Origin of the sequence: Mariprofundus sp. KV (genome assembly GCF_013387475.1) — a bacterium.
Taxonomy (GTDB): domain Bacteria; phylum Pseudomonadota; class Zetaproteobacteria; order Mariprofundales; family Mariprofundaceae; genus Mariprofundus.
On the sequence record NZ_VWNB01000003.1, the window covers coordinates 1 to 57,671 of the forward strand.

Annotated in this window: 53 protein-coding genes; 35 read left to right on the forward strand and 18 right to left on the reverse strand. The window is 52.2% G+C overall.

The window, feature by feature from the left end:
• Positions 1–256: 256 nt before the first annotated feature.
• From F3F93_RS02840 to F3F93_RS02855, 4 genes are read left to right on the forward strand one after another with little or no spacing between them, the layout of a single operon-like run.
• On the forward strand, positions 257–1,588 hold the full coding sequence (locus tag F3F93_RS02840) for a serine hydrolase domain-containing protein (protein WP_176957661.1): 1,332 nt from the start codon (positions 257–259) through the stop codon (positions 1,586–1,588).
• Between the two features lie 15 nt (positions 1,589–1,603).
• Positions 1,604–2,440, forward strand: a complete 837-nt coding sequence (locus tag F3F93_RS02845) for a transporter substrate-binding domain-containing protein (RefSeq protein ID WP_176957662.1) — start codon at positions 1,604–1,606, stop codon at positions 2,438–2,440.
• A gap of 59 nt (positions 2,441–2,499) precedes the next feature.
• Complete coding sequence (locus F3F93_RS02850; RefSeq protein ID WP_176957663.1) at positions 2,500–3,291, forward strand: transporter substrate-binding domain-containing protein; 792 nt, start codon at positions 2,500–2,502, stop codon at positions 3,289–3,291.
• On the forward strand, positions 3,288–6,239 hold the full coding sequence (locus F3F93_RS02855; protein WP_176957664.1) for a PAS domain S-box protein: 2,952 nt from the start codon (positions 3,288–3,290) through the stop codon (positions 6,237–6,239). Before F3F93_RS02850 ends, F3F93_RS02855 begins: the two co-directional genes overlap by 4 nt.
• A gap of 164 nt (positions 6,240–6,403) precedes the next feature.
• Here the strand turns inward: F3F93_RS02855 and F3F93_RS02860 are convergent, their stop codons facing one another.
• Positions 6,404–7,738, reverse strand: coding sequence for a carbohydrate porin (locus F3F93_RS02860; protein WP_176957665.1), 1,335 nt, complete (start codon positions 7,736–7,738; stop codon positions 6,404–6,406).
• A 178-nt stretch (positions 7,739–7,916) separates the two neighbouring features.
• Here F3F93_RS02860 and F3F93_RS02865 point away from each other — a divergent pair, with 178 nt between their 5' ends.
• Complete coding sequence (locus tag F3F93_RS02865) at positions 7,917–8,858, forward strand: substrate-binding domain-containing protein (protein WP_176957842.1); 942 nt, start codon at positions 7,917–7,919, stop codon at positions 8,856–8,858.
• Positions 8,859–9,036: 178 nt separating this feature from the next.
• Complete coding sequence (locus F3F93_RS02870; RefSeq protein ID WP_176957666.1) at positions 9,037–11,523, forward strand: PAS domain-containing sensor histidine kinase; 2,487 nt, start codon at positions 9,037–9,039, stop codon at positions 11,521–11,523.
• Between the two features lie 124 nt (positions 11,524–11,647).
• Here F3F93_RS02870 and F3F93_RS02875 read toward each other — a convergent pair whose 3' ends face one another.
• Positions 11,648–12,409, reverse strand: coding sequence for an OmpA family protein (locus tag F3F93_RS02875; RefSeq protein WP_176957667.1), 762 nt, complete (start codon positions 12,407–12,409; stop codon positions 11,648–11,650).
• The gene (locus F3F93_RS02880) at positions 12,409–13,260 is read right to left on the reverse strand and encodes a MotA/TolQ/ExbB proton channel family protein (RefSeq protein WP_176957668.1); all 852 of its coding nucleotides are present in this window, start codon (positions 13,258–13,260) and stop codon (positions 12,409–12,411) included. Before F3F93_RS02880 ends, F3F93_RS02875 begins: the two co-directional genes overlap by 1 nt.
• A 195-nt stretch (positions 13,261–13,455) precedes the next feature.
• On the opposite strand from F3F93_RS02880, the gene F3F93_RS02885 reads away from it, so the two are divergent.
• The gene (locus F3F93_RS02885) at positions 13,456–14,862 is read left to right on the forward strand and encodes an adenylate/guanylate cyclase domain-containing protein (protein WP_241696931.1); all 1,407 of its coding nucleotides are present in this window, start codon (positions 13,456–13,458) and stop codon (positions 14,860–14,862) included.
• Positions 14,863–15,050: 188 nt separating this feature from the next.
• Here the strand turns inward: F3F93_RS02885 and F3F93_RS02890 are convergent, their stop codons facing one another.
• Entirely contained in the window at positions 15,051–16,610 is a 1,560-nt protein-coding gene (locus tag F3F93_RS02890; protein ID WP_176957669.1) for a hypothetical protein, read from the reverse strand.
• 55 nt (positions 16,611–16,665) lie between these two features.
• Positions 16,666–18,066, reverse strand: a complete 1,401-nt coding sequence (locus F3F93_RS02895) for a nitronate monooxygenase (RefSeq protein WP_176957670.1) — start codon at positions 18,064–18,066, stop codon at positions 16,666–16,668.
• A 152-nt stretch (positions 18,067–18,218) separates the two neighbouring features.
• Here F3F93_RS02895 and F3F93_RS02900 point away from each other — a divergent pair, with 152 nt between their 5' ends.
• From F3F93_RS02900 to F3F93_RS02910, 3 genes are all read left to right on the forward strand, one after another.
• Entirely contained in the window at positions 18,219–19,325 is a 1,107-nt protein-coding gene (locus F3F93_RS02900; protein ID WP_176957671.1) for a class I SAM-dependent RNA methyltransferase, read from the forward strand.
• Between the two features lie 237 nt (positions 19,326–19,562).
• Positions 19,563–19,844, forward strand: coding sequence for a hypothetical protein (locus F3F93_RS02905; RefSeq protein WP_176957672.1), 282 nt, complete (start codon positions 19,563–19,565; stop codon positions 19,842–19,844).
• Positions 19,845–19,905: 61 nt separating this feature from the next.
• Complete coding sequence (locus F3F93_RS02910) at positions 19,906–21,042, forward strand: M14 family metallopeptidase (protein ID WP_347239177.1); 1,137 nt, start codon at positions 19,906–19,908, stop codon at positions 21,040–21,042.
• Positions 21,043–21,085: 43 nt separating this feature from the next.
• On the opposite strand, the gene F3F93_RS02915 is transcribed toward F3F93_RS02910, so the two are convergent.
• The 5 genes from F3F93_RS02915 to ilvA form a co-directional block, all read right to left on the reverse strand.
• The gene (locus F3F93_RS02915) at positions 21,086–22,069 is read right to left on the reverse strand and encodes a calcium/sodium antiporter (RefSeq protein ID WP_176957673.1); all 984 of its coding nucleotides are present in this window, start codon (positions 22,067–22,069) and stop codon (positions 21,086–21,088) included.
• Between the two features lie 20 nt (positions 22,070–22,089).
• Positions 22,090–22,881 carry an RMD1 family protein gene (locus F3F93_RS02920; RefSeq protein WP_176957674.1) on the reverse strand — a complete coding sequence of 264 codons (792 nt, stop codon included), beginning with the start codon at positions 22,879–22,881 and terminating at the stop codon, positions 22,090–22,092.
• 10 nt (positions 22,882–22,891) lie between these two features.
• Positions 22,892–24,379 carry a RimK family protein gene (locus F3F93_RS02925; protein ID WP_176957675.1) on the reverse strand — a complete coding sequence of 496 codons (1,488 nt, stop codon included), beginning with the start codon at positions 24,377–24,379 and terminating at the stop codon, positions 22,892–22,894.
• A gap of 1 nt (position 24,380) precedes the next feature.
• The gene (locus tag F3F93_RS02930) at positions 24,381–25,478 is read right to left on the reverse strand and encodes a GNAT family N-acetyltransferase/peptidase C39 family protein (RefSeq protein WP_176957676.1); all 1,098 of its coding nucleotides are present in this window, start codon (positions 25,476–25,478) and stop codon (positions 24,381–24,383) included.
• A gap of 91 nt (positions 25,479–25,569) precedes the next feature.
• Positions 25,570–27,078, reverse strand: a complete 1,509-nt coding sequence (ilvA, locus tag F3F93_RS02935; RefSeq protein WP_176957677.1) for a threonine ammonia-lyase, biosynthetic — start codon at positions 27,076–27,078, stop codon at positions 25,570–25,572.
• 39 nt (positions 27,079–27,117) lie between these two features.
• On the opposite strand from ilvA, the gene F3F93_RS02940 reads away from it, so the two are divergent.
• From F3F93_RS02940 to F3F93_RS02950, 3 genes are read left to right on the forward strand one after another with little or no spacing between them, the layout of a single operon-like run.
• A complete protein-coding gene (locus tag F3F93_RS02940) occupies positions 27,118–27,900 on the forward strand; it encodes an aminotransferase class IV (RefSeq protein WP_176957678.1) in 783 nt (260 codons plus the stop codon).
• A complete protein-coding gene (gene mltG, locus F3F93_RS02945) occupies positions 27,897–28,889 on the forward strand; it encodes an endolytic transglycosylase MltG (protein WP_176957679.1) in 993 nt (330 codons plus the stop codon). The genes F3F93_RS02940 and mltG overlap by 4 nt, the downstream gene beginning before the upstream one ends.
• The gene (locus F3F93_RS02950; RefSeq protein ID WP_176957680.1) at positions 28,886–29,152 is read left to right on the forward strand and encodes a DUF4911 domain-containing protein; all 267 of its coding nucleotides are present in this window, start codon (positions 28,886–28,888) and stop codon (positions 29,150–29,152) included. Before mltG ends, F3F93_RS02950 begins: the two co-directional genes overlap by 4 nt.
• A gap of 28 nt (positions 29,153–29,180) precedes the next feature.
• On the opposite strand, the gene arfB is transcribed toward F3F93_RS02950, so the two are convergent.
• A complete protein-coding gene (gene arfB / locus F3F93_RS02955; protein WP_176957681.1) occupies positions 29,181–29,594 on the reverse strand; it encodes an alternative ribosome rescue aminoacyl-tRNA hydrolase ArfB in 414 nt (137 codons plus the stop codon).
• On the reverse strand, positions 29,594–30,511 hold the full coding sequence (locus F3F93_RS02960; protein ID WP_176957682.1) for a 3'-5' exonuclease: 918 nt from the start codon (positions 30,509–30,511) through the stop codon (positions 29,594–29,596). The genes arfB and F3F93_RS02960 overlap by 1 nt, the downstream gene beginning before the upstream one ends.
• Positions 30,512–30,691: 180 nt before the next feature.
• Here F3F93_RS02960 and F3F93_RS02965 point away from each other — a divergent pair, with 180 nt between their 5' ends.
• The 5 genes from F3F93_RS02965 to F3F93_RS02985 all read left to right on the forward strand — a co-directional run bounded on the left by F3F93_RS02965 (position 30,692) and on the right by F3F93_RS02985 (position 34,369).
• Positions 30,692–31,471, forward strand: coding sequence for a PhzF family phenazine biosynthesis protein (locus F3F93_RS02965; protein ID WP_176957683.1), 780 nt, complete (start codon positions 30,692–30,694; stop codon positions 31,469–31,471).
• Between the two features lie 3 nt (positions 31,472–31,474).
• Positions 31,475–32,095 carry a DsbA family protein gene (locus F3F93_RS02970; protein ID WP_206675360.1) on the forward strand — a complete coding sequence of 207 codons (621 nt, stop codon included), beginning with the start codon at positions 31,475–31,477 and terminating at the stop codon, positions 32,093–32,095.
• Positions 32,096–32,181: 86 nt separating this feature from the next.
• A complete protein-coding gene (locus F3F93_RS02975; RefSeq protein ID WP_176957845.1) occupies positions 32,182–32,568 on the forward strand; it encodes a glutathione S-transferase N-terminal domain-containing protein in 387 nt (128 codons plus the stop codon).
• Between the two features lie 111 nt (positions 32,569–32,679).
• Entirely contained in the window at positions 32,680–33,579 is a 900-nt protein-coding gene (locus F3F93_RS02980) for a D-hexose-6-phosphate mutarotase (RefSeq protein WP_176957685.1), read from the forward strand.
• Positions 33,569–34,369, forward strand: a complete 801-nt coding sequence (locus F3F93_RS02985) for a dienelactone hydrolase family protein (RefSeq protein WP_206675361.1) — start codon at positions 33,569–33,571, stop codon at positions 34,367–34,369. Before F3F93_RS02980 ends, F3F93_RS02985 begins: the two co-directional genes overlap by 11 nt.
• A 111-nt stretch (positions 34,370–34,480) precedes the next feature.
• Here F3F93_RS02985 and F3F93_RS02990 read toward each other — a convergent pair whose 3' ends face one another.
• Positions 34,481–34,888 carry a glycine zipper domain-containing protein gene (locus tag F3F93_RS02990; protein WP_241696932.1) on the reverse strand — a complete coding sequence of 136 codons (408 nt, stop codon included), beginning with the start codon at positions 34,886–34,888 and terminating at the stop codon, positions 34,481–34,483.
• 399 nt (positions 34,889–35,287) lie between these two features.
• Between F3F93_RS02990 and mgtE the strand changes: the two genes are divergently transcribed.
• From mgtE to F3F93_RS03020, 6 genes are all read left to right on the forward strand, one after another.
• The gene (mgtE, locus tag F3F93_RS02995; RefSeq protein WP_206675362.1) at positions 35,288–36,652 is read left to right on the forward strand and encodes a magnesium transporter; all 1,365 of its coding nucleotides are present in this window, start codon (positions 35,288–35,290) and stop codon (positions 36,650–36,652) included.
• A gap of 84 nt (positions 36,653–36,736) precedes the next feature.
• Entirely contained in the window at positions 36,737–37,369 is a 633-nt protein-coding gene (gene tmk, locus F3F93_RS03000; protein WP_176957687.1) for a dTMP kinase, read from the forward strand.
• Positions 37,366–38,292, forward strand: a complete 927-nt coding sequence (gene holB, locus F3F93_RS03005; RefSeq protein ID WP_176957688.1) for a DNA polymerase III subunit delta' — start codon at positions 37,366–37,368, stop codon at positions 38,290–38,292. Before tmk ends, holB begins: the two co-directional genes overlap by 4 nt.
• Positions 38,293–38,402: 110 nt before the next feature.
• Complete coding sequence (gene metG / locus F3F93_RS03010; RefSeq protein ID WP_176957689.1) at positions 38,403–39,941, forward strand: methionine--tRNA ligase; 1,539 nt, start codon at positions 38,403–38,405, stop codon at positions 39,939–39,941.
• A 71-nt stretch (positions 39,942–40,012) separates the two neighbouring features.
• Entirely contained in the window at positions 40,013–40,537 is a 525-nt protein-coding gene (locus F3F93_RS03015) for a DUF2062 domain-containing protein (protein ID WP_176957690.1), read from the forward strand.
• Positions 40,521–41,417: a fructosamine kinase family protein gene (locus F3F93_RS03020; RefSeq protein WP_176957691.1), complete on the forward strand. Its 897-nt coding sequence runs from the start codon at positions 40,521–40,523 to the stop codon at positions 41,415–41,417. The genes F3F93_RS03015 and F3F93_RS03020 overlap by 17 nt, the downstream gene beginning before the upstream one ends.
• Before the next feature lie 228 nt (positions 41,418–41,645).
• On the opposite strand, the gene F3F93_RS03025 is transcribed toward F3F93_RS03020, so the two are convergent.
• Complete coding sequence (locus tag F3F93_RS03025) at positions 41,646–43,031, reverse strand: TldD/PmbA family protein (RefSeq protein ID WP_176957692.1); 1,386 nt, start codon at positions 43,029–43,031, stop codon at positions 41,646–41,648.
• Positions 43,028–44,467 (reverse strand): metalloprotease TldD, encoded by a 1,440-nt coding sequence (gene tldD, locus F3F93_RS03030; RefSeq protein WP_176957693.1) that lies wholly within the window; start codon positions 44,465–44,467, stop codon positions 43,028–43,030. The genes F3F93_RS03025 and tldD overlap by 4 nt, the downstream gene beginning before the upstream one ends.
• A gap of 176 nt (positions 44,468–44,643) precedes the next feature.
• Between tldD and F3F93_RS03035 the strand changes: the two genes are divergently transcribed.
• Both F3F93_RS03035 and F3F93_RS03040 read left to right on the forward strand, forming a co-directional pair.
• Complete coding sequence (locus F3F93_RS03035; protein WP_176957694.1) at positions 44,644–44,853, forward strand: DUF2007 domain-containing protein; 210 nt, start codon at positions 44,644–44,646, stop codon at positions 44,851–44,853.
• Positions 44,850–45,557: an EI24 domain-containing protein gene (locus F3F93_RS03040; protein ID WP_176957695.1), complete on the forward strand. Its 708-nt coding sequence runs from the start codon at positions 44,850–44,852 to the stop codon at positions 45,555–45,557. The genes F3F93_RS03035 and F3F93_RS03040 overlap by 4 nt, the downstream gene beginning before the upstream one ends.
• On the opposite strand, the gene F3F93_RS03045 is transcribed toward F3F93_RS03040, so the two are convergent.
• A complete protein-coding gene (locus tag F3F93_RS03045) occupies positions 45,545–47,290 on the reverse strand; it encodes an ATP-binding protein (protein ID WP_176957696.1) in 1,746 nt (581 codons plus the stop codon). The genes F3F93_RS03040 and F3F93_RS03045 overlap by 13 nt on opposite strands.
• 141 nt (positions 47,291–47,431) lie before the next feature.
• Between F3F93_RS03045 and hflK the strand changes: the two genes are divergently transcribed.
• Genes hflK through F3F93_RS03060 form a run of 3 tightly spaced genes read left to right on the forward strand, consistent with a single transcriptional unit; the run spans position 47,432 to position 49,630 of the window.
• On the forward strand, positions 47,432–48,547 hold the full coding sequence (gene hflK, locus F3F93_RS03050) for an FtsH protease activity modulator HflK (protein ID WP_176957697.1): 1,116 nt from the start codon (positions 47,432–47,434) through the stop codon (positions 48,545–48,547).
• Positions 48,544–49,416: a protease modulator HflC gene (hflC, locus tag F3F93_RS03055; RefSeq protein ID WP_176957698.1), complete on the forward strand. Its 873-nt coding sequence runs from the start codon at positions 48,544–48,546 to the stop codon at positions 49,414–49,416. The genes hflK and hflC overlap by 4 nt, the downstream gene beginning before the upstream one ends.
• A 28-nt stretch (positions 49,417–49,444) precedes the next feature.
• Positions 49,445–49,630, forward strand: coding sequence for a DUF2065 domain-containing protein (locus tag F3F93_RS03060; RefSeq protein WP_176957699.1), 186 nt, complete (start codon positions 49,445–49,447; stop codon positions 49,628–49,630).
• Positions 49,631–49,823: 193 nt separating this feature from the next.
• On the opposite strand, the gene F3F93_RS03065 is transcribed toward F3F93_RS03060, so the two are convergent.
• Positions 49,824–50,888 carry a cyclic nucleotide-binding domain-containing protein gene (locus F3F93_RS03065; RefSeq protein ID WP_176957700.1) on the reverse strand — a complete coding sequence of 355 codons (1,065 nt, stop codon included), beginning with the start codon at positions 50,886–50,888 and terminating at the stop codon, positions 49,824–49,826.
• Positions 50,889–51,049: 161 nt separating this feature from the next.
• Between F3F93_RS03065 and F3F93_RS03070 the strand changes: the two genes are divergently transcribed.
• The 5 genes from F3F93_RS03070 (at position 51,050) to F3F93_RS03090 (ending at position 54,847) form a co-directional block, all read left to right on the forward strand.
• Positions 51,050–51,304, forward strand: coding sequence for a YfhL family 4Fe-4S dicluster ferredoxin (locus F3F93_RS03070; RefSeq protein WP_176957701.1), 255 nt, complete (start codon positions 51,050–51,052; stop codon positions 51,302–51,304).
• Positions 51,301–51,846 carry a guanylate kinase gene (gene gmk / locus F3F93_RS03075; RefSeq protein WP_176957702.1) on the forward strand — a complete coding sequence of 182 codons (546 nt, stop codon included), beginning with the start codon at positions 51,301–51,303 and terminating at the stop codon, positions 51,844–51,846. Before F3F93_RS03070 ends, gmk begins: the two co-directional genes overlap by 4 nt.
• Before the next feature lie 154 nt (positions 51,847–52,000).
• On the forward strand, positions 52,001–52,255 hold the full coding sequence (gene rpoZ, locus F3F93_RS03080) for a DNA-directed RNA polymerase subunit omega (protein WP_176957703.1): 255 nt from the start codon (positions 52,001–52,003) through the stop codon (positions 52,253–52,255).
• Between the two features lie 46 nt (positions 52,256–52,301).
• On the forward strand, positions 52,302–54,464 hold the full coding sequence (locus F3F93_RS03085; RefSeq protein WP_176957704.1) for a bifunctional (p)ppGpp synthetase/guanosine-3',5'-bis(diphosphate) 3'-pyrophosphohydrolase: 2,163 nt from the start codon (positions 52,302–52,304) through the stop codon (positions 54,462–54,464).
• Positions 54,461–54,847, forward strand: coding sequence for a RidA family protein (locus F3F93_RS03090; RefSeq protein ID WP_176957705.1), 387 nt, complete (start codon positions 54,461–54,463; stop codon positions 54,845–54,847). The genes F3F93_RS03085 and F3F93_RS03090 overlap by 4 nt, the downstream gene beginning before the upstream one ends.
• 260 nt (positions 54,848–55,107) lie before the next feature.
• On the opposite strand, the gene rpmB is transcribed toward F3F93_RS03090, so the two are convergent.
• Positions 55,108–55,299 carry a 50S ribosomal protein L28 gene (gene rpmB / locus F3F93_RS03095; protein ID WP_176957706.1) on the reverse strand — a complete coding sequence of 64 codons (192 nt, stop codon included), beginning with the start codon at positions 55,297–55,299 and terminating at the stop codon, positions 55,108–55,110.
• 212 nt (positions 55,300–55,511) lie between these two features.
• Between rpmB and F3F93_RS03100 the strand changes: the two genes are divergently transcribed.
• Complete coding sequence (locus F3F93_RS03100) at positions 55,512–57,551, forward strand: ATP-dependent DNA helicase RecG (protein ID WP_241696934.1); 2,040 nt, start codon at positions 55,512–55,514, stop codon at positions 57,549–57,551.
• Positions 57,552–57,671 lie beyond the last annotated feature (120 nt).

Consider the following 57,671-nt stretch of genomic DNA (forward strand, 5'->3'; position numbering starts at 1 on the left):
CAGAAACGCCTCACGGCGCGTCTTGCGACGCTTGTGATCGTATTCCGCTTCCGCAAAACTCAACTGATCCATAACTCCTCCTGTTCGGAGAAATTATACAGGAATCGACGAGTTATTCAGAGTATCCTTAGAACAAAGATGGCCGCAGTTTTGCTATACTTTAGATGAAGCTGCTCAGGGCGATATATGTGAACGGTTGCCTGTTGTGGTTTTTGGTCAGTAATGGGTCAGTTTAAGTCAGCAGAGGGAGCGTGCCATGAAGAAAGTCCTGTTTGCACTACTTTTAACGAGTATCTCCGTTGCTACAACCCCCGTGGTTGCCGCAGATTATAAAGTGGTGAAACCTGAGAGGGTGGGGCTCTCCTCTGAGCGATTGAAAAATATGGATCGCCTGATTGATCACTATGTTGAGGAGAAGAAGATTGCCGGTGCTGTGGTGATGGTGGCACGCAAGGGAAAGATCGCCTATTTCCATGAATCGGGGCTGGCCGATGTTGGTAAACCGATGCGAAAGGATACGATTTTCCGAATTGTTTCGATGACCAAACCGATCACCAGTACTGCGATCATGATGCTCTATGAAGAGGGTAAACTGCTGCTCTCTGATCCGGTTGGAAAATATATCCCTGAATTTCGTAACCAGAAGGTGCTGGTCGCCAATCCGGAAGGCTCGGCGTTTCCTTATCGGCTGGAGCCGGTGAAGCGGGATGTGCAGATTCGTGATCTGCTGGCTCACACCTCCGGTATCCTCTATCTCTTTCTTAATGATGTGTACCCCAATCCAACCCGCCAGATGGTGGTTGATCTCTATAAAGAGGCTGGCATTACCGACGGCTTCTGTCGGCCGGATGAAGAGATTGGCGATATGGTTAAACGGCTGGCGCGTCTGCCGCTCTATGCCCATCCCGGTGAGGTATGGGATTATGGCCTGAACTCGGATGTGCTCGGTTATCTGGTTGAGGTGGTTTCAGGCCAGAAGTTCGATCAGTTTGTTGAGCAGCGGATATTTAAGCCACTGAAGATGAGGGATAGCCACTTCTATATCCCAGAAGAGAAGCTGCCGCGTCTGGCAGCGGTCTGGAAGAGTGACTGGCATGGCAAGCTGGAACGCGCTGATAATAAGCCGATCATAGCTGGTGATCTCTGCCTTTATCCATCCGATGCCGAAGCACTTTCAGGTAAGTATTTGGCTGGTGGAGCAAATGTGCTCTCCACCGTCTATGACTACTTCCGTTTTGCTCAGATGTTCCTCAACGGGGGGGAGCTGGATGGCGTGCGACTATTGAGTCGTAAAACAGTGGAGTTGATGGCTGCGACCAACCATATAGGCAAGCATGATGCCGAGTTCCTGCACAGCAAAGGCTGGAAGTTCGGTTTGGGTTTTGCCATTCAGGCTGACCGCGAACACGCCGTGGATAGTGGTGGTGTTGGCACCTTTGAGTGGGCGGGCATCTACTCCACCCGTTTCAGTATTGATCCGAAAGAGGAGAAGATCACCATCTTTATGAGTCAAACCAACCCATTTGGCCACCACTTTGAGTTGTGGGATAAGGTGCTGGTGCAGTCGGCATCGGCCATTGCAGATTAAGAGAATAGGAGATTGATGATGCAGTTATTTGCCAAGTTTATATTTGCAGCCGTAGCTCTTGGGATGATGGTGCCGAATCAGGCACTGGCAACCGGGCCGCGTGTTACCACCTCACTCTTCTCGGCGCATCACAATCAGATTCATGCTGTAGATTTCCCACCCTTTGTCTCCTCTGAGGTGGTGGATGGTGGTGTGATCTCTGAAATTATCACAGAAGGGATGAAACGCTCTAACGTTGATGCCGTAGTCACCACCCACCCGGTTGAGCGCATGGTTTATTACTACCTGTTGCAGGAGAAGGTGATGGCAGTAGCTGGCTCGCATTTTGATTTCACCAAAGCGCAGCGTGAGCAGTTGATCTTTGTGCCGGTTGTATCGCTTGAAGAGCGCTATTTCTACTATATGCCAAGTCACCCTCAGGGGTTAAATATTGAGAATGGTACAAACCTGAAAGGGCTGCGTTATGGTGCGCATCAAGGTGAAGAGATAGAGCGCTATAGCAAGGCCGGAGCCGAGGTTGTGTATGGTAGAACCGTTACACTGCTGAAGAAGATGCAGCGTGGTGAGGTTGATTTTATCTGTGCGCCACCCCGTTCGGTGGAGTGGCTGCTTAATCGTTATATGAAAGATGAGAAAGAGAACGTGATAGCGATGCCAGGAGATGCTGAAGCGCAGACATTTTATATGGTTTTTAATCGTCAGCACCCATTGGGTGAAGCGGCTGCTGAAAAGTTCAGGGACGCACTGATTGCGATGGAAAAAGATGGCACACTAGCTAGAATCACCAGTAAGCATTTCGGTGATGGGGAGTTAGGTGGCCTGTTTCTGAAGCGGCTGGAAACGATCAAGTAGATCAGTTGCTGGAGGTTTATATCTTAATTTCATTGATATCCAGAGCGATGGTGCAATCTGTGATCACTGTGATTGTAGGCAGTTTGCTGTTGTGCAGTAGTGTGGTAGCAGGTGAGGTTGTAAAGCTGGATGCCAATGAGAGCAGACCATTCTTGTCCCCATCGCTGGCAAAAGATGGCATGGTGGGTGAGATTATTCATGCTGCATCTGCAGCTGCAGGTATCGAGTCACAGATAATCTATAAACCTTTAAAACGAATGATTGAAAATGACAGCAACAATGATCTTGGTAATCCCATGTTTTTTATGAACAATCAGGATTTTTCAGCCGTGGTTCCGCTGGCGGTTTATCATGTCTCGCTGTTCTACTATCGCCCTAAACATGGCCATGCACATGAGATTGTCTCTGTTGAAAGCCTGAAAGATCACAGGGTTGGTCTGTTAAGTGGAACCCTTGTTAACAGGAGTGCCTTTAAGCGCGCAGGCATTGTTTTTGAAGAGAGTTACGCTCATGCCTCGCTGTTCAGGAAGCTGCACAAAGGGCGACTGGATGTGGTGATTGAGGTCGATCTGGTTGGCCGGGCGTTCATCCAAGATCTTTTTCCCGAAGAGGTCGAGAATTTTGGTGTGACGCGTATGCCCCAGTCAGCATCACCAATCGCCCTGAATATGGCTGTTAATCAACCAGAGGCAGCAGCTCTGGCTGCACGCTACAGAGAGGGGTTGCGCAAGATCAGAGAGAGTGGTGAATACAGAGCAATCCTGCAAAAATACTATGGTGAGCAAATTCCTGCAGATTATGAGCAACAGCTGGACCGTTTCGGATATATCTATCAGGAGGTCTCCCAGTGAACCAGCTGATCAGCAGCATTAAAAGTAAAATTATTCTGGCTGTAATTCTTATCGTAAGTGCTGGGTTTGTTGCCTATGAGGCTTATGAGTTTACTGAGATGAAGCAGGCGGCGACAGCTGAACTGCATGAACTGGCTGACCGGACTGCCGTGCGACTGGCCGAGAGTATGGTTCTGCCGGTGTGGGAGATCGATAAACAGTGGGTTGCCAGTATTATCGAGAGTGAGATGCAGGATAAACAGCTATTCGCCGTGATTGTCTATGCTGATGGTGAACTGTTTGAGGGCAGGGAGCGCGATAATAGATGGCAGAGCACCCCTTCAGCTAATCAATTTGACAGGGATTATATCACTGCCTCAAGAGAGATTATGAGAGATGGCAGTGCGATAGGCAGTGTGAAAGTCTATATCACCACCAGATTTATGAGTGAAGAGATTCAAACGCGCCTGATTGATGAAGCGAAGGTGCTTCTGCTTGTTGCGCTACTAATCGTGATTACCCTGATTACATTGATTGATCGCGTGATTGTGCGTGCACTGCAACAACTGTTAAAACAGACACAGGCCATCGCAGAGGGTGATTACTCCCAAAGTATTCAACTGCATCAAAGGGATGAGATAGGCAGGCTGGCGGCAAGTATTGATCGCATGAAAGGGAGTATCCAGCAGCGTGAAAAGGAGAGGAATCAGGCGATTGATTCAGTGCGTGAGAGTGAGCGGCGCTATCGGGCATCGGTAGAGAATGCGGCAGATGCCTTTTTCCTGATTTGTCGGGATGGCTGCTTCAAGGATGTGAACTATCTGGCCTGTGCCAGCCTTGGCTATACACGTGATGCGTTGCTTACCATGAAGCTGCCGGATATTGAAATCGCCTTTTCGCTGGAGAAGCTGGCTGGTCTGTTCAAATTGATGCAGTCCGGAGAGATGAAGACGCTGACAGGAAATCATCTGCGCAAAGATGGTTCTACCTTTCCTGTTGAGGTGCGTGTTGCGCTCACTGTGCTTGATGATGAACAGTATATTCTTGCCTATGCCCGAGATGTCAGTGAACGCAAGCAGGCAGAAGATATCTTGCGGGAGAGTGAGCTACGCTTCCGTTCGCTGTTTGAGAATGCGGCAGATGGAATATTTATTGCTGATCTGGATGGGCATTATATTGATGTGAATAGTGCTGGTTGTCAGATGCTTGACATGGAACGGGATGAGATTGTCGGAAAAACTATTCTCGACTTGATCCCTCCTGCAGATACCGGACGCCTGATTGCTTCCAAAGAGAAGATGCTTGAAGGGGATAGCGATACCTCTGAATGGATACTACGCCGAAAAGACGGGAAGCATGTTGATGTTGAGGTGAGTGCCACCATTCTGCCGAATGGTATGTGGCTGGGTTTTGTGCGAAATATCAGTGAGCGCAAACAGGCGGAAGAGAAGATCAGGCGATACTCTGAGGCGATGGAACAGTCCGGTGAGGCGATTATGATCACCGACCTGCAAGGCACTATTGAATATATTAATCCATCATTTTCCGAGATGACCGGTTACTCAGAGCAGGAGGCGTTGGGGCAGAAGCCGAATCTACTCAAAAGCGGCAACCAGAGTGAGGCCTACTATAAATCGATGTGGGATAGATTGGCTGATGGAAAGGTCTGGCATGGCAAGGTAGTCAACAGGAAGAAGAGCGGTGACTTTTATCCTGCGATGCTGACGATCTCTCCGATTAAAAATGAGCAGGGTGAGATCACCAACTATATCGCCTTGCAGCAGAGCCTTGAGGAGCTGGAGACGCTGGAGGCGCAATTCCACCAATCCCAGAAGATGGAGGCGATCGGTACACTGGTGGGAGGTATCGCCCATGATTTTAATAACAATCTGGCTGGTATAACCGGCAACCTCTATCTGGCCAAAAGAGCAGCCAAAGATATGCCTGAGATTGGTCAGCGCCTTGAAACTGTCGAAAAACTCGCCTTTGGTGCGGCGGCAACCATCCAGCAGCTGCTGACCTTTTCTCGCAAAGGTATTGTAGAGATGCATCCGCTCTCGATCTCATCATTTCTGAAAGAGACGGTGAAACTCAGCGAGATATCGTTGCCGGAAAATATCACCTTTAAGCTGGATGTGCATGATACCGAAATGAAGATCAATGGTGATATCGTCCAGTTGCAGCAGGTGTTGATGAATCTGATCAACAATGCCCATGATGCAGTAGAGCAGAGCGAGAAGCCCGCTATCTCGATTAGCCTGCATCGATTTCATGCCGATGCGCAGTTTATCGCACTGCATGAGGGGGTGAACGAAGGTGATTATGCCTGTATTGAGGTGAGTGATAATGGCTGTGGTATGAGTGATGAGAATGTCACACATATCTTTGAGCCATTTTTCACAACCAAGGAGTTGGGTAAAGGCACGGGGCTGGGTTTGGCCATGGTCTATGGCGCAGTGAAAACACATGGTGGTGTGATTGATGTGGAATCTTCTCAGGGTGAAGCGTCGGGCACGACCATGCGCATCTATCTCCCATTAATTGAGTCAGATCTGGTGTCGGACAGTGATATATCAATGGATCAGGTCGTTTCAGGGCAGGGTGAAACCATCCTGCTGGTGGATGATAACCTGACTGTACTGGAGACCGGACGTGATGTGCTTGAAGGCTTGGGTTATCAGGTGTTAACGGCGGAAGATGGTGAGTCAGCGATCGAAGTCTATAAATCGCACATGAGCGAAGTTGATCTGATTATTTTCGATGTCGTGATGCCAAAGCTCGGTGGTGTGGAAGCGCTGCAGGCGATCAGGGATTTCAATCCGGATGTGAAGGCGATATTTGCCACTGGCTATGATAAACTCAGTACGCTTGGTGCGATCAATCAGGAGTTCAAAGAGAGGGTGATCAGTAAACCCTTTGCTATGAGTAAGCTCAGCCAGTTGATTCGTGAGGTACTGGAAGAGCGTTAGGAAACTCTAAAAATTACGTCAGTATAGCTGCTTTTTACAGTGCAAAGGCGAAAGCACGGCTTCACTTTTTATGTGATTACACATCGATATGGCACGCTAAGCGCTTGAAGAGGGGAGATATGAAGGTGTTGCTTGATATGAGCAACTAAGCCTGAAAGGGGGGCTTACCACCAGCTCTCTATCTGGGTGCCGGCATTCCAGCCAGAGGTTCTGTTGGCATAGAGGTTGCCGCCAACCTGACCTGCGAAACTATTCGACCATGTCGCATAGGTGCCATAAAACCGTAAGACAGGACGTTGCCAAAAACCTTTGGCCTGTGCCAGTTCAACGGCAAAGGTGGCTTTGGTGAGGCCACCCGCTGTTCTGTTGCCATGGTTCACAACCCGGTCATGCCCCAATTCAGTGACCAAACGCAAGTTTTCATTGATGAAATAGATTGGCCGCACACCGAGACTGAACCAGCTCTGATCCGTTGCATCAAAAGCTGCATGTAGTTTTCGCTCATATAGAAAAACACTCATCCATGCCCAGTGATCTTCCTCGATAAGGTGCTGCTCAGAGAGGCGGATCGTGCTGCTTTTTTTCAGATTCTCGGCACTGGCAGCTGTTGTGAGCCTGCCGATAGAGGTTTTGCCTTCAAACAGAGGCGAGGCGGCTCCTCTTGAACTGCCCTTGCCATACTGCAGGCTAATTCTGTTTTCACCACCAAGAAAATTCTCTTGTGTATGTACAGCTCCGGCGCCCCAGCCATTGACGCTCTGCAGTGAAGTTCCAGCTGCAATCAGTGCGCCATGAATCTGTGAGTAACTGCCGTAGAGCAGCAGCTTTCCACCTCTGTTGATGGGTAGCTCAGAGAGACGAATTTCGTGCATGCTTTGTTTAATGCTTCTGTTGACTGCGATCCCGGTGATCTCAGGGTGCGTTCTGTTCTGCATGTAGCTGTATGCGAATTTGCCGAAACCAATCGGCAGATCCTTGATGCCGAAGCCATCGCCTTTTCGGTTGAACAGGAAGAAATCATTGATATGAATATCCTGGCGGTCATCGTAGCGGCGGCCAAACCATATCTTCGCTTCACCGGTCATTGGCGAGAAGTTCCCTGCCTCAAAAAACAGGTTGGAGGTATCAAGCCATTTGATCTGTCGGTCATAGGCACCGCCATACTCGATCTGGAACTCGACCTTCAGATAAGGTTTTAACGTATCACCAGCGTCACCATCAAAGTTGTAGCGAAAAAATCCGCCAATATCAAAATAGTTGTCGCACTCATTGCCCAGTCGATATTTGGCACCCGCTCCGGGTGCCTGAAAACATTGTTGAACCGAACCAGATGAGAGGCCGTGCCCGGCACGGAAATAGCCCTGCGATCCGAATTCAGCCTCTCCAGAATAGGCATGGCTTGAAAAGAGTAGCAGTGACAGAGAAAGAGATATTACAATCATATGACTGGCAAAATTATGGGTCTCTGCGCGATCCGGTGTTGATAAAGCAAGTCTCATCACTCTTTTCTCTCCTTATCGGCTTTGGCGCTTCCAATCGGCATTATATTTGCTATGATTTTATTGGAATGAATTTAGTGTTTGTTAGCATATTAAGTGCCATCCGTAGCTGCAGTGTTATCTACAGGGAGATGATGTGAAGATAGTGAAAATGGTTTTGCTGGCAGTTTTTTTTCTCATGCCTGTTGCGACCGCTTTCTGTGCGCCGGTTCAGACCGGCATCGTAGAGAATAAACAGCTGGTCTACCTGGTTTCAGATCAAAGAATCCCGTTCTGGGATATTATGTGGCGTGGCATCAAATCAAGGGCGGAGGAGCTGGGTTATAAATCCAGCGTATACAGCTCTGATAATGATGCTAAACAAGAGATTCAGTTTGCTGTCAAAGCCATTAAGGAGCGTGTGGCAGGCATCGTTGTTTCGCCGACCAACTCTTCTGCCTGCGTAACAATACTGAAGTTGGCAAAGAGCGCTGGAATTCCTGTCGTGATTGCTGATATTGGTACAGATGGTGGTGAGTATGTCTCCTATATCTCATCGGATAACAGGGAAGGCGCCTATAAAATCGGAAAAGTGCTTGCTGAGAAAATGCACGCCTTAAACTGGCAGGATGGCCGGGTTGGTATCATTGCCATCCCCCAAAAAAGGGCAAATGGTCAGGCCAGAACTGCGGGGTTTATGCTGGCGATGAAAGAAGCAGGCATCAAAGGAGCAGGAATCTGGCAGCAGGAGACCTTTTCCTATCAGGAAACCTATGATTTCTCGAAAAGACTTATTGAGGAAAACTCGGATCTTCGCGCCATCTGGCTGCAGGGGTCGGACAGGTATCAGGGCGCAATTGATGCGATTACAGATGCAGGCAAAAATAAGGAGATTCTATTAATCACATTTGATGCGGAACCTGTATTTCTGGAGTTGATTCCAGACGGGATACTGCTTGGTGCCGGCATGCAACAGCCGTTTTTGATGGGGGAAAAGGCTGTGGATGCTATGCATGCTCATCTTACTGGTCAGATTGTTATAAAGGAACAGAAGCTTCCGGTTCTGGCTGTTTCCGCTATGAACATCAAACAGAAGTTACCTCTCATTCATAGAAATGTTCTGGGCATGGATAGCCAATGAGACATTACCTCTGCTGTAATGTGGAAGTTTAATAAGAATGGCTAAATACTCTTTAAACGCTTATCTGGCTTCTGTCATTGCATTCGTTGTGATCATTGTGGTTTCGATTTATTCCACTATTTCATATTTTTCGGACAAAGCTGAGATTGAACGTGATATTAAAAATCATTCAGAAGTTGTGATTCAATCATTGCGTAAAAATATTGCCAACTACATCGAGGCTTATGCGATTAACGAGTATGAGACGCTGGTTCTGAATCAAATGGATGGTGATATTTCTGCTATCACTGTTGCTGATAAAAATATGGGAGAGATAGTGGGTGAGGGCTCCTATATCAGCGGAAAAATTAGAGATGATAACTGGAATATTGTCGATTATAACCCTGAAAATATTCAGCATCAAAAGCTGTTAGATGATTGCTTCTATACGCTTTCATCAGCAATTGCTGCGGAAGGTGATGGTCGCTCTCTTGGCGCTGTAACTATCTGTAGTTCGGATCGCTCGGTAAGGATGGCATTGCAACAAACCATTATCGAGAACCTTACTTATGCGGTGACAATCTCCTTGTTGTTGATTCTGCTGCTGTTGATAGCCATTCGACAGAGGGTTTTAAAGCCGATCTCGTTGATGGTTGGCGGACTGGCTGAAACCGATGAAAATGGCATTCCAAGGAAGAAGCTCAAAGAGGGTGGTCCGAAAGAGATCACTCTTCTCTCGGCAACGATCAACAAGATGATGGATGCCGTGCATCTTCGTGAAAAAGAGTTGCAAGAGAGCGAAAGCCGTTTCAGAAGGCTCTCACAGCAGGTGCCGATTCCATTGGCCTATGTAACAGATGGTGGCGCGATAGCGTTTATTAATGAACGTTTTACCCAAACCTTCGGCTACACCCTGGAGGATATGCCGACGATTGAGCATTGGTGGGGGATTGCCTATCCCGATGAGAGTTACCGCAAATGGGTGCAGGAGACCTGGAGCCGGGCATGCCAGGTTGCACTTGAACGGGACAAAGATATTCAGCCTCTCGAGTACAACATAACCTGCAAGAGTGGTGAGGTTCGTCCTGTAGAGATTTCAGGTGTTTTTCTTGGCAATGATCTGCTGGCGACGCTGGTTGATTTGAGTGAACGTAAACAGGCGGAGGCAAAGGTGCAGCGATATTCGCAGGCGCTGGAGCAGTCGGGTGAGGCGATCGTGATCACCGATGTCGATGGCACCATTGAGCATATCAATGCCGCCTACAGTGAGATTACAGGTTACTCCCCTGATGAGGTGCTCGGCAAAAATCCGCGTATGCTGAAAAGCGGCAGTCAGAATGCCCGCTTTTACGAGAAGATGTGGCAGACCCTGCTTAAGGGGGAAATCTGGCAGGGTAAAGTGATCAACAGGAAAAAGAGCGGTGAGCACTATCCGGCGATGCTTACCATCTCTCCGATTAAGGATGAAACGGGTAAAACAGTCAATTACATCGGAGTACAACAGAATCTTGAGAAGTTTGAGGAGCTGGAGGCGCAGTTCCATCAATCCCAGAAGATGGAGGCGATCGGTACGCTGGTGGGTGGCATCGCACACGATTTTAATAACACGCTTGCCGGCATTACCGGTAACCTCTATCTGGCGAAAAAGGCTGCTGCAGCTATTCCCGATGTGGTGAGGCGACTTGAATCTGTAGAGAAACTCTCATTCTCTGCTGCAGCCACGATTCAGCAGCTGTTGACCTTCTCGCGCAAAGGCATTGTGCAGATGAATCCGATCTCCGTCGCTACATTTTTGAAGGAGACCATCAAGCTTAATCAGGTTTCGCTGCCTGAGAATATCAATCTGCAACTGCAGATTATTGATCCTGATCTGCGGGTGAAGGGGGATATCAATCAGCTGCAGCAGGTATTGTTGAATCTGATCAACAACGCCTACGATGCTGTAAGCGAGAGTGAAAATCCCATGATTCAGGTTCGGCTGGCTAAATATATAGCTGATGATCATTTTAAGGATGCACATGAGGGTCTTATTGAGGAGGAGTTTGCCTCTCTTTCAGTGATTGATAACGGTAGCGGCATTAAGGCTGAAGATATCGATCATATCTTCGAGCCATTCTTCACCACCAAAGAACAGGGGCGAGGCACCGGACTTGGCCTGGCCATGGTCTATGGTTCTGTAAAAACCCATGGTGGTGTCGTGGAGGTGAAATCTACCTGCGGCAAAGATTCAGGAACACGGGTAGATATCTACCTGCCGCTGCTGGAGACCGAGCTGACTGTTGCCCTGCCCGAATTGAATGACGAGGTTGTACAGGGACATGGTGAAACCATACTGCTGGTCGATGATAATAAGACCGTCTTGAGTATCGGCCGTGATCTGCTTGAAGGCATGGGCTACCGGGTGATGACCGCTAAAGATGGCAGGGAGGCTGTTGAGGTTTATCAGTCGCACGGAGATAAGATCGACATGGTTCTTCTCGATGTGGTGATGCCACGCTTAAGCGGGCCGGAGGCCCTTGATGCAATCAAAGCGATCAATCCGAAGGTGAAGGCGATGTTTGCCACCGGTTACGATAAACTCAGTACGCTGGGTAGAGATAAGAGTGAACTTGAGGAGAGGATTATCAGTAAACCCTTTACGGTGAGTGTACTGAGTCAGACGGTCCGTGAGGTGCTGGAGGGTTAATCACCTTGGGCTGGATAAAACAGTGGGATGATAAAAAACGGGCTATGCAATTTCGCATAGCCCGTTTCAGTTTGTCTGACGCTGAGGGATTGTCTGACTTAAGGAATGGCCTGACTCTGAGAAACTACCTGACTCTCAGGAACTCCGGTCCCATCTCAACCACGAACTCAACGCGGCGGTTAATGGTTCTGCCTTGCTCGGTGGCATTGGAGACCAGTGGCCGCGTATCGGCATAGCCGGTTGCATGCAGTCGCTCAGGTGGAATACCAAGTGAGATCAGCGTCTCAACCACCGATGAAGCGCGTGCGGAGGAGAGCTCCCAGTTGGAAGTGTAGCGGCCACTGCGCATCGGGATATTGTCGGTATGACCTGCTACCTCAACCTTGCCGGTATAGTTGTGCAGCACCTTGGCGAGATTTTTCAGAGGAACTCTTGCCGCCTCATTAACATGGGCCTGACCTGCAGCAAAGAGCAGGCTGGCATCCATCTGCAGGCGGATCTGGCCCGGTGACATTTTAAAGTCCATGACACCACCAAGCGAGTTGCTACCAAGGATTTGAGAGAGCTTCTCCTCCTGACCCTGGCGTTGGCCCTGCCTCTGAATGGTGGCGCTTTCGGAAACAGGAGCGCCCTCAGTGGCGGTCTTCTGCGGGGAGGAGGGGGCCTGCATCTTCATGCCTGCCTTGGCGTGACTCATGGAGCCGAGAATGATGAACAGCGCCAGCAGCAGGGTCATCAGATCGAGGTAGGCGACCATCCAGCTGTCATGGGTGATATCCGGCCCGCTATCATCAAACTGATCGCCGGGATCGCTGAGAATATGACTGCGAATCGACTCCATTTTAGAGCTGGAAAGTCGTTTCTTATCTGTCGGATTAGCGTTCATCAGAAGTCATCATCCTGAACGCTGCTGCTCTTGGCTCCCCGTTTACTCGGGGCCCTCAGCTCATCATTAAAGGCGCTGCTGTTTCCTTTAAGCTCATCGCTGTACTGGGCAGAGAAAGATTTCAGGGTCTCACGGATAAACACCGGACTGCGGTTGCCCGCCAGCATGATGGTTCCCTCAACGATCATGCGCATGATCATCGCCCGCTTCTCTGTACGCCGTTCAAGTTTGATGGCGATCGGTTTGAAAATCAGGTTGGAGAGCACAAGGCCGTAAAGGGTGGTCATCAGGGCGACAGCCATATTGTGGCCGACATTGAGAAGGTCGGGGCCGTTGACGGTATAGAGCATATTCACCATGCCGACCAGCGTACCGAACATGCCGAAGGCAGGCGCATAAACACTCATGGTATGGAAGATCTGCGCCTCGGCACGTTCCTGCTCCCGCAGGCGTTTGATACGCCACTGCAGGATATTCACGATCTCATCGGCAGGGGTATTATCGATCACCAGCTGGATTGAGGTTCTCAGAAACGGATTGGCGATACGTTCAAGCTGATCCTCGATGCGGGCCAGATCACCGTGGCGGCGCAGACGCGCAGCATGGGCAATTTCAGAGATGTCATCACGAACCGAGTACTGGGTATTGCGGAAGACATGGCCAAGAACCCGCCACACTTTACCAAGCTCCTGTGCCGGAAAACTGACAAGTGTGGCGGCAAGGGTGCCTCCGATCACGACCAGCAGGCCGGGCAGATTGATGTAAACGTTAGGCTCAACCGCAGAGAGGAAGATCGAGACCATAATCAGTCCGATGCCGACCAGGATTCCTGCAATAGTAGATAGATCCATGACGATCTCCTTGGCTAAAGTGTCTGTAGATGTTGAATAGTAAAATCTACAGGTAAATAAGCAATAATGCGGCCAATGCTGCTTTCAGCTTATCTGTGATAAGGCAGCAGGTTCTGTTTGGCAGATAAAATGCTAGTAAAAAGGGATTGATAAACCATAGTCTCTCTACACTGTGGATAGGAAAGGGGAAGTTGTATGTCATTGCGTTGGGGTTGGAGTCTGCTGACATTGGTTATGGTTGCGGTGGTGGCTGTAACCATGATGTTAAGTATTACCGATATCGAGAAGAAGGCGTGGAAGGCCAGTGAACAGGAGCAGGCGGAGCTGTTGATTACGCTGCTGGCTGATGAGCTGAAGATGCCGATGCTTGCCGGTAGCAAGACCGAGGTTGAGACCCTGATCAGCATGTTTATCCATGAAGTTCCGGGAGCTACAGTATTCCTGCACTGGGCATCCGGTGAATCAGAGACATTCGGTGACGGTTTTATCCCGGAGCAGATCAATAGCCTGGAGAAACTTGATGCCCAGCCTAAAGCCGTGCGTGGGCTGGAGAAATGGTATGCGATGGGTGTGAAATACAATACCGCCCAGATGGGCTCTGTGGCGATGTATCTGCCCGGCAAATCATGGGACGCCTACGATGCGGAGATCAAGCTTCGGGTAGCCATTGTGGCGGCCGTGATTGCGCTGCTCTCTGCACTGCTGGTCTATATGCGTAGTGGGCGCATTGTGAATTATCTGCGTCTGTTGGCCAGGGCGAGCAAACGGGTCGGCGGAGGCGATTTCACCGTGCATCTGCCTGTGCAGACGCAGAATGAGTTTGGTAAAACCTTTCATCACTTCAATCAGATGGTCTCCAGTCTGGAACGTCGGGAGAAGATCCATGATATGTACGGGGAGTATCAGCGCCCGCAGGCAGTTGCCGATGAGTTTGACAGAAATGCCCAGCGCGCTGAAAAGTCACGCGAGGTGACCATTCTCTCTATCGATATGGTCGCTTTTAACCGTTATCTGAAGCGGGTTGATCAGGATGAGGCGCTCTCCACGCTGAATCGCGCTTTTGCACTCTTCCAGTTTATCGTTCACGAGTTCGGTGGTCATATCGACAGTGTGCAGGGAGATGCCATGATTGCGGTCTTTAATCACCCGTTTGAGCTGAAGAACCATGAGAATCAGGCGGTGAAAGCTGCTATCGCCATCATTGATGCCAGCCATCGGCTGGAGATCAGCAGGCCTGATGGTGGCACGGTGGAGTTCAGGGTTGGACTTGCTATTGGTGAGGTGATTATCGGCCATCTTGGTGTCGGGCGTCGTAAATCACTGACCATTCTTGGTGAACCGATTTCACTGGCTTCAATGATGGCCAAAGCAGGCGATACCACAGCGGTTACTGCACCGTATGGCACGATGCTCTCGCTCGGCCACGGTTTTAAACAGAAAGAGCTGGGTATGCGCATGCTGGCCAACGGTGAAGAGGCGCGTTGCATTACCATTCTGCCGGGTGAGGCCTACGTTGAGCAGGAGGTGGAAGAGGCGGTGAATAAGGCATTCATGCGCATTGAGCCCGGCAACTTCTACGATGATGACGATGAGGGGTGGTAAGGTTCGTCGTTAACAGAACCTGCACTTATAGTTAAGGAAGCGCTGAATAACTACGTCCATGTAGTTTTTCAGCACGCAAAGGCAAAAGCGTGGTTTTTCCTTTGCGTGCAAAACCAAGCACTTACTGTGCATGATTTTGGCAAGCCATCCATCGCTTGCACGGATACTCTGACTTGTTCAGAGCATCCTTAACGCTCACTGCCTGAAGTTCTGGCGCGGACAACTGTGCATCTGCAGTAGTTAGGGCCACTCTCGACGATCTCTTTGATCTTGAAATGGATGCTTTCATCGCCATTTCTGATGACAAACACCATATTGCGATAGACACGGTTCTCCGGAAACCAGGCTGTAAGTGACCCCTTGGCCGGCAGGATAAGCAGAGGCCAGCTGCGTTTGGCATTCATCGCGTTGCTGCCACTCTCAATGCTGGCCTGCACCATTTTCACCGGCTGCCGGTACAGTTCAATGCCAAGCCGCTGCTCGCCACTGCGGCTCTGTTTCATCCAGCGTACAAAACCGAGTTTCGGCTGCCCTGAATCGGGGAACCAGCTGATGCCGACCATAGAACCGACGGCATCGGAGCGCTGCTCATCCCCATTGAGGCGTTCAACGCAGATGCCGACATCTGTACTGTCGATAAGGTGCCACTGCTGGTCTGTCTGGTCGGCTTCGGATTGCTGCGCTGCTTTCTGCAGGAAGGATCTCAGGCTGTTCCATTCAAATATCACATGGGTGTTGGGGCTGCTGATGCGTTGCCGGCGTTGCGGGTGCGTGGTTAGCGCATCAAGTATGGCATGGCCGCCAACCTGTGTTGTCAGCATCGCCTCTTCGGTATGCAACTCATTTCGCTGTCTGTCTCGATTCTCATGCAGCGATTCGATATGTGCGACAGCTCTGTGCAGACGCTGAATAAGGACATCGACCGGGATGATAATCGCATCAAAGGGGAGGGAACCCTGAATTGCCTGCATCAATGTCGGAGGGTCATTGGGTCGACTCATGTTGGTGAGCAGGCAGGCCTTGCCGGCAGATACTGGCAGCTGTGATTGCTGGCGGCAGTAGTGCGCCTGCAGCTGATTGATGTGGTACTCCAGCTCCCTTGCAATCATATGCTGCTGGGCAACGGTTTTGCTGAAGAAATCGATCGCTCGCAGGAGTTCATGTCTGCAGATGGCGGTAATCAACTGTCTGGCTTTGGGTTTAAGCTGTTCATCCAGAGCGGCGGCAACATCCAGCCCCAATCTGGCCAGTTCAAAGAACTGGCGCGTGGCAATCACCGGTGTTGCCCGGTACTGCTCAAGCGTGAGTTGCAGTATCTTTACAGCCAGTTCAACAGCATTGCCGATCATCTCAACCAGTGGCGCATAATAGCGACTCTCTTTGCGAGCCTCGCTCTGTACCAAATCGATGGCGATTTTGTGTGCGTTGAGCACTGCGGCTGTCATCTCGCCATCAAACAGATTCAGCTCCTGCTCAAAACGATTGAGCACCTTCATGCGGAAAGAGATCGGGATCAGGGGGTTGGCGTTGAGGCGGCCGAGATAGCTCTTCATGTTGGCGGTGAGCTGCTTGCGTTCAGCCTCTGAGCTGTTGATAGCGTAAGCGTTTAGTTTACCCTCAATATCAGTGAACGGGAGGGTGATGGCATCGGTCAGCAGCTCGGCTTTACCGAGATTCAGGCGTTGGGGGTGCAGGCGAAGTTCGGTGTCGAGCGAGAGTGGAATAGCGTTTGGATCAGAAATATTCATATCTCTTTGCAGATACCGACTTCAAAGCTGTTGCAGTCGTAACAGCCGCTCTGCATCAATCGCCGGTGCAGATGCGATCTACCAGCTCTTTAACCGTAGGGATAAATCCGTTGGCATAGAACGGGTCACTACCAAAACGATAGGCGGCATGGCCTGCGAACATCAGATTATGGTCAGGGTTCTCACCGTGACCGATCTGCTGCAGCGTTTTCTGAATGCAGAAGCTGCGCGGATCAGCCTTGTGGCCGGTGGTGCCTTTTTCATTGGCAGCCCAGTTGCTGAACTTGCATTGTGAGAGGCAGCCCATGCAGTCGAGCTGATCCTGACGGATCTCTTTGGCTTTTTCAGGTGTGACGAAAACCAGCGTAGAGTCCGGGGTCTGCAGTGCCTTGGTGAAGCCTTCGGCGATATATCCCTTGGCTCGTTTTAGATCCTGACGGGTCAGGTAGACCTCTTTGTTGCGAACGCCAAAGGTGAAGAGCTCCGAGTGATCACCGGCAGGGTGATCTACAAATGCCGTTTCGCGATCGGAGCGATCATAGAGCTCATGCAGGAAGGTGTTGTAGACAGCTGAAGAGTAGAAGCCGGTAGGAGAGAAGCGGTTGAGGTTGATATCACCCTCACTAAGTGTGAGCAGGCGTTTTTTCCACGCATCAGAGATCGGGCTCTCCTGGGTGAGCAGGGGGCGCGTACCAAACTGGAATGTGATCGGGCCAATTTCGGGGTTATTCAGCCAGTTGCTCCACTCACGCAGACACCATACACCACCAGCCATCACAATCGGCACATGATTCAGATCGAACTCATTCATGGTTTTGCGGATGGCGGCAACACGCGGATAGGGATCTTCCGGTCTGTCAGGACTCTCGGAATTGGAGAGGCCGTTATGACCACCAGCCAGCCATGGATCTTCGTAAACCACACCACCCAGAAGATCGGGCAGTTTACGGTAGGAGCGCAGCCAGAGGGCGCGGAAGGCGCGCGCTGAGGAGATGATCGGGTAGTAGTGAACATTGTATTTGGCAGCCAGTGTAGCCAGCTTGAAAGGCATGCCCGCGCCACAGGTGATGCCATGAACCATCCCCTTGGCACCCTCCATAACACCTTCGAGAACGCGCTCGGCACCGCCCATCTCCCAGAGCACATTCATGTGCAGGCGGCCATTGCCGTTGGATACTTCATGGGCGATTTTCGCCTGCTTGATACCCCCCTCAATACCCTGGGCTACCAGCTCTTCAAAACGCTCCATGCGGCTTCTGCCATGATAAACGGTGCGGATGATCTCACCGTTTTCATCAACCCTGTCGGCATTGACTGCCGAGAAGGTGCCGACACCGCCTGCTGCTGCCCAGGCTCCGGAGCTTAAACCGGTCGAGACTGCAACGCCTTTGCCTCCCTCAATAAGTGGCAGGACTTCTTTACCTGAGATCATGATGGGCTGAAGGTCTAAAGACATGTGGGCTTCCTTAAGTGGGTCTCCTTCATCCGTGAAGGAAAAACTGTATAAATCAAACGACATGGGTTGATAGGCGGTCAATCTAGCAAAGGCGGTGAAGTGTGGCAAAGTTAAACGATGTCATGGCCCGGTCCGACTGATAGATTCTGGCCATGGAAAAGTTAAATTGTTTTGCTGTAACACTGCCCGGCCTGGAGAAAATCGTGGCCGAAGAGCTGGGACTACTCTCGGTTGATCAGATCAAGGTTGATGATGGCGGGGTCTGTTTTCAAACCACAATGGATGGTCTGTTTCGTGTTAATCTGCGGTTGCGTTGTGCTACGCGCATTCTGATCCGGCTGGCTGAGTTTCGAACCCACTCCTTTCCGGAACTCTATAACAAGGCCAAGAAGATCCAGTGGGAGCGTTATATCTCTGCGAACGCGACGCTTGATGTGCGCGCCTCCTGTCACGGCACCAAGCTGCTGCATACCGGCCGTGTTGAACTGGCTGTGACCGATGCGATCAGAAACAAGCATGCCTTGCCTGAGTCCACCCTGAAAGCTTCCGAGATGCTGCCGCAGGCAGTTCTTGTGCGTATGGATGATGATATCTGTTCAATCAGCATCGACACATCAGGGGAGCGACTGGATCGGCGCGGTTATCGTCACCACTCCGGCAAAGCACCACTGCGTGAGACGATTGCCGCTGCCATCTTAAACTGGAGTGGCTGGCAGGAGGACGAAGCACTGCTGCTGCCGATGTGCGGATCAGGCACCTTTGCTGTTGAGGCTGAGTGGATGGCAACGCATAGGGCTCCGGGTCTGGATCACGCCTTCCCGTTCAAACAGTGGCCCAGCTTTAAAGAGAAACGCTGGTTGCGTGTCTATGCCAAGGCAGAGGCGATGCAGCGTGATGTTACAGTGAACATCCTGGCCAGTGATCTGGACAGGGAGATTCTCGAGCAGGCCAGAAAAAACGCCAAAGCAGCATCAGCCAGCCGCACTCAATTTGCAGTTCAGGATGTTCTGCAGTTATCGCCTCCGGCAGGGGTGAAAACGGGCCTGATCATCTGCAATCCACCCTATGGGGATCGAATTAAAGGTGATGTGAAAAGCATCTACCGCCAGCTTGGCGAGCTGTTCAAAACCTCTTTTGAGGGCTGGAGAATGGTGGTGATTGTGCCGGATCAGGGCTGTGAGAATGAGCTTGGCCTGCCTGTAAAACGACGCCTTAAAGTTAAACATGGCGGCAAATGGGTGCATATCCTGCAGCTGTAGTCACTCTCCACGCTGTTTTTTTTCGGTTTGAAAACGGGAGCCGCTTATCTATCCTCTGCTTTAAAGAGCATAGCGACAAACCGGAGGCCAACGATGTTGAGAAACGATCAAAGTGACAGCACATTATCATGGACGGGGATCATCTCGATACTGGTTCTCTTCTCGCTGTCTGGATGTGCGGCGCCATCTTCACCTGCGCTGCAACATGCTCCTCCGCCTGTTCAGGAACCTGTGCAGATGAGTGCACAGCTTATTATCAAATTCACCCATGCCCTGACTACTGATCAGGCACCAAAGAAGCTCGCTCAGTTAAGCCGCCAATATATGGTGAATTTTCAGCTGGTGCGCGAGATGGTCGGGAATGCTTTCGTGATCAAGGTTGATAATGTTGCCGGCGAAAGGCATCTGAGTGCTCTGCTGGAATCACTTAAGCAGCGGGGTGATGTCGTCTTTGTTGAGCGGGATAACATGATTCAGCACCATGTGATGCAGCCCGATGGCAATGGGCCAGCAAGGTAGTTTTCCATGCAATAGCAGACGGGGATTGCAACACTGATTTCGTTGATAGAGCATTATTGCGGTGAGTGAAATCGAAACCATTCCAGTGGCTGATTTGGGCTGTTTCTCCTCCGACTACGGTCGGGCGCGGCAAGCTTTTCTGGCTGCTGCAGAGCAGGCGGGTGCAACACTCAGCAGCTATGCGCATCCACTGCCTGGCCCACAGACAGAAGTTTTAGCTACCGATGTGGCATGGCTGGGAGCCAGCGATGCCCCGACGGTACTGGTGCTGCTCTCTGCAACACATGGCGTTGAGGGGTTTTGTGGCTCGGCAGTGCAGGTCGATTTTCTCAACCATTTTAAACCCCTGCCTGAGGGTGTGGCTGTATTGCTTGTGCATGCGATCAACCCCTACGGTTTTGCCTGGCTGCGCAGAGTCACCGAGGATGGGGTGGATCTTAACCGCAACTATCTCGATTTCGCACATCTATTGCCGCTCAATGAGGGGTATGACGCGCTGGCCGATGCCATTGTGCCAGCTTCACTGGATGATGAAACGCTTAGAGAGTGTGATGCAAAGCTTGCCGCTTATCTCGATCAGCATGGTCGTGAGGCCTATGAGCGGGCCCTCTCCGGTGGGCAGTATGATTATCCAGATGGACTCTTTTATGGCGGTAGCGGACCAACATGGTCGCGGTTGACCAGCGAGAGGATTATCGCTGCGTTTCAACTCAGTCAGCGCCAGCGAGTGGCCTTGATCGACCTGCACACCGGCATAGGCCCGTTCGGCTATGGTGAGGCGATTTGTGATCATCCGCCAGGCTCGGCAGGGGTGGCGATAGCGCGCCACTGGTATGGTGATCGTCTGACCGAGCCAGCGTTGGGCACTTCGGTTTCAGTCGCCAAACACGGGCTCTCCGATTATGGCTGGATGCATCTCATCGGTGAGCCGCTGGTGTTTATTGCGCTGGAGTTCGGAACCTATCCGTTTGAAAATATGATGAAGGTACTCAGAGCCGACCACTGGCTGCATGCGCAGGGTAACGTGGATTGGCAGGCAGCGCAGAGCAGGGCTATCAAAGCGGCTATTCGTAACCACTTCTATCCAGCCACACCGGAGTGGCAGGAGATGGTGTTAATGCGCTCGCGTCACTGTATCCGACAGGCTATTGAGGGGTTGCAGGAGGCAGATAGGGATGACGGGTTGAGTAGACCTTAAGGGTGGGTTGAAAAAGTCGGAGCTTTTCTCGTGTTAACAAGCCCTAGAAAAACATTCCTGTTTCACTCAGCACCAGATAGCTGGTGTATACGATGAAGGAGAGTAGCAACAGAGCTCCCTCGAGGCGGTTGATTCGACCGAAATCTTTTCTAAATCCGTACGCCATCATCAATAGCACCACTGTCAGTGCCATCATCGTACTCCAGTCTCGCAGTAGCACCTCCGGAGCAATGGCTGGCATCGGGGCAATAACACCGGAAATGCCCACCACGGCCAGAATATTGAACATATTTGAGCCTACGATATTACCAATGGCTATATCATGCTCACCCTTGCGGGCGGCAATTACGGATGCTGCAAGCTCAGGTAACGATGTGCCCAGTGCTACGATTGTCAGACCAATAACCAGATCACTGATGCCGATTGCTTCTGCAATGGTTACTGCACCCCATACCAGAATCCGTGAGCTGACAATGAGCAGAATAAGTCCGGCAGTAAGCCAGAATATCGACTTGCCAAGGGGCATGCTCTCAACCTTAATCAGCTCCTGAATTTCATTGCCCAGATTATCGCCCTGGCCTCTCAGCGCTGAATAAATACTCCAGACGAGCAGGAGAAAGAAACCACCCAGCAGCACTATAGCTTCAAAGGCTGTTAGTTCGTTGTCCCATAACAGCATGCCAAGCAGGCCGCAGATGAGAAGTAACAGGGGTAACTCCCTGCGGACAATGTCCGAGTTTACCGCAATGGGTGCAATCAGGGCGGTGATACCAAGGATAAGGGCTGTATTGACGATATTAGAGCCCAGCGCATTGCCCAGTGCCAGGTTGGGGCTACCATCCATTGCTGCCATCGCCGAGACAACCATTTCAGGTGCCGATGTGCCAAAGCCGACGATGACCATGCCGATCATTAACGGCGGCATGCCGAGGTGGCGAGCTGCTACTGCAGCCCCCTCGACGAAGCGGTCAGCACTCCACACCAGCAAGGCAAAGCCAACAAGGATTGCTACTATGGATAGTGTCATGAGAGCGCTCTGAATGTAATTTAGAACAGTTTTAGCAGGTCGTGGCCGAGAAAGATAAAAATCTCAATGGCGATCAACCAGATAATAATCCACTCCAGTAGTGATGAGTGTTTGTGTTTCTGCTCATCGGCCAGCATGCCGAACATGTCATGAATGATCTGCAGTTTTTTATTGAGCACCTCGACACGTGGTGTGACGTCCAGATAGGTGGCCACGCGGCGGTAGTGCTCCTCCAGTTCAGGGTACTCCCAGAAGAACTCAGGTGTATCAAGCAGGGCGTGATGCAGTAGAATATCGCTCTCTACAAGAAACAGGCGACCGCGCATGCGGGCAATCTCCTTGCGACTGCGATGGGAGGAGCCCGATTTTGCCATGTTGCGTGGAATATGTGCTGTACTGTCAATGGTCTTTTCTGCGTAGCTCTCCAGTTCAGCCAGTTTGACCGACTGGGCGATAGCATGGGAGATGGCCAGCTTGATCATCACATCCTCACTATCGAGGCTGATGTGATCAGCACGGATACGTGCTGCAGCGTCGGAATCAATCTGCCATGTGAAATCATCGGAGATCGTTTCAGTAAGCGGATCAGTTAACCATGGCTGCAGCGTGTCGAGCATACGCTTCTCTGCTTCATGGTCGGTGCCCCAGAATAGTGCTACACCGTAATCAAAGAGGAAGATGTCGCCGCCATTGTTGTCGACGTGCGCAGCATTGCGGTGACGTGTGACCCTGCTGTTGTCGGAGAGGTGTTCGCACATCGACTCAAAATTGAACTGGCGGGCCAGTGCATAAGCGGTACAGCGTTGTTGCATCATCACTCCTTCAACTACTGCGCATCGATTCGATGCGCCGGATAAATTCTTCGATGACCGTGGCATAGAGTTCGCGTTTGAGAACTTTATCTTCAACGCCATGGTCGATGTTCGGATTATCATTAATCTCGATGACGAAGATACCGTCATCATTCTGTTTCAGATCGACACCGTAGAGACCGTTACCGATCAATGCGGCGGCAGCCATTGCAGTATCGACCACATCTTTCGGTGCATCTTCGACCGGCATGGTGGCAAAGCCGCCGGGAATGGTTGAACCATCGGCTTTATGGTTGACGATCTGCCAGTGCCCACGCGCCTGTTTGTACTGACATGCATAGAGCGGCTTGCCGGCGAGGATGCCGATACGCCAGTCATAGGCGGTGTACATAAACTCCTGGGCGAGAATGATACGCGAACGGGCAAACAGTGTTTTGGCCGCTTCAGCCAGTGCCTGGCGGTTCTCAACCTTGAACATGCCACGCGAGAAGGAGCCATCTGGTATCTTCAGAATCATCGGGTAACCCAGTGCTGCCTCCAGATGCAACATGGAGGTATCATCAAAACGATAGCGGTTCAGCGGTATGGTTTTGGGGGTTGGCAGTTTCTGGGCAATTAATCGCTCCCACATATAGACCTTGTTGGTGCAGCGGATGATCGATTTCGGATCATCCATCACCGGCATCCCCTCAGCTTCAGCCTTGCGGGCGAAACGGAAAGTATGATTGTCGATGGCTGTTGTCTCACGAATGAACAGTGCATCAAACTCGGAGAGTCTGTTGTAATCCTTCTTCTGGATCAGCTCCACATCGACGCGCATCTTCTGCCCGGCACGAATAAAACGCTCAAGTGCCGCCAGGTTGGATGGCGGAAGCTTCTCGTTCGGATCATAAAGAATGGCCAGGTCATAAAGCGCCGGTTTGCGTCCCTCATGGCGCTTGCGTGGCATTCGCGTATAGCTGCGCAGCGCTGATTCGAAGAAATCGGAAAGAACGGTGGTCACCTGATGCAGTCCTATCGGTTGAATCGACCTGATTTTCCATGTTTTTCCATATTCGATGCGCAGGCGCAGAAGTGGATAACGGAAGATATCAAAGACCTCTGCTGCGAGACGGTGGAAACGGTGGTCATCGCTGCTGCCAAAAAAGATATAGAGGTCAAAAGACTCTTCAGGTGGTGAGGCGAGACGATTGAGGGTATTGGCAAGCATCCGCTCCAGGTCGGGGATGGAGAAGGCGTAGAGGCTCCGGCGGGAGAGGTCGACGATATCGGCAACTGTCGGCATTGGTGTGTCATTTCGGGCCTCTGCCAGCAGAGAACAGTAATAGCCACCACTTAGGTAGGTGTAGTGTCTGCACAGATTGATGATTCGGATAGGCCGCTTCTGGGCACCCGCCTGTCTGGTCAGGTAATCGTTGGCCAGAGTTACCTCCAGCCCTTCAATTTGCCATTTCCAGTCTTTCAGACGATCCACAATAACCGTATGACGTACCGGCATCTTAGTTGTCTCCTTTATATATTAGCAGTGTAGCATATTGCCGCTTGCTGCCATAGAAACGCATACGCTCGAACTCTTTGCGTGTGACGGGAATACCGAAGCAGGTCGTCTCGCTCTTGCCCTCTTTTACATCGACGTAGGGCTCGTGGATATAGACGAAGTTTTTATCGAAACCGCTAACGACAACCCAGTGTGGCGACTTATCTCCGGTTAACCTGTAGGCGCTGATCAATAACACCGGGATGGCACCCTTTTCAAATTTCTCTTCTAGCATATCGAGCGACAGGTGTTTTTCGGTCAATGGAATCTTCAGGCGGCGGATCTCCTTAAGGAAATCGTTCTGTACAACCCTGATGACTTCGCGTTTCTCTTCGTTACGTACAGAATCGATGAACATCTCGGCATCGCGGGGAACATAGAGTTTGACCCGCAGGCCTCTGTGGTATGCGGAAAGAGCCAATCCGAAGGGGCTGCAGCCACCGTGGCCGCTTGTCATATAGATGCTGGTTGCCTCACGCCAAAGGCGTAACTCCAGTTCACGACTAAGCTCCAGTTTGGGCATCAGTGATTTCATCGCCATCATCAGAGAGGCTGGACCGCAGGTGAACTCAAGGGTCTGGCCGTAAAAGGGTACCCGGCTCTTCTTCGGAGCCAGATGCGGGGCCAGTGGCTTCTCCATGCGCAATGCGGCGGCATGATCCTCGTAATAGTCCGGGAATACAGCGAACTCTTTGTAGCCCAGTTTGCGATAGAGGAAGATGGCTCCGGAGTTATTGACATGCACCTCAAGACGCATTGAAACCACACCATGTTTCAATGCATCGGCCTCTGATGCATTGATCAGTTTTGCGGCTACGCCCTTGCCCCGACACTCCGGCAGTACAGCCAGTGAATAGAGGCGGGCCATCGAGGTGTTCTGATGAAACAGTACAAGCGAATAACCGAGAAGCCGCATATCTTCTACGAAAACGAAAAAAGAGGCATGGCCTCGGGTGAGCAGATGGCGAAAGCTGCGTTCGGAGAGGCGATCAATCTCAAAACAGCGGTTCTCCAGGCCGACAAGGGCTGCGATGTCGTCAAGTGTGGCTGGTCGGATCATCTGAGTGGGGGAGAAAAAGGTTCCATCGCAGCAGGCTGAGGCCTGCTGATTTGGGCGTCAATAGGCCGTAATATTATCGGTTTTTTGCGACTTAAAGAAACAGGTTGTAGACAGGATTGTCACTCTCGTCGACGTAGGTGTAACCCAGTTCATTGAGGTAGCTTTCAAAGGCATCGTTCTCATGCGGAGGCACCTCAATGCCGACCAGTACGCGGCCATAGGCTGCGGCATGGTTGCGGTAGTGAAACAGTGAGATGTTCCAGCGTCCGGCAGCGCGGGTGAGGAACTCCAGCAGGGCTCCGGGGCGTTCCGGAAACTCAAAACGGTAGAGCCGCTCATTCTCCACCAGATCGCAGCGCCCGCCAACCAGATGGCGAATATGCAATTTGGCCAGCTCATTATCCTGCAGGTTGAGGGTCGGCAGACCTGCCGCAAGCATGGCACTCTCCAGTGCTGCCACCTTGTCGCTATCGCTGACACTGATGCCGGCAAAGACATGTGCCTCTTCACGGCTGGAGAGGCGATAGTTGAATTCGGTGATGTTGTAGTCACCAATGATCTGGCAGAAGTTAAGGAATGAACCCGGTTTTTCAGGGATGGTAACCGCAAACAGCGCCTCACGTCCTTCACCCATCTCAGTGCGTTCAGCGACATGGCGCATGCGGTCGAAATTCATGTTCGCACCACTGTTGATCGCAGTCAGCAACTGACCCCGTGCGCCTGTGTTGCGCACATACTTCTTCAGTGCGGCTACACCAAGCGCACCGGCCGGTTCAACGATGGAGCGGTTCTCCTCATAAATATCCTTGATGGCCGCACAGATCTCATCGGTATCAACAAGCATAATCTCATCGACATACTGGCGCACCAGATCAAAGGTCAGTTCACCGACCTTCTTGACCGCCACGCCATCGGCAAAGATGCCGACCTGTTTGAGGGTGACGCGCTCACCGGCTTTGATCGAATCGTGCATGGCAGCCGAATCAACAGGCTCAACACCGATGATGCGGGTGTTGGGTGAATGCGTTTTCAGATAGATCGCCATGCCGGCAGCCAGACCACCACCGCCAATCGGGATAAATACAGCATCCAGATCACCGGGATACTGGCGCATCATCTCCTCGGCGATGGTGCCCTGACCGGCGATCACCAGGGGATCATCATAGGGGTGAATAAAAACCATGCCGTTCTCTTCGCAGAGTCTGTATGCGTGTTCGCTGGCATCGGAGTAGCTGTCGCCAAACAGCACCACTTCGCCACCCATACGGCTGACGGCTTTGACTTTGATATCAGGCGTGGTGCGCGGCATAACAATGATCGCTTTGATGCCAAGCTTGTGGCTGGAGAGGGCGACACCCTGGGCATGGTTGCCGGCAGAGGCGCAGATCACCCCACGGGCACGCTCGGCCTCGCTTAAGTTGGCAATTTTGTTGTACGCACCGCGTAACTTGAAAGAGAATACCGGTTGCAGATCTTCACGTTTGAAGAGCACTTCATTGTGCAGACGTGAAGAGAGTTTCGGTGCAAGCTCCAGCGGAGTTTCAATGGCAACGTCATAGACGCGTGCTTGTTCGATGGCCTCAAGGTATAAATCGCTCATAGGGCGGCTTGCTACCATGAACGCAATAAGGATTCGAGTTTGAAGATAGTCAGAGTAGATCAGATAGAGCGCGGGATGGCATATGCCGAGGCCTGTTTTGAGACCTTTCGGGTGATCGATGGCTGCTGTTTTGCATGGCCTGCGCATCAGCGGCGTCTGGCAATAGGCCTCTCGGAGTTCGGCATTGAGCTTGCTGATGATGACTGTCGGAGCCTCTATGAGGCTACAGTTGAGGCTGCTGCTGCGATTGGATCTGATGCTCTGGTTAGGGTTACCGTTACTGGCGGTGAAGCGGGGTGGGGATTGATCAATAAATCAATATCTCCTGCGGCCTATATTCAGGCCATGGCGTATGCCGGTTATAGCGGACCTGTCAGCCTGCGTTTGAAACGCTGGCCATTTCCACTGAAACAGAAACGGGCCAAGTTCTGCTCAGATTATGCTGAAACCCTGCGTGCCTTGAACGGTTCAAAAGATATTGATCTTCTGTTTGAGCGGGATGGTATGCTGATAGCTGCAGCGACAGCGAATCTGCTGCTCTATCGAAGAGGGCGATGGTGGACACCTGTCTCAGGAGATGGCGTGCTGCCGGGTGTGATTCGCGGTGCTTTGATTGAAGCCGGTGTGGTTGTGGAGACGGAGTGTCCGCTTGCCTGGCTTGATGATTGTGAGGCAGTGGCTTTGAGCAATAGCGGTCAGTTTGTTCGCAGGGTGGCCGAAATCACTGACATCAAGCGTTTTGATATTGAACATTGCGCATTTGATGAACTGTCGCAGGTATTGGTCGGAGAAGCCGGTCTGCCGAAGGATTGGATTGTATGAGAAAACTGATTGGCTTATCTCTGTTTGGCGCTGTGCTGCTGCTGGGGCTCTGCGGCTGGATGTTCTGGCAGATATCGGCACAGCATCAACCGGCTCAAGCTGTGGAGCTGGAGATTCCCAAAGGGGCATCAACGATCAAAATAGGCAGGCTTCTACAGGAGCAGGGGGTGATCACCTCAAAGCTAGCCTTCCGGATTGCAGCACGCCTGCATGGGGTCTCGGCTGGTTTGCAGAGTGGCCTCTACCGCTTTGAAGAGCCTGCCAGCATCAAAGTGATCATTGAGCGCCTTGAACGTGGGGATGTGATGCGGTTTCAGGTCACAGTGCCGGAAGGGTTGCGTAATGATGAGATCATCGCGCTACTGGCGAGCAAAACCGGTATCAAAGGTGAGGTGTGGCAGGCGGAGCTGAATAAGCTGCTGCCGGAGAGCCCTGATGGGCGTCTGCTGCCGGAGACCTATCAGTATACCAAACCTCTTAATCCGGCCGAGCTGTTAAGCTCAATGATCAAAGCGCAGCAGGTGGTTCTCAACGCCTTGAGTTCTGATCCGGCGGTGCAGGAGCGCTTGCGTATTGCTGCATCAATTATCGAGAAGGAGACGATGCTTGATCACGAACGGCCACTGGTTTCAGCAGTGATTCGCAATCGTCTGGTCAAACGTATGCCGCTGCAGATGGATCCAACGGTGATCTACGGTATCTGGAAAACAACGGGTACATTTTCAGGCGATATCCGCAAACGCGATCTCTCGGCTGATACGCCGTGGAATACCTACACACGCAGGGGTCTGCCACCAACACCGATCGGTAACCCCGGAGCAGCATCACTTAAAGCTGCTGCTGCACCGGCGGATGTCGATTACCTCTTCTTTGTTGCTGATGGCACCGGTGGCCACAAGTTTGCCGCCACCCATGAGGGGCACCTGGCCAATGTGGAGCAGTGGATCAGGATTGAGCGGCAGAAGAACCGCTCAGACAGTAAAAAATGACGGATGAGCCAACCCTGATCATTGAGATCGAACTACCGGTTAAACTCTCCTTTCGCTTTCAGATGCTGCTTGAGGGTGAGGATGGTTTGGCTGTTGTGCGCTGCTACGATCCTGAGCATAAAAAGCAGCAGCTCTGGACGACACCTTCGCAGCGTGATGAGTTGCTCGGCTGGTTACAATCACTGCCCGCTGTTTTTCAACTGAAGGTATTGGATCAGTGGCTTTGGGGCAGCAGGCAATCCGATAGCAGGTCGCGCGCTTAAACTGCTTGCCACGCTGTAAGCAGCCCCCTTATTCGATCACTTTTTTACGCAGGGACTTCTTTTCACCGCGTCTGAGTTTGGACTCCAGACGCCGCTTTTTAGCTGCCAGTGAAACTCTGGTTGGTCGTCGCTTTTTCTGCACAACCATAATCGATTGAATCAGCGCCTGTAGCCGTAGCAGGGCATCGGCTCTGTTCTGCTCCTGACTGCGGAACTGCTGGGCTTTGATGATGATAATACCATCAGCCGTAATACGGCGATCCTTGAGCTGCATGAGACGCTCTTTGTAAGCCTCCGGCAGTGATGAGGCGTTGATATCAAAGCGCAGGTGAATGGCACTGGAGACCTTATTGACGTTTTGGCCACCGGCACCCTGAGCGCGTATGGCTGTGATCTCGATTTCTGCATCGGGAATGCAGAGAGAGGCGGAGATCTCCAGCATCAGTCTACCGTGAACTCCCTGACTGAATAGCGCTCTCTTGCCGTGATATCCTTAAAGATGAAGGCAGGTGTCTTGCCACTGTAGATGGTGTCGGTGAGCCACTGCTGCTCAGCTTCAATTTCGGCCTCGGCAACGGATTTGCTCCACACTCCTTTCTTCTGTTTACCATGATCGCTGTAGATGAAATCGGCCATCCAGCGGTAACCACGGGCTTTGAGATCATCCTTTCTGTCGAAGGGGGCACCCGTGGCGAAAAAGCGGCGGCTCTTCTCGCGAGCATGGGCGAGCAGGGCGCTCATCGCCAGGGTGCCGGAGCAGGGCAGCGGTTTGGTGAGCAGATGCAGGGTGGCCTGAGCATCATTCACTGCCCTGTGTCCGTCGAAATAGTAGCCCATTTTATAGGCAATATAGTCGAGTTTAAGGCTGGCGATATCCTCATCCATCCAGTTGATATCATTGAAGGTGCAGCCCCAGTTGGCTTCAGCAGTGAGTGGCAGACGACGCTCCAGCATCTGACGGTCAAAGGCTGAATTGTGGGCAATAATCAGATCGGCTTTCTGCAGCCAGAGGTTGATCTGATCATCATCGAGCTCCTCTCCTTTAACCATCGCATCGGTAATGCCTGTAATCTGAATAATGATATCCTGCAACGGCTCCAGCGGATCTTCAAAGCCCCCATAGCTGTGCAGAATACGGTATATCAGGCCTGTATGCGCATCATATTCAAACGCGATAAAACCCAGTTCGATGATGGCATCATTGGCGGTATCCAGCCCGGTTGCTTCAGTATCAATAACAATGCCGATGCGCGGGGTGGATGGCTGCCCCTGATTGTAACGCTCGGGGGCATTGAGCCGTTCAATAACCCTGTACTGGCCGGAAGCTTCCAGATGTTTAATTGCTTCAATATCATTCATTTTGCCACCCCGAATCCCCTGTTTATAGGGGCAACACTGCACGTCGCGACGAGAAAATAAAATCGAACCGCGAATGGACGCCAATTAACACGGATCAGAACCTTCTTTAGGCAATGGCTGTTCACTGTTCAGTTAATGATGGCATAGTGACGACATCATTGAGACGTAACGGGGGAAACGATGAAGCTGCCCATTTATCAAATAGACGCATTCGCCTCAAAACCGTTTGAGGGAAATCCTGCTGCGGTTTGTCCGCTCGATGCATGGCTTCCCGATGCTTTGATGCAGTTGATCGCGGAGGAGAATAACCTCTCGGAGACCGCCTTTTTTGTGGTAACAGAGGAGGGGGTTCATATCCGCTGGTTTACTCCGACCTGTGAGGTTGATCTCTGCGGCCATGCTACGCTGGCAGCAGCCTATGTGCTGTTTGAGTGTCTCGGTTTTGATCAGGATACCATTGTATTTGATTCACGATCCGGTTTGTTGCCGGTAACCCGAGAGGGGGAGCTGCTGCTGCTCGATTTTCCCGCCCAGCCTGCTGAGGCTTGTGAGACACCCATCCAGATTCAACACGCCTTTGGCACCGAACCTGTCGCATGCCTCAGAGCTGAGGATTATCTGGTGGTCTTTGAGCTTGAGGAGGACCTGCTGCTGGCTGATCCGAACCTTGAGCTGCTCAGAGAGCTTGATGGGCGAGGGGTGATTCTCACGGCGCCATCAGACACCTATGATTTTGTCTGCCGCTTTTTTGCACCCAAATTTGGCATTGATGAAGATCCGGTTACCGGCTCCTCCTTTACGCAGTTGGCTCCCTACTGGGCCGCCCGTTTGGGCCGCTCAAAGCTTTTTGCCAAACAGCACTCCAGTCGTGGCGGCGAGGTGAGGTGTGAACTCGATGGTGATCGCGTGTTGATTGCCGGTGGTGCGGTAAAATATATGCAGGGTGAGATCGAAATTTAAGTGGTGAAGCTCTACTATGTGCATGATCCGATGTGCAGCTGGTGCTGGGCATTTCGTCCTCTCTGGCAGCGCTTGAAAGAGCAGTTGCCGCAGCGCGTGCGTGTAACCTCGCTACTGGGTGGTTTAGCTGCAGACTCTATGCTGCCTATGGAGCCCGAGATGCAGCAGCATATCCGGAAGCACTGGCGTACCATTGAGAAACGTGTTCCCGGCACGCCCTTCAACTTTGAGTTCTGGCAGTGCTGCACTCCCAGACGCTCAACCTATCCCGCCTGCAGGGCTGTGATTGCGGCCAGATCTCAGAATGACTCTAAAGAGGAGGCGATGATTCTGGCTATTCAGCAGGCCTACTATCTTAAGGCTACCAACCCCTCGGATGATGAGGTTCTCATCGATTGTGCCGGGTCGATTGGTCTGGATGAGAAGCAGTTCGCTGCTGATTTGAACAGCCCTGAAACTAAGCAGCAGTTGCTTCATGAGATTGCATTGAGTCGAAGCATCGGGGCGCAAGGATTTCCCGGCCTTGTTTTAGACGTTGATGGAAGCTTTCACCCGATAGCGGTGGATTACAGGGATGCGGAGAGAGTGTTGAGCCGGATTGATCAAATACTTTCTCAGTGTTAACAATTTATAAAGGGGTATGCCGGGGCCTAGCCCTGTTATCGTTAGCGTCGTTATGCAATGACAGGGGTGTTCCGATGATCAAAGCTGTGCTGTTAAAGATATTTCGTGAAGGTGTGGGAGGCTTGATGGCTTTCATCAGCTTTTTAACCCGTCCCCGCAAGATAAAACGCAGTGCCGGGGAGCAGGCTGAGGTGGCTGAAAAAGCGGCCTCCATGTCGCTGTATCAATACTTTGCCTGTCCGTTCTGCATCAAAACGCGCCGTGCTGTTCATCGTTTGAATATCCCTGTTGAGTATCGTGATGCCCAGCCTCGCGATGGCGAACATCGCAAGGTTTTAGCGCAGCAGGGTGGTCAGATTAAGGTGCCATGCCTGCGCATCGACAAGGGTGATGAAGTGATCTGGATGTATGAGTCCAATGATATTATCGCCTACCTGAATCAGCAGTTTGATCCCGCTTTGGCTGCTGCTTAACTACCCTCATTCTCTGAAGTTCTGAGTTGTAAAAATCTATATCCTTTCCTGATTTAGCTTGCAAAGGTGCAAGCAGTGCTTCACAGTGTGTTTGCTTATTCTGGAGGGGTTATGAATGCAAAAGGTGTGTCACTGAATGATGAGTTCGGTATCAAGGGGCAGTTGGCCTTCCGCGATGCCGGTGATGGCTTTATTGTGATCGATATCGATAACAGCCACTGCACGGCAAGCATCGCGCTGCAGGGTGCACATCTTATGACATGGACTCCGAGAGGAGAGCAGCCGGTCATCTGGATGTCGCCAGTGGCCAAACTCGCTCACGGCAAATCGATTCGTGGCGGCGTGCCGATCTGCTGGCCGTGGTTCGGCGCTCATGCCACAGAGAGCAGCTTTGGCGGTCACGGCTTTGCCCGCACCGTAGACTGGGATGTGATCGGCACAGAAGCCCTTGATGATGGCTCCACCCAGATCAGTTTCGCGATTGCCAATATCAACAGGGAGCAGTGGCCGCATCAGGCACCTGCTGAGATACATATGACCATCGGCCTTGTGCTGGAGATGGCACTGGTCACAGAGAATCAGGGTGATGAAACGATCACTGTTGGCGATGCGCTGCACACCTATTTTTGCGTTGGTGATGTGAGTAAAACCACCATTCGCGGACTGGCCGATTGTGACTATATCGACAAAGTGGGTGAGACAGCTCGCAGAAAACAGGCCGGTGATATCAGTATCGCTGCAGAGGTGGATCGAATCTATCTGGATCAGGGGCAGGATGTGGTGATTGAAGATCCGGTTCTGGAGCGTGAAATCCGTATTGAGAAGCAGGGCAGTCACTCAACCATCGTGTGGAATCCGTGGATTGATAAAACCCTGAAAATGGGTGATTTCGGGTCGGATGACGGGTATCTGGGCATGGTCTGTGTCGAAAGTGCCAATGCCGATGAGGATGTCGTTGAACTGGCACCCGGTGAGTCACACAGCCTGTGGGTGCGCTACAGTGTCGAATAAGATCATCAGGCTCCTGCTTCCAGCCCTGCTTCTGTCGCTGATAAGTCTGACTGCAGATGCTCAGGTGCAGAGCAGAGAGATATCGTATCAGGTAGGTAGCAGGGAATTTACCGGTTATCTGGCATATGACGATAGCATCAGTGGTAAGCGACCGGGCATACTCGTGGTACATGAGTGGTGGGGGCATAACGCTTATGCGCGCAAACGGGCTGAGATGCTGGCTGAGTTAGGTTATACAGCCTTTGCACTGGACATGTACGGCACTGGCAAGATTGCCGACCATCCCGATGATGCAAAAGTGTTTATGCGTGCAGTGATGGGTGATCTTCCCGAGATGAAGAAGCGCTTTGAAGCGGGATTGAATATCCTGATAAGCCATCCGAGTGTGAACTCCGAAAAGACGGCAGCTATCGGTTACTGCATGGGTGGCGGTATCGCGTTGAATATGGCCAGGGGCGGTGCCGATCTGGATGGCGTTGTGGTCTTCCACGGCTCTCTTGCAGCCAAAGAGCCGGTAGCGTCAGGGCAGGTCAAAGCCGAAATCATGGTCTTCACAGGTGCAGCAGACCCCTTTATTCCGCGTGCGCAGGTGCTGGAGTTCGAGAGAGAGATGAACGCTGCAGGTGTGACCTACACAGTGACAACTTATCCCGATGCCAAGCACAGTTTTACCAACCCTCAAGCCGATAGTTTTGGCGAGCGTTTTGACATGCCGATGGGTTACGACAGAGCCGCCGATGAAGACTCCTGGCAGCAGATGTTACAGCTCTTCGAGAGAATTTTCAGATAAACATAAAGCCTTCTGGCATGCTGTATCGCTAGAGATACTCTCCTTCGGTAAGTAAAAAAATGTCTCCCATAACGATGGGAGACACCTTATCGAAAAGCTCGCTTGCTGGTTTTAGTCTCTCTCACCACGCTCATGCCTGTAGCTGCGATACCTGTTGCTGTTGCGATCATGGTTACGATTATAAGATGGCCTATGCACACGGTGCTCGGAGTGATGCGTGACCGGCCTGTAGTGTGCGCGTGGCTGCTGCTGAACAACATAAGCTGGCTGGTGCTGACTTGCGAAGAGTGCTCCGGCAATGGTGCCCAGAACTGCACCGAAAACGGCCCCCTCAACGACCTGATTGTTACTGGAGCCTACGACGGCACCGGTTGTTGCACCGACGATGGCGCCGGTGGCCATAGAGCGATCCTGATAGGAGGCGGCTTGTGCCAGGGGAGCGGCAAGCAGAGCAGAGGTCAGTAGGGCTGCGGTAATCATTCGTTTCATCTTCTTCTCCTGCGGGATGGTTTCCCTCATGTGGAGAACGCTAACGACTGAAATGTGCGTGAGTGCATCGGCAGTGTAAAATGAGTGCAAAGAAATTGTAAAATTGCGCAGTGAGGAAACGGCTTAATGAGCCGAAATAATCAGGGCTACTACTTGATGCGATCCACCTGAACCTTAACACTCAACTGCTGCTCACCATTGCCTCGGAAGATTCCCTTCACCGGCGTAACGTCGAAGTAGTCCCTTCCAATTACAGTGCAGTCATACACTGGTCAGAGCGATGCGTTGGATTTCATCGCTTCAAGCTTGTTAGTGCTACTGAATCTGTCATGCAAGCTAATGGCGTATTTTTATGGATATCTTTATCATGTTTTCAACAGGTGTCGCTTTATGGTTGATCGAAGCTGAAGCGGGATAAGGAGTGCAATGATGGCGCAGAGTGACGGCAAAGAATCATGGGATATATTAAAAACACTCTCCAGTGCAGAAGATGCTGAGCAACTCAAGGCGTATGTAAAATCTATAGGTGTTAGCGAAACCTTTCGGGCAGTGCTGCGGCTTAATGCAGATGAGAGGGAGAAGGTGCTGACGACACTGTCTGCTGAAGATGCGGCAGATTTCATTGAGGAGATACCCGGTCAGCATGCAGCCGAGATGATGCAACAGCTTTCAGCCGGTGATGCCGCCTCGATTCTCAGTGAAATGGACAGTCAGGATCAGGCAGATGTCATCGGCGAGTTGAACAGCTTTCATGCCAGTGCGGTTTTGGCGGAGATGCATCCCGATGCGGCGGCCAATGTTCAGAAATTGAGCAGCTATGATTCAGAGTCGGCCGGTGGTCTGATGCAAAGTGAGTTTGTTGCCTACAGGGAAGATGTGACTGTAGGGGATGTGCTTTCGGCTCTTGGGGGTAGTGCGAAGCAATCATCTGCATTGGGTATGTACATCTATGTGATATCCAGATCAGGCAAGCTGGCAGGCGTTGTGGAGCTTCGAACGCTTGTTCTCTCCAGTCACGATGCTCCGATTGCTTTTATCTCCGAGCCCTGTCTTTCAATAGCGGCGGATGCATCATTGAGTGATCTCGATGCATTTTTTGATAGCCATGCTTTTCTGGCTGTTCCGGTAGTAGATATGCATAACAAGCTGGTTGGCGTTGTCCATCGCCAGCATGTGGCTGAAGCGATGGCCGACCATGCTTCTGCCAACTACAGGAAATCACAGGGAATTATCGGCGGGGATGAGATTCGTTCACAGCCGACACTGCTGCGTTCAGGGCGTCGTGTCTCATGGCTGAGTCTGAATATTGTACTCAATATCATTTCCGCCAGTGTTATTGCTCTCTATCAGGATACCCTTAGTGCAGTTATTGCGCTGGCTGTATTCCTTCCTATCGTCTCGGATATGAGCGGCTGCTCCGGTAATCAGGCGGTAGCGGTCAGTATGCGGGAGCTGGCACTAGGAATTATCAAGCCCTACGAATTGATGCGTGTGTGGATGAAAGAGGTCTCTGTGGGTTGTATTAACGGGGTGATACTAGGCACGCTGCTGGCAGCAGTGGCCTGGTTGTGGCAGGGCAATCCCTATCTCGGGCTGGTTGTCGGGGTGGCTCTTGCAGCCAATACGATTGTTGCAGTCTCTATCGGAGGAACAGTGCCGCTTATGCTTAAGCGTATGGGTAAGGACCCGGCAGTTGCATCGGGGCCAATTTTGACGACGGTCACAGATATGTGCGGCTTTTTTCTTATTCTCAGCTTGGCGTCACTACTGTTGCCGCAACTGACCACAACCTGAGCTTGCACGCTGCTGAATTCGCGGGTTTACGAAATGACTGCTATTGAGCAGCGTTAAGCTCTCTAAGGTAGGGGGCAGGGTTCTGTGAACAGACTTATTACATTTGAGGGTGTGGATGGTTGCGGCAAGAGCACTCAGCTCAAGCTTGCTGCTGCCTGGCTGCAGGCGCGTGGTGAAAAGGTAGTGACCACATTTGAACCCGGTGATACAGCACTGGGCAAAGAGATTCGCAGATTGCTGCTGGCCGGGGAGTTTGTGCCGGTGGCTGAGGCCGAACTACTGCTGTTTCTGGCGGATCGTGCGCAGCATGTACGTGAAGTGATTCAGCCCGCCCTTGATACCGGTGCGTGGGTGCTCTGTGACCGCTATTCCGACTCTACGCTGGCTTATCAGTTGGCGGCGCGAAAGCTGGGTGAGGGCGCGAGCAATTTGAATGAGATGCTCCGCTTTGCCGAGTGTGGCGTCAGCCCGGCGCTGACACTCTGGTTTGATCTGCCTGTTGCCATCGCTGCCCGGCGTATGAAAAAACGTGCTGAAGCCGGCGAGAAGAGCACCCGTCTGGATGATGAGGCGATCTCCTTCCATGAGCGGGTGGCGGCGGCATTCTCCGATCAGTTTGATGCTGATGAGGGGCGCATGGTTCGTATCGATGCAAGCCGGGATATCAGTGGTGTGCAGGCACAGGTAGAAGCTGTGTTGCAGGCAAGTTATTCATGACAGCGCTGCTGGGGCATCAGGCTGTTGAGCAGCGTTTTGCCGATGCAATGCGTCGCAATCACATGCATCACGCATGGCTGCTGCACGGGGTTCGTGGTATCGGCAAATTTGCTCTGGCCGAGAAGCTGGCTGCGATGCTGATGTGTGAGACCCGTTCGGCATGCGGAACCTGCCATGCCTGTCAGATGTTAAATGCCGGTTCGCATCCCGATCTGATCTCTGTCGGTCTTGAAGAGAAGAAGCGTGATATCTCCATTGCGCAGGTGCGTGAGATGCTCGGCTTTCTCTCCCTCAGCGGTGCCGAGAGTGAAAACCGGGTGGTGATCCTTGATGATGCCGACCGGCTGAATAATCAGGCTGCCAATGCGCTGCTGAAGGGGTTGGAAGAGCCATCACCGGGCAGTGTGCTGCTGATGGTCTGTGCTGATGCCATGAAACTTCCGGCTACAGTACGTTCCCGTTGCCTGATGCAGCACTGCTCTCCACTTAACGAGTATGATGTGCGTAGTGTATTACAATCCAGACTCGATGCAGAGACGATCGATCTGGCCGTTCAACTGGCCGATGGTTGTCCGGGTTCAGTGAGCTGTCTTGAGGATAGCTCGGTGGCCAGGGCGCTGGCTGAGTGGCAGGGGTTGATAGAAGATCTGAGCCAGGCCGATATCGGCAAGATTGATAACTGGTGCAGATCCAATGTGGCAACGGTGCCCCATGAGTTGATTATCCGGGCGCTGCTGCTGCCTGTCTATGCGGGGATGCAGGAGCATCAAAGCAGGGGGTTTGAGGCTCTGGAGACGATTCACGAGGCTGTGAAAGGGTGTCTGCGCTGGCCCGGTGAGGTGATTCGCCAGTCGCTTCGTGCTGCACCGACACTTCTCTCCAGTGTGCTGGTGCTGCGTGCGGCACTGCGATCATCAACATAGGTCACAGATAGAGGCTGGGATTCATCGCCAAGCGGGTTAGAGTGCGACCGTACCTGGCGTTATCAACAGGAAGTATATAACAGCGCCGCATCAGGAGAATGGTCCACAGCATGGGAAATTACTACGTTACCACCCCGATCTATTATGTGAATGATGAGCCGCACCTTGGCCACATCTACACCACCATTGCAGCTGATGTGCTTGCCCGTTTTAAACGCCTGAGCGGTGAGAATGTGTTTTTTCTGACCGGTGTGGATGAGCACGGGCAGAAGGTGCAGCAGGCAGCTGAAGCGCGGGGTATCGAGCCGATTGAGTTGGCCAATCAGGTGGTGGCGCGTTATGAGAGCCTCTGGCCCGAACTCTCCATCAGCAATGATGATTTTATCCGTACCAGTTCCGAACGCCATAAGAAGGGTGTGCAGGCGATGTGGCGCAGGCTGGAAAATGCCGGTGCGATCTACAAAGATTTCTATGAAGACTGGTACTGTGTGCCGTGTGAAAGTTACTGGACCGAGACACAGCTCAAAGATGCCGAGTGCTGGGACTCCAAAAGTTGCCCTGACTGTAAACGCGAAGTGGAGAAGATTCAGGAGGAGTCCTACTTCTTCCGCCTCAGTGCTTTTCAGGATCGACTGGCTGAACATATCAGAGCCAATCCTGATTTCATTATGCCCGCTTCGCGCCGCAATGAGGTGCTCAGCTTTGTTGAAGGTGGCTTGCGGGATCTCTCTGTCTCCCGCACGACCTTCTCATGGGGTGTGCCGGTACCGGGCGATGAGAAACATGTGATCTATGTCTGGATCGATGCGCTGACCAACTACATCTCTGCGCTCGGTTTTCCCGATCAGGAGGTGCCGGAGCACTGGCCTGCGGATCTGCATCTGATCGGCAAAGATATTCTCCGCTTCCATGCCGTCTACTGGTCTGCGATGTTGATGGCTGCCGATCTGCCACTGCCTAAGCGGGTCTATGCACATGGCTGGTGGACTGTTGAGGGCGAGAAGATGAGCAAATCCAGAGGTAATGCCCTGCGTCCTGCTGATCTTCTGGCTGAATATGATGCCGATGTGCTGCGCTACTTCCTGCTGCGCGAAGTGCCCTTCGGGCATGATGGTGACTTCTCATTCTCCGCACTGAAACAGCGTTATAACTCCGAGCTGGCCAATGATGTCGGCAATCTGCTCAACCGCTCTCTGGCGATGCTCAACAAATACCGTGACGGTGTGCTGGCTGAGGTGGCTGAACTGAATGAGGCAGACCGGGCTCTGATCGCCGATGTGCAGGCGATGCAGGTTGATGTCGCCGAGGCGTTGGATCGGCAGGCATTCCACCTGGCCATTGAACGGATCAGTGTCGTGGTGCGTCATGGTAATCGCTATGTTGAGGAGAATGCACCCTGGACACTGGCCAAGCAGGGTGATGAGGCACGTCTGAACAGCGTACTCTATCATCTGGTGGAGACCCTGCGTCTGGTGGCCATGCAGTTGCTGCCATTTATGCCGACCAAGATGGGGCTGATGCTTGCCCAGATCTACAACCGTGAGGTTGAAATCGACAAGCTCTCCTATGCTGAACAGGGCGGCTGGGCTCTTCTTAAAGCCGGGCACCAGTGCGCCAAACCGAGCCCGATCTTCCCGCGCATGGAGTAGGCATCGATTTTGTGGAAAATCTGATCGCTTCGGAGCATCCTTAACCGCCATGAAGGTCAGGGGAGGCTAGGGTGCCAAGAAGGCTGCTGAAAAAGATTATGCCTGATCATAAAACGATCAGAGAGCACAAACATCTGCGCTGCTTCGGCACGCTTCTGCATAATCCCGCACTGTGGCATATGAATCGTCACTCTGTCGCTAAAGCCTTCGCTGTCGGTCTCTTCTTTGCCTGGGTGCCTGTACCGTTTCAGATGGTGCTTGGTGCCGGTGGTGCGATCCTCTTTCATGCCAATCTGCCGCTCTCCATTGTACTGGTCTGGCTGACCAATCCGCTCACCATGCCGCCGATGTTTTATGGTGCCTATAAGCTGGGCGCGTGGCTGCTCGGTGAAGAGCTGCAACACTTCGATATGGAGCTCTCCTTCGCGTGGCTGCAGCACGAGATGTCACTGATCTGGGCGCCGTTCCTCTTCGGTTGTCTGGTGCTCGGCGTTGTATCGGCGCTGCTCGGTTACTTCGGGATTCAGGTCGCCTGGCGCAGGATGGTGGTGAAACGTTGGCGCAAAAGGCATATTCGGCATGGCCGCCTCAGCTGAACTCTGGAGCCTGATCTCCGAGTCACTGCACATTATCACCGGCTGTGGCGCAATCACTGAGTCGTACGCTCTCTCCGGCGGCAGTATCAATTCGGCATATCGGATCAACACAGAAGAGGGCGTACCCTATTTTGTAAAGCTCAATACAGTTTCCTCACTGCCGATGTTTGAGGCTGAGTCTGATGGTCTTGATGAGCTGGTCGCTGCCAATGCCATACGGGTACCATTGGCGGTGACCACAGGCAGTGGAGCAGGGCAGAGCTGGCTGGTCAGTGAGTATATTCAACTTGGTCGTGGTGAGAGCACTTCCTCGCGACTGCTTGGTCTGCAACTGGCAGCCATGCACAGGACAACCGACAGCAGCTTTGGCTGGTATCGTGACAACACCATCGGCTCCACCGCGCAGCACAATAGCCAGAGCGAAAACTGGATCGATTTTTATCGCGACCATCGCCTGAAATTTCAACTCGCTCTGGCTGCCCGCAATGGTTTTACCGGTGCACTGCAGAACAAGGGTGAACGCCTGCTTGCCAGTCTCGACAGCTTTTTCACCGACTATTCACCGCAGCCATCGCTGCTGCATGGAGATCTATGGGGCGGAAACGCTGCCTTTGATGCACAGGGCCAACCGGTGATTTTTGATCCTGCTGTCTATTACGGGGATCGCGAGGCCGATCTCGCTATGACTGAGCTGTTTGGCGGCTTTAGCCCGGAGTTTTATGCGGCCTACAATGACGTATGGCAACTGGATGCTGGATATCAAGTGCGTAAAACCCTTTACAACCTCTACCATATCCTCAATCACGCCAATCTCTTCGGCGGCGGTTACGCCGCACAAGCTGAATCCATGATCGACAGTCTTCTGTCCGAAATCCACTAACCACAAAGAGACCAAGGCACAAAGAAAGGCAAAGAAAATAATTTCTGGTATGAAAAGCTCTGATTTTTCCATCCGCAATATTTGATATGCCGGGATTGAGATTGTTACCTTGATTATGGTTTTCTTTGTGCCTTCGTCCCCCAGGGGATTCTCTCTTCACCTGTATGGCGAATTCACCTTATGCCTTTGTGGTTGAAAATATTGTGTCTTAGTGGTGAATAAGGCCTGTTACTGGCCTGCGACGGTCATGCCGGAGATGGCAATACTTGGCACAGCAGAAGAGCCGAACCAGGTCAGGTCGGAGCCGACCATCTCGATATTGGCGAACATCTCTTTGAGGTTACCGGCAATGGTGATGCCGGAGACTGGCCGAACGATTTTACCGTTCTCGATCAGGAATCCAGCAGCTCCTCGTGAGTAGTCACCGGTGACACCATTGACACCAAAACCGATCATCTCGGTGACCAGCAGGCCGTTGCCGATTGTAGCCATCATCTCTTCCTGCGTTTGCCTGCCCGGATGCCAGATCAGGTTGGATGAGCCGATGCCGATATCACCGGTCAGGCCACGCATGGCACTGCCAGTTTCTGGCTGATGAAGTCGTTTGGCGGTATAGCGGTCGGTGAGAAAGCAGTTGAGGCGACCGGCATCGATAATATTGCGGCCGGTACAGCGGGTGCCTTCGCCATCAAACAGGCGGTTACCCATGCCATCGGGATGATCCGGATTATCCTCAATGTGTACAAAATCGGGGAAAATCGACTGGTTTAGTGCGTCGGCAAGGAAGGTGCGCTCCTGCAGTACAGCACGCCCGTTAATGGCTCCGATCAGATGACCGAGCATTGAGGTGGCAGTGCGTGGTTCAAAGATCACGGTGGTGCGGCCACTCTCCATACTGCCGGGATTGAGCATGGCGATAGCACGTTTGGCCGCTTCCTGAGCGATCATTTCCGGGGTTTTCAGATCAGAGGCGTGAAAGGCGCGGTGCCAGGCGTAATCGCGCTGCATCCCTTCGCCACTACCGGCGATCACTGAAACGCTCAGTGAGGCAGAGGATTTGGCATAATCGGCTGCAAAACCATCACTGGAGGCGTAGGCAACATGGCTACTGCCAAAACTTGCATCGGCTCCCTCTGAATTACTGATCTCTGCTGAGTAGTTGCGGGCGATCTCTTCGCACTGCATCGCTGCATCACGCGCTTTCTCAATACTCCAGCCGTGATGCTGATCGGGATAGCGGGCACGCCATGCCGCCAGTTCATCTGCATTCGGGTGGTCTGCACCAACAGGTGGAACTGCATCGGGATCGGGTTCTGAGATCCTGGCCATGGCCACAACCTGATCAGCAAGTCTTTTCAGGCCTGCCTCAGAGAGGTCGGAGCTTGAGGCGGTGGCAAAGGCCAGTCCTCTGTCTGTTTCAACAAAGGCGCGCACTCCCATGCCCTGCGCATCTTCACGTTCAACGGATTCAACGGCACCGTTGCGGATGCTTACAGAGTCTCCGGTATCACAGACCGCCAGTGCGTCGACATAGACAGCTCCGGCTGCTCTGGCGCAGGCAACCAGACGCTCTGCATGGCCACTGATCGATTTGATGGTGTCAGAGTGGCTCATGCTTCAGTTCCTCCTACGGTTAACTCATCAATGCGCAGGGTAGGCAGTCCCACACCGACAGGCACCGACTGCCCGCCTTTGCCGCAGGTGCCGACACCGGGATCAAGTTCCAGATCGTTGCCGATCATCGAGACCTTCTGTAGCACCTCATGGCCTGCACCGATCAGCGTTGCCCCTTTCACCGGATACTGAATCTTGCCGTTCTCCACGTAGTAGGCTTCCGAGGTGGTAAATACGAACTTGCCCGAGGTGATATCCACCTGACCACCGCCAAAGTTGACGGCGTAGATCCCCTTATCAAGGGAGCTGAGGATATCATCGGGTGAATCATGGCCGGCTAACATAAATGTATTGGTCATGCGCGGCAGCACCGGGTGGGCATAGGATTCACGCCGCCCGTTGCCGGTGGAGGCCTTGCCCATCAGACGGGCATTCTGACGATCCAGCAGGTAACCGGTGAGGATGCCATCCTCAATCAGTATATTACGTTGGGTTGCAGTGCCTTCATCATCGACATTGAGTGAGCCGCGGCGCTCGCTAATGGTGCCATCATCAACCACGGTAATACCTTTGGCGGCAACGCGTTGGCCAAGCTTATCGGAGAAAACCGAGGTTCCTTTGCGGTTGAAATCACCTTCAAGGCCGTGACCGATCGCTTCATGCAGCAGAATGCCGGGCCATCCAGGGCCGAGTACAACCGGCATGGTGCCAGCCGGAGCATCGTGAGCATCGAGGTTTAACAGGGCTAAACGTACCGCCTTGCGAACAAGTTCTTCGGCCTGATTATCGCCGCTGAAACGGTGTAGAGAGAAGCGGCCACCACCACCGGCACTGCCGGTTTCACGTTTACCATTCTGCTCGACAACAACCGATACATTCAGGCGCACCAGTGGTCTGGCATCATGCATGAAGGCTCCATCCATGCGCACGATATGAATATCGGAGAATGAGGATGAGACGTTGGCAAAGACCTGTTTGACGCGTGGGTCGAGGCTTCTGGCCAGTTGGTCCAGCCGCTCAAGCAGCGCTTTGCGTTGGGTGAAATCGAGTCCTGCCGCCGGGTTGCTGCCCTCATAGAGCAGGGGGGTGGGGCTGGCTTTGTGAATAGCGACAGGCGGGCGCTGCTGACCACTCTCGGCAATGGTGCGGGCAGAGGCCGCAGCCTGCATCAGGGCCCGGCTATCAAGTCTGTCGGTAAAGGCGTGGCCTGCCGCCTCTCCTTTAATGACTCGTGCGCCAAGCCCCTGATGCGTGGATGCGGAGACATGTTTAACGCGCCCCTCTTCAAGTGCCAGTGATTCTGAAACGCTATGCTCAAGGTAGAGATCACCATCGTCAGCACCGGCGGGAAGCATGTGCGAAAGGACGGATTGAAGGGTTTCAATGGAGACGGGAAGGGTATCTAAGTTTTGATCGGGCATATCGGCAATCGTCATGGCTGACCGGGATCTGTCAAGCCTAAGGATGCTCTGAAAAAGTCAGAGCATCCATTGCAAACCATGGTTCTGAAAAACTACATGGACGTAGTTATTCAGAGCTTCCCTAAAAGATAAGTGGGATTGATTGGCTGCTCTGTTTGGATTTTGTCTGCGCAGGCTCTATGCTCTGCCGCATGGTAGAGTTAATGAGAGTTGCTGATCAGGTTCTGTTGCAGGTGATTTGTGATGCACTGGCATCCAGATCGATCTGTTTCCGGGTTGAGAACAGTGGTATGCAGGCCCTGATGCCGCTGCCCGGAGTGATGGATGCACGCATCGTTGTTGATGAAGACGATCTGGCTGCAGCCGGGAAGATACTGGATGATCTGGAGTTGAATGGATGATTAAAGGTGCACTGGCTTTTCTGGCAGGATTGAAGCTGCTTTTTGAACGCAGTGAGTTGCGGGCGCTGCTCTGGCGCATGCTGGGTCTGCTGTTTCTGTTTATGGCGCTGCTCTCGGTGGCGGCATTCTGGGGTGTCGACTATCTGGCTGCGCTGTGGATTCCGCAGGGTGATGCCTGGTACTGGCAACTGCTCTCATGGTTTGTCTGGCTGCTGGCCCTGTTATTAGCCTTGATCAGTGGCGCGATTGCCTATGTGACACTGGGTTCGGCAGCGGTGGCACCGTGGCTGGATGAGCTGGCCGGCCGTACCGAGATGATATCGGGGCAGTCGGTACGCCCGCAGTCGCTGCCGTGGATGAAACTGGTGATTCAGAGTCTGAGCAACTCTCTGCGCCCGCTGTTGGGCTTGCTGTTGTGGGGTGGGGCAGCGCTGCTCTTCTTCTGGCTGCCACCTGTAGCTACGGCAATTTGGAGTTATGGCTGTGTCCGTTTCCTGAGTTTCGAGTTGATTGATACTCCTGCTTCCCGTCGCAACTGGGATTTTGCCGGGCGTAAACAACGCCTCAATGAGGGGCGCTGGTTCTATCTCGGTTTTGCAGGACTGGCAGCACTGCTGCTGATGGTGCCGCTGCTTAATCTGACCGTGATTCCCGCTGCGGTTGTCGGGCTCTCCAGCGTGATTAAGGAGCCTCAGGAGGCCTGAAGGCGTTCATGGATCAGTCGGCTGAATGTGCCGATTTCAAATGGTTTGGAGAGCTGAATCTCTTCGCTGTTTGAGTTGCCTGCTGCAGTACGTTCAATGTTGTCATAACCGCTGATAAACAGGGCTTTGACATCAGGGTTGATCTTGCGAATCTCAAACAGGGCATCTGAGCCTCCCAGCTTAGGCATGACAGCATCTATAATAATGAGCTCGATGCGCTCTCTGTAGGAGCTGTATAACTCGACAGCCATTGCGCCATCGGCAGCAGTGATCACATTGTAATTGAGCTTTTTCAGAATTTCGCGGCCGGTGGTAAGCAGGCCAAGGTCATCATCTACCAGCAGGATGGTTTCGCCATCACCTTTGATAAGTCGGCTCTCATTTGACACGTTTTTCTGCCCGCTTTCAGAGTCGGTCAGAGGAAGGTAGATGGAGAAAGTCGTGCCGTTATCATGGTTGGTTGTAATGAAACCGCCGTGACTCTCTACTGCGCCGAGTGCCATGGCCAGCCCCAGCCCTGTACCTTTGCCGATCTCCTTGGTAGTGAAGAATGGCTCGAATATTTTATCGCGGATTTCACTACTGATGCCACAGCCATTGTCATGGATGCTTATCACGGCATAAGCCAGTGCATCTGCATCAGGATGCTGTTTCCTGAGCGTATCGGTTACTGCTGTTTTCTCGAGTGTAAGGTGAATCTCAGGTGCACTGACTCCGCTGACTGCGTCACGTGCATTGTTGATCAGATTCAGGATCACCTGATGCAATAGATGAATATCAGCGGCAACGGTCATTGGTTCACTGGAGATAGCGATCGTGAAGTTGATGTGTTCAGGTGTGCTGCTCTGATGAAGTTTTGTGATCTCTTTGAGATAACCGTTTAGACCGATCGGTTGCATGGTGATCGTGCCGCGACGGGAAAATGCGAGCAGTTGCTGGATCATCTCGGCTGCAGAGAAGGCAATATTTTCAATGCCTTCAAGCTGCTCCACTATCTCGGGACGATCTTCTATCTCATCCTTGATCAGGAAGATGTTGCCGGTAATGGCGGCTAGTGAGTTGTTAAAATCGTGGGCGATGCCGCCAACCAGTGAGCCGATAGCCTCCATCTTCTGAGCCTGATAAAACTGCTGTTCCAGTTTCTCATGGCTCTCCAGGTTCTGCTGCAGCCCGATGAAATGGGTGATCTCACCTCTGCCATTGAAAATGGGGGAGATGCTCATCATGGCCGGATAGAGTGAACCATCCCTGCGTTTGTTGATGATTCTCTTCTGCCATGTCTGACCACCTTCAATGGTGGATGCCATCTCTTTGTAAAAAGCGACATCGTGGCTACCGCTCTTCTGGATATTCGCCGGTTTGCCAAGCGCCTCTGCAAGGGTGAAACCGGAGAGCTTTGTAAACGCAGGATTCACAAACTCGATCACACCATCCCTGTCGGTAATGCAGATCGCCTCATCGGTCTGCTTGATAGCACTGGAGAGCTTGTTCAGGAAAGCGTTGGATATATCGAGTCTGCTGGTAGCCATTTGCGCATAGATGCCGAATAGAAGAAACAGGACAAATAGTAGTGAGCGAATATAAATTTCAAACGTTGAAGGGGAGAAGAGCTGCTCTGAAAACGGCTCATGAGAGAAAAATGCCGAATCAATGGCTGAATCGAGCAGCCATGCCGCTATGCCGCAGCCGATACCGATAAAGATGAATTTCTGCTTTATAATCAAAGAGCGCATATGACTGAGTGTAGGTGAAGATTTTCAAACTGCAAAAATAATTACTTTTATACAGCAGGGTTTATTCCCGTAAAACGTAGGGGATGCAATGGCTGAATCACTTGGCTACACTCCCGCACTCTACTTCTTTGGAGGTCAGGCATGCCCTGGAGCAACAACGATAATAATCAGAATCAGAATCCGTGGGGTAACCGCGGCAGTGGCGGTGGTGGTAATCAGACCCCTCCCGACCTTGATGAGGTGATCCGTCGCCTGCAGGAGCGCTTTGGTGGCTTCTTCGGTGGTGGCAGTGGTGGAGGCTCAGCTTCCGGCGGTGGCGCTCCGAATTTGAGTAAGGGTATGATCTCCGGAGTGTTGGCGGCAGTTGTCCTCTTCTGGGGTTTGACAGGCTTCTATATGGTAGCAGCCGATGAGGAGGCCGTGGTACTTCGTTTCGGTAAACATGCGGCGACCAAGGGGCCTGGCCTGAACTGGGCAATTCCCTATCCGGTTGAAACGGTTGAGAAGCTGCCGGTAACGCGAGTGCAGCGACTGGAGATCGGTTTCCGTCAGTTCTCTGATGGTGCAGTCCGTAAACGCGCCAACGAGTCACTGATGCTGACCAAAGATGAGAATATCGTTGATATCTCATTCATCATCCAATACAAGATCAAGAGTGTTGAGGATTTCCTCTTTAATATCGACAGTGCCACCAAAACGGTACGTGATGTGGGTGAGTCGGCTATCCGTGAAGTGATCGGCCGCACCCTGATCGATGATGTGCTGACCGATAAAAAGGCTGAAGTGGAGGCGGAAACCCAGAGTCTTATCCAGCAGATACTCGATGGCTATCAGGCGGGTATCTCGGTGAGTACCGTGAAGCTGCAGGATGTGCAGCCACCTGAGCGCGTGATCAAAGAGTTTAAGGATGTGGCAAGTGCGCGAGAGGATCGTGAGCGCGCCAAGAATGAAGCGCAGGCCTATGCCAACGATATTATTCCTAATGCCCGTGGTGAAGGTAAGAAGATGGTGCTTGATGCCGAAGCCTATGGCAAAGCTGTGGTTGAACGTGCAAAAGGTGAAGCTGATCGCTTTGAAAGTGTTCTGGCTGCCTACAAACTGGCCCCGGAAGTGACCCGCAAACGTCTGTATATGGATACTATGGAAGATGTGTTGAGCCGTGCAGATAAAATCATTATTGATGGTGCTGTAGCTGGAAAGGTGTTGCCATATCTTCCACTCGACCGAGTGAAGAATAAGGTGGAGGTGAAGAAATGAGCCCTAAACAGACCCTGATGGCAATTGTAGCGGTGGCAGTGGCCACCATTATCGGCATGAGTGCATTTGTAGTGGATCAGCGTGAACAGGCGCTGGTGCTGCAGTTCGGTAATCCTAAAGATGTGGTGAAGGATGCAGGTCTGCATTTCAAACTGCCGTGGCAGAGCGTGGAGACCTTTGACTCCCGACTGCTTGAGAGCGATGTGCCGCCAAACGAAGTCATCACCAAGGATAAGAAATCAATCCTCGTGGATAACTATGCCCGCTGGCGTATTACAGATCCTTTGAAGGTGTATCAGGTGGCGCGTACCCAGACCGGTGTGGCTGCCCGTATGGATGACGTGGTGCGTGGTAAAGTGCGTGAGGTGCTGGGCCAGCACACCCTGCATGAGATCGTATCCGGCGGAGATCAGGCAACCCTGCGTGTTGAACTGATGCAGACGATTCGTGATCGTGCCGATGATGGTGTGAAGGATTACGGTATCACCATTATTGATGTGCGCATCAAACGCGCAGATCTGCCGCAGGAGAACTCGGAGGCTGTCTTCCAGCGAATGAAGGCTGAGCGTAACCGTATTGCCAAGGAGTATCGCTCCGAAGGTGAAGAGGCTGCCAAGGAGATTCGCGCCACAGCAGAGAAGACACAGAAGACCATTCTGGCTGAAGCCTATAAGCAGTCGGAGATTCTTCGTGGTAAAGCTGACGCTCTGACCACTGCGATCTACGCAAAGGCCTATAACAGAGATCCTCAGTTCTACGCTTTCACCCGCTCGCTTGAGGGGTACCGCAACTCTATTGATGAGAATACACGTCTGGTGATCTCACCTGACTCTGAATTCTTCAACTTCTTCCAGCAGTCCAGGAAGTAATTGTATCGCATAACAGGAGCCTGCTTCCATGGATGATCTCTGGGCTGCTTTAGGTCTGGTGCTGGTGATAGAGGGGGCGTTTTACGCCCTCTTTCCTCAGGGGATGATCGATATGATGCGCAGGCTTCCTGATATTCCGGCCAGCTCAGTTCGCATCGCAGGCATTGTGGCCGTGGCTATCGGCTGGGTGGTTGTTCATCTGGTGCGCAACTGAGTTTCAATCTAACCGTTTGATGTCGCCTGGCTAAAGCAGTCGCCATGAAATTTTGCTCTCCATTATGAAGTTAAATCCCCTGCACCCGCACAGGTGTAGGGGCTTCTGCGTGGAGAAGAGGGGGCATCCTCTGCTTGAGGTGAAACAATTGGTCGCCTGTTGATCAAATTCACCGGCCATCGGCCGGCCTGATTTACTGATCGAACTGCTGGGTCTGCAACTCGTTGAGCCTGCTCATGATCTGCGACTGGTTTCTCTCGATATAGGCGAAGAGGGCATTGCGCAGCGGAGGATAGGCCTCAACCACATTCTTGAATGCAGCGTAGGGAATATGGGCAATGATGACACTGCTGTTGGCAACCATGTCTGCAGGACAGCCCTGTGCATGGATGGCTGAGGATTCGCCGACAAATGAGCCTGGCACCAGTGTTTTCAGCTCTTTGATGGTGCCGTTGTTGCGCATCTGAAAACAGGCCACCCCTTTGACCACCAGATCAACATGATCAAGTTTGTCTCCCGCCTTATGGATCATGGCGCCGCCGGGGTACTGCTTGAGGTGGGTGGCTTCTGCCATATGTTTACGCATATCCAGCGGCACATTCTGCAGTAGCGGAGATGCGGAGATCAGTGCAGTGATTCTGCGCGCATCGGCTTTGCGCTGTAGCGCTTTTTTCAGGCTCGGCAAGGCATCCAGAGCAGCCAGCATTTTCTTGCGTGGCAGCTTGGCAATGACCGAGTCTTTATTGGCCACAATATCCGATTTGTGAGGGCCGGGGGTAAACAGATAGCTTTCGCCTACCACATTGCCGCTGGCAATCAGATTCAACAGTACCGGTTTACCGTCATCACTGCGGATAAATTCTGCCAGTTCTCCTTCGCAAACCAGATACACTGTATCCTCATGATCACCGCGATGAATCAGGTGGCGGCCCTCTCTGAGTTTATGCTGATGCAGACGCAGCCATAAGCGGTTGCGCATGGTTGCCGGAAGCAGTTGATCCATCCGGTCTTCGTGGGGATCACTGGAGTTGCGTATGCGGCCGATCTGAGGGAACTCATCAGCCAGTGCATCAGCCTGCTTGTGCTCTCCTCTCTCAATATGCCGGGTGTAGAGCTGGCGCAGAATCTCGGTGGCGGTTGCCTGTTTGTTGGTCTGTAGCAGCAGTTCAGCATACTTTTTCAGATAACTCTCATTATCCGGGTAGAGGGCTACGAGATCGGCATAGACTTTAAGCTGATTTTTTTGATCTATTGGCATGCGCTGATTCCCACTCCTTTGGCTGCGGCCAGACTATGGTCTATCTCGCCGTTCGGAAATAGGAAAATCGTCTAACCGGCTCTGTTGCAGGTAAAAGACTTCGCTTTTGTCCGTTCTGCTTATTAGTGTTCACATCTCGTTATCGCCAGTGGAGGATTTGTATGGCTCTGATCATTACTGACGACTGTATCAACTGTGCGGTCTGTGAGCCGGAGTGCCCCAACCTTGCAATCTACGAAGGAGAGGAGATCTTCGAGATTGATCCCGATCGTTGTACCGAGTGTGTTGGTCATTTCAATGAGCCGCAGTGCCAGCTTGTCTGCCCTGTTGACTGTATTCCGCAGGATCCGGATCGTGTGGAGAGCGCAGAGGTTTTGCAGTTGAAATATAAGAAGCTGATCGGGGAGGTCGCATGAGCGGACGACTGTTTATTGTTTCCGGGCCATCAGGGGCTGGCAAGTCGAGCCTTTGTGCCGCGCTGCTGAAGTCGCGTCCAGACCTGCAGCTGACCATTTCATGTACCACGCGCAAGCCGCGACCGGGTGAAGTGGATGGCAGGGAGTACCATTTCCTCTCTGAAGAGAGCTTTATCTCCCAGTGTGAAGCCGGTGCTTTTCTGGAGTGGGCCAATGTGCATGGCAATATGTATGGTACCCGCCAATCGGATGTTGAATCAATAATGCAAAGTGGCAGCGATGTGCTGCTGGAGATTGACTGGCAGGGAGCTGCTCAGGTGGCTGCAAAAATGCCTGCTGCAATTCGTCTGTTTATTCTGCCGCCATCACTGCAGGAGCTGAGAAATCGACTTACCGGCAGAGGCCAGGATGATATGGAGGTTGTCGAGCGCCGTGTGGCCGCTGCTGAAGCGGAGATAGCCCATGCCGGTGAAGCGCATTATCAGATTGTGAACGATAACTTTGACGATTCATTGCGGCGCTTGCAGGCTTTGATGCAGTAATTACTGCCTTTGCAATGTTCTATGGTTGCATTTTGTGTAACCTCTCCTAGGTTTAAGACATTATTGTGGGATGCTATGAGATTCATGGCATCTGATTGATCTGAAAAGGCGCCATCATGCGCTTTTTTTGTGACAGATAGTTGGAGGTAGCCGTATGGCTCGCGTAACAGTAGAAGATTGCATTCGTTATTATCCTAATCGCTTTGAGATGGTTCATCTTGCATCCAGGCGTGCGAGACAGCTGCTCAATGGCATGCCTGCCATGCTTGAAACCGAGAATGACAAACCAACCGTCCAGGCACTGCGCGAGATGGGTGATGGTTATATCTCCTGGGATGTTCTCTTTGATCAGGATGATCAGGAGCGTCGTCGTCTGGATCAGTTTGCCGATGAAGAGGGCGAAGCCTGAGTTATGCCTCGGCTTACTCTTTGCTGATCTCTATTCTCTTTAAGTTTTGAGTCGCATATTTGAAATTACCGAACAGGTAGCATCGTATGCGCCGAAGGCTGATCTTGATCTGATCAACCGTGCCTATGTGTTTGCCGCGCATGCCCATGCAGGGCAGGCGCGCAATTCGGGTGAACCCTATATTTCACACCCTCTGGCCGTAGCCGATATCCTTGCCAGTCTTGGTATGGATGAGTCGACTGTGGTGACAGGGCTGCTGCACGATACCGTTGAAGATACCAGTGTCTCGCTGGATGATATCCAGCACTATTTCGGTGAAGATGTAGCCCAGCTTGTCGATGGTGTGACCAAGATCGGTCAGATCCATTTCAACTCAAAAGAGCACAAGCAGGCTGAAAATTTCCGTAAAATGATCCTGGCTACGGCCAAGGATCTGCGCGTATTGATCGTTAAGCTGGCTGATCGCCTGCACAATATGCGAACGCTCGGATTTATGGCTGATCATAAACGGCGCTCGATTGCTGAAGAGACAATCCAGATCTATGCACCACTGGCACACCGTTTGGGTATTCACTGGATCAAGCAGGAGATGGAAGACCTCGGTTTCTCCTACCTTGAAGGTGATGCCTACAAGTCGTTGCTGGGGGAGATGGCCGGTCGCCTTGAAGGGCTTAATCACACCCGTGAGCGACTGGAGAGTATTATCCAGGAGGCACTGCAGCGGCATGGTTTGAAGGCGCGTGTGCAGGGGCGCATGAAGCATCTCTACAGTATTCATGAGAAGATGCAGCGTAAACATGTCGATTTTGATGAGATTTTTGATCTGGTGGCATTCCGTGTCATTGTTGATGATATGGTCACCTGTTATCAGGCTATGGGCATTGTCCACAGCCTCTATCGACCGGTTCCCGGTCGCTTTAAAGATTATATTGCCTTGCCAAAACCCAACGGCTACCAGTCACTGCATACCACGGTGATTGGCCCTGAGAATTTCCGTATTGAGGTACAAATTCGTACCGAAGCGATGCACTCCTATGCTGAAGATGGTGTTGCTGCGCACTGGGCCTATAAAGAGGGTTCCGATGCCAGCGGCGAAGGTGAGAGCTTTAAGTGGCTGAAACAGCTGACCGAACTCTTGCATGATGCCGATAATCCGAGTGAATTTCTTGAAAATGTGCGTCTGGATCTGTTTGTGCAGGAGGTTTACGTCTTCAGTCGTGACGGCGATATCTTCGCGTTGCCGCGTGGTGCCAGGCCTCTCGATTTTGCCTATACCGTGCATACCGATATCGGCCACCACTGCATTGGTGTGCGCATCAACGGTGAGATGGCTGACTTTTCAACCCGTTTGAGGAATGGCGACTCTATCGAGATCATGACCAGTCCCGATCAGTCGCCCAGCAGGCAGTGGCTGCAGTATGTAAAAACACCGCGAGCCCGCCACTCCATTCGCCAGTGGTTCCGCAGACAGGAGAAGGATACCTGTATCCGCATGGGTGAGAAGATTCTCAAGGAGTCTGTTGGCCGTAAAGATGTCAGTCAGGATGCGCTGAAACAGCTGCAGTGTGCTGATGTGGAATCATTGAAAATTCAGCTTGGTCGTGGCGATATTCCGATTCATGATCTGCTCAATGCTGTTGATCAGGAGCAGCGCAAGCTGCCATTGAAGCTCAGCGGCTTTAAGCGCTCACTGATGCACCCGGCGGAGTGCTGCCATCCGATCCCCGGAGATCCAGTGTTGGGTCAGTTCAGCTCCGGTGAAGGTATGATTCTGCACCATCGCAAATGTGTTGAGGTCTCCGACAGAGAGAACAAAGGTTGGCTTGAGGTAGAGTGGGGGATTCAGCCCGGGCAGTTGTTCCGTACCGGTATCGAGGTACGTGCCCATAATGAACGTGGCATGCTGGCCAGGGTGACCAAAACAATTGCCGATGCATCCTCGGGTATTGATGATCTGAAGCTCAAACAGCGGGGTGGTTCAATGACAGAGCTTCTCTTCCTTGTTGAGGTGGAGGATCGCAAACATCTGGCTGTGGTGATGCGTTCGCTTAAAGCGATTGAAGGTGTGGTGACTGTAAGTCGTCGCAATCAGGTAGGGCTGGGAGAGAATAAACAGAGCTCTTCACGCGCACTTGGTGAAACACTGCGTGACTTCTTCAGCAGAAAAGGACAATCAAAAGCAGCAGATAAAAAGGAAAAACAGACATGAGTTCAAACAGAATTATCCATTCAGATGATGCGCCCAAGGCAGTAGGGCCCTATTCGCAAGCTGTGCTATCCGGTGGTGTGCTCTATGCATCGGGGCAGATCGGTCTGGACCCGCAGGCTGGCAAACTGGTCGCTGGTGATGTTGAGTCACAGGCTCTGCAGGTTACGAAAAATCTCTCTGCTGTATTGGCGGCGGCGGGCGCATCACTGAGCGACATTGTGAAGGTGAATATCTTTCTTACCGATATGGCTGACTTTCCACTGGTTAATGCGATCTATGCCTCATGGCTGGGTGAGCATCGCCCGGCCCGGGCTACGGTAGCAGTGGCAGCGCTTCCGTTGGGTGCAGTGGTGGAGATGGATCTGATCGCTTCTATTGATTGAGTAGAAGCTGATTTGTTGGCTCCTGCCAGAAATCAGCATGCAAAAGAAAAAGTGTCGTTTTTCTTCTGCTCACAAACCATCCACTTGCGTGGCTGGTTTGGTACTATGTCCATAGGCTGCACGGAAGCACAGAATTGACTGTCCCTTCCGCAGGTGGCTGCTAATAAAATCCTGATGTTTTATCACTGTAATACAATTTCAAAGCACAACAAAAAGGGCGCCGATGAAGGCGCCCTTTTTATAATTGAGTGTGTGTTAAATCAGGCGGCTTTTTCGATCTTGCCGGAGCGCAGGCAGCTTGCGCATACCTTAACCCTGCGGGGCTGACCTTCAACAACAGCACGTACCTGCATCAGGTTGGGCAGAAAACGACGACGAGTCGTATTATGCGCATGACTGACATTATTGCCGGCCATTGGGCCTTTACCACATACTTCACAACGCTTTGCCATTTGACTATACCTCCGAAAACGGGGCGCACTTTAGGTGAATGCTTCCCGGCATACAAGTAAAAAATGGCGCTTTTTTCAACGAATTGAAATATATCGCGATTTTCCTTTCAGAAGCTGGAGGTTATAGCAGTTGAAGCGGTTATGCGAGGTTACAGATCCAATGCTGGTCATAACTTTGACGTGATAGCTGTTTGCAGGTTGAGCCGTGCGCTTTGATCGTTCAAGATAAGGCGATGTACGACATTCTGGCTCAACCGATGACCCGCATTGCGGGAGTAGGTGCCGCTCTTGAGAAGCGGTTATTGGCGCGTGGCATCGGCTGCATGGGTGATCTGCTGCTGCATCTGCCCAAGGATTATGTCGATGATCGTCATGTCTCTGCGATTGCCCGCCTTCAGGATGGCGTAAACGCCCGCATTGTCGGTCGTATTATCAGTAAACAGGCACGCGGTTTTGGCCGTAACCGGCAGGTGTCGATTCGGCTTGCCGATGATTCCGGCCAGATTTCACTCAACTTCTTCCACTCCGGCTACATGATGAGTGATGCCCGACTCAGCGAGGGGCGTGAGATCGCAGTTCGCGGTGTTGCAGAGCACTGGAAGGGGTATCTGCAGATGAGTCATCCCGAATGGTGTGTCAGCGAATCATTTAATCCCGGCTTTCAACCTGTTTATGCCAGTCTCGCCGGTCTGGGTGGCAAGAGAATTGGCAGCATGATCCGACATATTCTCTCGCTCATACCTGCCAACAGCCGTAGCCCGCTCGATATTCTGTTGCAAGAGCAGTTCCATTTCCCCAATCTTATCGAAGCACTGAAGCTGATTCACCATCCCGACGAACTGGGCCGTGATGAACTGGCCAGGGCTGTAGCACGGCTGAAGAGCGAAGAGATTATTATCTATCTGCACCTGATGCGGCAGAAGAAGCAGGCCGCAGTCTGTTCTGCAGTTGCCCTGAGCGATGAAAAACAGAGTTCGGCGCTGCATGACTCATTTCCATTCCCGCTTACCGATGCGCAGAGGTCTGCCTGGGCTGATATCGCAGCTGATCTGCAATCAGGCAGTCGCATGCACCGCCTGCTGCAGGGTGATGTAGGTGCAGGCAAAACATGGATTGCAGCCCTGGCTATGGCCAGAGCGGCAGGCAGTGGGGCGCAGGCGGCACTGCTGGCACCCACTGAGGTGTTGGCCAGCCAGCATGCTGAGACACTGCATGCGCTGTTTGCGCCGCTTGGTATCGAGGTTGCCCTGCTCACCGGAAGTACCCGTGCAAAAGCGCGCCGCGAGATGCTGGCACGACTGCAGAGTGGGGCGTTGCAACTGATTGTCGGTACTCATGCGCTGCTCACTGATGATGTGCTGTTTAAGCATCTGGCGCTGGCGCTGGTGGATGAGCAGCACCGTTTTGGTGTTAAACAGCGATGGGCCCTGGCCGAAAAACAGAATGAAGACAGGGGGGCGGTACACCTGCTAGGTATGACCGCCACCCCGATTCCGCGCTCGCTTGCTCTTGCCCTCTACGGCGATATGGATCTCTCGATTATGCGAGGTATGCCACCGGGCAGGAAACCGGTTGAGACGCGCGTGATCGCTGCTGAGAAGATGAAACCTATGGCTGATGGCATGCAGCGCATCCTCAATGCTCAGGGGCGCATCTACTGGATCGTGCCGCGTATTGATGAAGATGAGGATGGGCTGTCGGTTGATCAGCGTGTTGAGCTACTCAAAGGTTATTTCCCCGATGCCAATGTGATCGGTCTGCATGGGCGTATGAAAGCAAAAGATAAAAACGGTGCCCTGAATGCCTTCTCCACTGGTGCGTGCAAAATCCTTGTCTCTACGACGGTGGTGGAGGTGGGTGTGAATGTGCCCGAGGCGCGTCTGATTGTGATTGAACAGGCCGAGGCTTACGGCCTTGCTCAGCTGCATCAGCTGCGTGGTCGGGTGGGGCGCTCATCGGAGCAGGGCTATTGCATGCTGGTGGCTGGTTCTGAGGCTTCAGAAGGCTCCATGGCGCGATTGAAGACGATGGTGAATACCCATGATGGTCTGGAGCTGGCAGAAGCTGATCTGGCTATTCGTGGCGGTGGTGACGCTGTTGGAACACGTCAGCATGGCGAGGCAGGTTTCCGGCTTCTGGATATGTCTGAGGATGCAGCCCTGATTCGCCAGTGGCACGAAAACCTGCCCGATTTCACGCCGACCGATGCAATGCAGCGCTTCTGGCGCCCATTCGCAGAGTCGACCGATTAATCACACAGATTGGCTTATTCACTGAACCCATTGCAGTGGAAGGGCTTGCATTAGCTATCCACAGAAACTGTGGATAACTTGGTGGATAACATGGTGTATGGCATTGCTTTTCAATAACGG

Bases quoted from the DNA above. Each gene is read 5' to 3' on its own strand.
- F3F93_RS02950 (WP_176957680.1), top strand. From the start codon at position 28,886: ATGACGGATGAGCCAACCCTGATCATTGAGATCGAACTACCGGTTAAA.
- F3F93_RS02925 (WP_176957675.1), bottom strand. From the start codon at position 24,379: ATGCCGGTACGTCATACGGTTATTGTGGATCGTCTGAAAGACTGGAAA.
- F3F93_RS03040 (WP_176957695.1), top strand. From the start codon at position 44,850: ATGATTAAAGGTGCACTGGCTTTTCTGGCAGGATTGAAGCTGCTTTTT.
- F3F93_RS03060 (WP_176957699.1), top strand. From the start codon at position 49,445: ATGGATGATCTCTGGGCTGCTTTAGGTCTGGTGCTGGTGATAGAGGGG.
- mltG (WP_176957679.1), top strand. From the start codon at position 27,897: ATGAGAAAACTGATTGGCTTATCTCTGTTTGGCGCTGTGCTGCTGCTG.
- F3F93_RS02980 (WP_176957685.1), top strand. From the start codon at position 32,680: ATGAATGCAAAAGGTGTGTCACTGAATGATGAGTTCGGTATCAAGGGG.
- F3F93_RS02930 (WP_176957676.1), bottom strand. From the start codon at position 25,478: ATGATCCGACCAGCCACACTTGACGACATCGCAGCCCTTGTCGGCCTG.
- F3F93_RS02965 (WP_176957683.1), top strand. From the start codon at position 30,692: ATGAAGCTGCCCATTTATCAAATAGACGCATTCGCCTCAAAACCGTTT.
- metG (WP_176957689.1), top strand. From the start codon at position 38,403: ATGGGAAATTACTACGTTACCACCCCGATCTATTATGTGAATGATGAG.
- F3F93_RS02895 (WP_176957670.1), bottom strand. From the start codon at position 18,066: ATGTCTTTAGACCTTCAGCCCATCATGATCTCAGGTAAAGAAGTCCTG.
- mgtE (WP_206675362.1), top strand. From the start codon at position 35,288: ATGGCGCAGAGTGACGGCAAAGAATCATGGGATATATTAAAAACACTC.
- F3F93_RS03070 (WP_176957701.1), top strand. From the start codon at position 51,050: ATGGCTCTGATCATTACTGACGACTGTATCAACTGTGCGGTCTGTGAG.
- F3F93_RS03025 (WP_176957692.1), bottom strand. From the start codon at position 43,031: ATGAGCCACTCTGACACCATCAAATCGATCAGTGGCCATGCAGAGCGT.
- hflK (WP_176957697.1), top strand. From the start codon at position 47,432: ATGCCCTGGAGCAACAACGATAATAATCAGAATCAGAATCCGTGGGGT.
- tldD (WP_176957693.1), bottom strand. From the start codon at position 44,467: ATGACGATTGCCGATATGCCCGATCAAAACTTAGATACCCTTCCCGTC.
- rpmB (WP_176957706.1), bottom strand. From the start codon at position 55,299: ATGGCAAAGCGTTGTGAAGTATGTGGTAAAGGCCCAATGGCCGGCAAT.
- F3F93_RS03065 (WP_176957700.1), bottom strand. From the start codon at position 50,888: ATGCCAATAGATCAAAAAAATCAGCTTAAAGTCTATGCCGATCTCGTA.
- F3F93_RS03045 (WP_176957696.1), bottom strand. From the start codon at position 47,290: ATGCGCTCTTTGATTATAAAGCAGAAATTCATCTTTATCGGTATCGGC.
- holB (WP_176957688.1), top strand. From the start codon at position 37,366: ATGACAGCGCTGCTGGGGCATCAGGCTGTTGAGCAGCGTTTTGCCGAT.
- F3F93_RS02920 (WP_176957674.1), bottom strand. From the start codon at position 22,881: ATGCAACAACGCTGTACCGCTTATGCACTGGCCCGCCAGTTCAATTTT.
- ilvA (WP_176957677.1), bottom strand. From the start codon at position 27,078: ATGAGCGATTTATACCTTGAGGCCATCGAACAAGCACGCGTCTATGAC.
- F3F93_RS02845 (WP_176957662.1), top strand. From the start codon at position 1,604: ATGATGCAGTTATTTGCCAAGTTTATATTTGCAGCCGTAGCTCTTGGG.
- arfB (WP_176957681.1), bottom strand. From the start codon at position 29,594: ATGCTGGAGATCTCCGCCTCTCTCTGCATTCCCGATGCAGAAATCGAG.
- rpoZ (WP_176957703.1), top strand. From the start codon at position 52,001: ATGGCTCGCGTAACAGTAGAAGATTGCATTCGTTATTATCCTAATCGC.
- F3F93_RS02860 (WP_176957665.1), bottom strand. From the start codon at position 7,738: ATGAGACTTGCTTTATCAACACCGGATCGCGCAGAGACCCATAATTTT.
- F3F93_RS02890 (WP_176957669.1), bottom strand. From the start codon at position 16,610: ATGAATATTTCTGATCCAAACGCTATTCCACTCTCGCTCGACACCGAA.
- F3F93_RS03035 (WP_176957694.1), top strand. From the start codon at position 44,644: ATGGTAGAGTTAATGAGAGTTGCTGATCAGGTTCTGTTGCAGGTGATT.
- F3F93_RS02875 (WP_176957667.1), bottom strand. From the start codon at position 12,409: ATGAACGCTAATCCGACAGATAAGAAACGACTTTCCAGCTCTAAAATG.
- F3F93_RS02885 (WP_241696931.1), top strand. From the start codon at position 13,456: ATGTCATTGCGTTGGGGTTGGAGTCTGCTGACATTGGTTATGGTTGCG.
- hflC (WP_176957698.1), top strand. From the start codon at position 48,544: ATGAGCCCTAAACAGACCCTGATGGCAATTGTAGCGGTGGCAGTGGCC.
- F3F93_RS02915 (WP_176957673.1), bottom strand. From the start codon at position 22,069: ATGACACTATCCATAGTAGCAATCCTTGTTGGCTTTGCCTTGCTGGTG.
- F3F93_RS02905 (WP_176957672.1), top strand. From the start codon at position 19,563: ATGAGTGCACAGCTTATTATCAAATTCACCCATGCCCTGACTACTGAT.
- F3F93_RS02900 (WP_176957671.1), top strand. From the start codon at position 18,219: ATGGAAAAGTTAAATTGTTTTGCTGTAACACTGCCCGGCCTGGAGAAA.
- gmk (WP_176957702.1), top strand. From the start codon at position 51,301: ATGAGCGGACGACTGTTTATTGTTTCCGGGCCATCAGGGGCTGGCAAG.
- F3F93_RS03090 (WP_176957705.1), top strand. From the start codon at position 54,461: ATGAGTTCAAACAGAATTATCCATTCAGATGATGCGCCCAAGGCAGTA.
- F3F93_RS02880 (WP_176957668.1), bottom strand. From the start codon at position 13,260: ATGGATCTATCTACTATTGCAGGAATCCTGGTCGGCATCGGACTGATT.
- F3F93_RS03020 (WP_176957691.1), top strand. From the start codon at position 40,521: ATGGCCGCCTCAGCTGAACTCTGGAGCCTGATCTCCGAGTCACTGCAC.
- F3F93_RS02840 (WP_176957661.1), top strand. From the start codon at position 257: ATGAAGAAAGTCCTGTTTGCACTACTTTTAACGAGTATCTCCGTTGCT.
- F3F93_RS02990 (WP_241696932.1), bottom strand. From the start codon at position 34,888: ATGAGGGAAACCATCCCGCAGGAGAAGAAGATGAAACGAATGATTACC.
- F3F93_RS02865 (WP_176957842.1), top strand. From the start codon at position 7,917: ATGCCTGTTGCGACCGCTTTCTGTGCGCCGGTTCAGACCGGCATCGTA.
- F3F93_RS02960 (WP_176957682.1), bottom strand. From the start codon at position 30,511: ATGAATGATATTGAAGCAATTAAACATCTGGAAGCTTCCGGCCAGTAC.